The sequence below is a fragment of the Streptomyces rimosus subsp. rimosus genome (assembly GCF_000720725.1).
GTDB lineage: Bacteria > Actinomycetota > Actinomycetes > Streptomycetales > Streptomycetaceae > Streptomyces > Streptomyces rimosus_A.
Genome location: NZ_JOCQ01000022.1, coordinates 1 through 56784 on the forward strand (window position 1 = coordinate 1; position 56784 = coordinate 56784).

Here is a 56784-nt window from a genome sequence, read left to right on the forward strand (position 1 = left end):
GGGTGGGAGTGGGGCGTCGGCTCGGTGGAGTGGTGGGCCTTGTGGGGTGTCGCGGGCGGTTCGTGGCTGGTTGATGGCGGCGGGCCTGGTCCAGGGCTCGGGTGAGGTTGACGCGGTACCAGAGGACCTCGTCGAACTCCGCTGCCATGGTCTCCCGCTCCACCGCCTGCTGGGCCGTCGTACTGGTGGCGGGTGGGGCCAGGGGCGGGCGCAGGCGTCGGAGTACGGAGCGCTCCAGAGGATCTTCCGCGATCGAGGCCAGCTCCTCCGGCGGCAGGACCGCGGCGATCACGGCGGCCGACTGCCAGCTGTCCGTCGCCTGGCCCATCAGCTGGGCGACCCGGCGGCTGCGCCATTTGCGGCCGCGCCAGTCCTGGCCGCCGTCGAGCATGACCCGCATCACCGCGGGGATGTGGCCCCGCAGCAGCTCCGGCTCGTGTTCGGCGAATTCCGTCAGTTCCGACGCCAGGTAGCGCCAGACCACGACGCCGTAGCGGTTCACGTAGAAGCGGGCCGGGGCGAAGCAGCCCGTGCGGGCCAGTCGCAGGAATCGGCCCGGGCCGATGTCGAGCAGTTCGGCGGCCTCGGTCGCGCCGACCGTTCGCAGGCGCTCACGCAGCGTGTCGGGGAAGCCCTCCTCCGCCCGCAGCCGCCGGATCTCCTCCGCCGGCACCCGGCGCCGCCCCCACGGTCCGGCCGGGCCGGGCGGCGCTTGTGGGTCCGGCGGGACCGTGGCGATCTCGCCCAACTGCACCGCGAGCTCGAACTCGTTGTAGCGCAGACCCAGTTCGTGGGCCGCCCATCCTGGCGCGAGCGTCTCCCCCGCGATCGGCAGTTCGTCCGGCACGGACACCCGCCGCCCGTCGCACATCACCGTCATGACACACTCCCCCGTCATCGTCCGTCACGGAATCCGGTGCGGATTCCCGCCGGTTCGTTACCGACAGTGACGACGATAGCCGTCGGGTACGACAGTCCGTCAAGCCCCGGCTTCAGGGCTGTGGACAACCTTCCGGCCGGCGGGACGCGACCCCGAGGTGTTCCCCCACACGGTTGACCAACAGCGCCATTTCGTAAGCGATTTGTCCCATATCGGCTTCGGGGCCCGCCAGCACGCACAGGCAGCTTCCGGCCCCCGCCGCCGTCACGAACAGCACACCGTCGTCGAACTCGACCATCGTCTGCCGCACCTGGCCGGCCTCGAAATGCCGTCCGGAGCCCTTGGCGAGGCTGTGCAGCCCCGACGCGACCGCCGCCAGGTGCTCGGCGTCCTCCCGCGCCAGCCGCCGGCTCGCGCTCGTCACGAGCCCGTCGTTGGACAGCACCAGGGCGTGCCGCACCTGGTCCATCCGCTCGGTCAGGTCGTCCAGCAACCAGTCGAGCCCGCTGCTCGCTGCCATCCCGTTTCCTCCCCGTGTCCCCGTGGGCAACTGCCGTGCCAGCCTGGCCCACCCGTGCCGTCCCGGCAAGCGTCCCGGCCGGGGCGCGCCGTTCACGGGGCCGGTTCGCGCCGGATGGCGCAGGATGGCGGTATGGCACGCAAAATGAGCAAGGACGAGTGGCAGGGCTTCCTGTCCGAGGGCACCCGTACCGGCAAGCTCTCGACCGTACGGGCCGACGGCAGCCCGCACATCGCGCCGGTGTGGTTCCTCCTGGACGGCGACGACCTCGTGTTCAACACCGGCGCGGACACGGTCAAGGGCCGCAACCTCGCCCGGGACGGCCGGGTCGCGCTCTGCGTGGACGACGACCGGCCGCCGTTCAGCTTCGCGATCGTGGAGGGCCGGGCCGGGACCAGTGACGAGCTTTCCGAAGTACGCGCCTGGGCGACCCGTATCGCGGCCCGCTACATGGGACAGGAGCGCGCCGAGGAGTACGGGGCCCGCAACGGCGTCCCGGGGGAACTGCTGGTACGGGTCCGGATCGACAAGGTCGTGGCCGTCGCCGACCTCGCCGACTGACATTCCGGTCGCGCCGGGCGGTGCTGCCGGAACGGGGTGCTTCCTCACCCCACCGAGTCCAGCAGCCGGGCGGTGTACACCCGCCCCGCGTGCTCGACCAGCCGTATCAGCACTTCCTTGCCCGAATCCCGGTCCCGCGCGTCGCACAGCACCACGGGGGTGCCCCGGTCCAGGTCGAGCGCCCGCGCCACCTCGCCGGCCCCGTACGCGCGGGCCCCGGCGAAACAGTTGACGGCTACCAGGAAGGGGATGGAGCGGTTCTCGAAGTAGTCCACGGCGGGGAAGCAGTCCTCCAGCCGGCGCGTGTCCGCGAGCACGACGGCGCCCAGGGCGCCCTGCGCCAGGTCGTCCCACAGGAACCAGAAGCGGTCCTGCCCCGGCGTCCCGAAGAGGTAGAGGGACAGCCCGGACCTGATGGTGATACGGCCGAAGTCCATCGCCACCGTGGTGGTGGTCTTGCGCACCACGTCCCCGGCGTCGTCGAGCGCGGCACCCGCCTCGCTGAGCAGTTCCTCCGTACGCAGCGGCCGAATCTCGCTCACGGCACCCACCAGGGTCGTCTTGCCGACCCCGAATCCGCCCGCCACCAGGATCTTCAGAGCCATGAAGGTGTCGTCGTCCGGGGTGTTCGCGGACTCGTCGGCAGGCGGTACGGATACGTCGTGGGGTTCGTCGCGCGACTCGAAAACCATGGCGAGGACCGTACTCCTTTCGCTACACAGCGTGGCGTGGAGTTGACAACTTCGTACGCTTCGGGAGAAAGCCCCGGCCACCGTCCGGCCGGGTGCCACCAGCGGGAAACCCGCGCCGCGAGCCGGTCGCCGCACCGGCGGGGCGCGAGAAAGAAGGCTGATGATGTCCACCCATGAGGCCACCGGTACCGGCGAGGACATCGCGGCCGTCCCCGCCGCGGGCGACAACGAGGCCGGCCCCTGGCACAACGTCTGCCGCATCTGCCACCCGCGGGAGTCGCCCGTACGGCCGCTCGTCGCCATCTGCGGCGAGCCGCTGCTCGGCATCCGGGCCGCCCGCGACGCGCCGCGGTGCGAGCTGTGCGACCACCTGACGCCGCTGCATGTGCGGGGGCATCGGACGTGAGCGCTCCAAAAGGCTGCACCCGGGGGGCGACTCTTCCGACGGGAACCACCCCGACAGGTGCACCGACCCTGCTACGTTGGTTAGCAAACCTAACTAGATAGGCGAAGGGGCCGCATGTCTCAGCAGCAGTGGAACACGGTCGACGACTACTTCACCTCCCTGCTCGTCCCGTCCGACGAAGCGCTGGAGGCCGCGCTGCGCGACAGCGAAGCGGCCGGCCTCCCCCGGATCAACGTGACGCCCACCCAGGGCAAGCTGCTCCAACTGCTCGCCCGGATACAAGGCGCCCGGCGCATTCTGGAGATCGGCACGCTCGGCGGCTACAGCACCATCTGGCTCGGCCGCGCCCTGCCCGCCGACGGCCGCCTGATCTCCCTGGAGGCCAATGCCTCGTACGCCGGGATCGCCCGCGTCAATCTGGCGCGCGCCGGGCTCGCGGAGCGTACCGAGGTCCGCGTCGGCCCGGCGCTGGACAGCCTCGCCCAACTGGCGGCCGAGGACACCGAGCCGTTCGACCTGGTCTTCATCGACGCGGACAAGGCCAACAACCCGCACTACCTGGAGCGAGTCCTCGAAATGACCCGCCCCGGCAGCCTCATCGTCGGCGACAACGTCGTCCGCCACGGCGATGTCGCCGACGCCGCCAGCACCGACCCCTCGATCCGCGGCATCCGCCGCTTCCTGGAACTCATCGCCGAGCACCCGAAACTGACCGCGACCGCCGTGCAGACCGTGGGCGCCAAGGGATACGACGGCTTCTCCCTGGCCCGGGTGACCGGCTAGGGGCGGTGGCGACCGCTCCGGCCGTCCCGGCCTCCCGGGCCGGCCCCAACAGCCGCGACGGCCGCGATCGAGCCGTCCTCGGCGTTCGTTCGTTCGGTTGTCAGCGGCGGTTTTCGTTCCTCAGGTCGTCTGCGGTCACCTTGCGGATGTGGTCACTGGTGTACGCCTTGCCGATGGCATGCCCGATGCAGCCGAGCTGCGCTCCGTCCATCCGCGCCTGAGCGACGAGGCTGTCCGCTTGGTACGCATAAGGGCCACGCTGGATCGCTGACAGCCAGGCCGCCTGGCGCAGACGCCCGGAGGAGGATGCCCGGCAGGCGATGACTTCGCCGCCGGAGCCGGGTTCAGCTGATCCGGCAGCCCTGATGGTCCGTACTGACGCCATCCATTCTGCTGCCCCATGCCCAGTCGGCGGATCGGTCGTCGACCCAGATTTTCCGGGCAGAGCACCCGCCGGGGCCGCGGTCGATCGCATACACGATCAAGCTCGAAGCGGCTTCGAAAGACCGAGCACGGCCACGGAGCCGATCCGGTACCTCCGCATAGCCCGACGGGTGATAGCACCAGGACGTGCCTCGGTACCCGGGCTTCGCATAGAAGCAGACCTCGCCGTCCCCTTGGATCGGTGTCGACGGTGCTGCTGCCGCAAGCGGCGTGGACAGAGCCAGAGCTGCAACGAGGGATGCCGCAGTGGCGGAATGACGCATACGCGTGCTCCAGGGTGGTCGGTACAACCACGCCAGGATCGCAAGGGTTACCACTGAGAAACGCTCGCAACGCCCTTAGAACGCATATCGCAGCGCCCCTCAGCCTCGTTTCTGCAGGACGGGCGGCGCCGGAGTCGGCGCCTTATTTCATGTTCGTACGCGAATCGCCGGCCCGGCGCAATGCCGTGAGGCATTCGCACGGTCGTGGGCCGAGCCGGCCGGCATTCACCGCAGACTGACCCTGTTCCCGGCGGACACCTCGGCGCCAACGACGCCCGAGCCGGCGTAGCGGATGTTATTGCCCGTGGCCGTTCCGCCGGAGCAGGAGGTGAACAGTATGGCGGTGCCGTCGCCTCCCTGGCTGTATTTCACGACGTTTCCGGTGACCACGCCTTCGTGGACGTACTGCAGCGCGATGGCGTTCGAACTCGCCCAGTCGCGGATGATGTTCCCGGTCACGACGACGTTTTCCATGGGGGTGTCCGACATTCCGTAGACGCCTATGGTGGCGTACCGCGGTCCCTGTCCGGGCTGGTTCGTCAGGCCCATGTGCGTCAGGACGTTGTGGGCGACGATGATGTCCTCGGTCTGCGACCAGAACCACGACTGGTACTGCGCGGACGGGTCCACCTGCACCTGTATTCCGCTGTTGCAGTCCGCCATGATGTTGTTCGCGATGACCGCGTGTCGCCAGTTCTGGGCGCGCACGGCATAGTTCTTGGCGTTGGTGATCCGGTTGTTCACCACGCGGATGCCGTCGTGGAACCGGCCGGGGAACGTGGCCGTGTGGGTGCCCACCAGGGCTCCGAAGCCGTCCGCCGAGCAGCCGTCCACGACGATGTTGGTGCTGTGCGTCCCGTCGGGCGCCTCCTGGACCTCTATCGCCTCGGAGAAGAACCGTGTCGGCGTGGTGGCCTTGAAGCGCCGGAAGACGCAGTTGCGTGCCGTGCCGTTGCGGATGCCGTGGAACTCGATCGCGTGCCAGTCCGGAATGTTCTCCACCACCAGGTCCTCGTAGAGGATGTTCTCGGCGGAGCAGAAGGCGAACATGTCCAGGTGCAGCGGATTGTTCGCGCCGCCGTCCCACAGGCCGCCGCGGATACTGATGTCGGACGCGCCGTTGTATCCGTCGTGCGAGAAGCCGCCGCCCCAGAGCGTGTCGATCGTGGAGGTGTCGCTGCGGAAGATGTGGGCGCCGTGGGCGACCACGGTCAGGTTTCCGGAATCCGGTACCAGCACTCCGGTGCCGGGTACCGCCGTTCCCGGACTGTGCATGCGATAGCGCCCCGGGGGAATCACCAGCGTTCCGCCGCCGGCGCCGCAGATGGTGGTCACCGCGTTCTGCAACAGAGCCGCCGCGTCGGCGACGCCCTGGGGATCGGCACCGAAATGGTCGACGAAATTCCACTTCCCCGTGTCCGTCATGCCAGCATGATTACGCCGGGCGGCCGGGAACGTAAGACACCGAAAGGCAACGGTTGCCGCGCTGCTCCCCGCCGTTCCCGGAACCACCGACGGCCCGTGTCACCCGCGGCCTCTACAGTTCCCGCATGAGTGACGACACCGCGGGTGCGCCGGGGCGCGCCGATCAGGTCCATGACGTGCGGGAGTTCTTCGGCCCCCGCGCGCACGACTGGGACGCGCGGTTCCCCGGCGACGGGCCCGCCTATCAGGCGGGCGTCGCCGCGCTGGGGCTGCGCGCGGGCGACCGGGTGCTGGACGCGGGCTGCGGGACCGGGCGGGCGCTGCCCGCCCTGCGGTCCGCCGTCGGAGCCGGCGGTACGGTCATCGGCGCCGATCTGACGCCCGAGATGCTGGAGGCGGCCGTACAGGCCGGACGGGGGCGGCTGGCGCCCCTCCTGCTGGCGGACGTGCACCGGCTGCCGCTGCCGGACGCCGCGCTCGACGCGGTCTTCGCCGCCGGGCTGCTGTCCCACCTGGGCGACGCCGGGACGGGCCTCACCGAACTGGCCAGGGTCGTACGGCCCGGAGGCCGGCTGGCGCTGTTCCACCCGGTCGGCCGCGCCGCGCTGGCGGCACGGAAGGGGCGCCGGCTCACCCCCGAGGACGTACGGGCCGAGCGCAATCTGCGGCCCCTGCTGGCGCATACCGGGTGGGATCTGGTGCGGTACGTGGACGAGGACGCGTGCTATCTGGCGTTGGCGGAGCGCCGGAGCGCCTGACAGGAGCCCGGCTCAGTGCGGCACCGGGCAGCCGCCCGTGGGACGTCCCTGGGGGAAGGTTCCGAGTTCGGCGATGACGTAGCCCTTCGGGTAGCTCTTGATCTCCGGATTGTTGCGGGCGTAGTGCGGGCGGCGGCGCGGCGGGAGCAGGCGGACGGACTTGGCGCGCAGCCGCAGCGCGCCGCGCACCGCGGCGCGGACGGCGGGCCCGGGGCGCTCGTACCGGAAGGCGTCCAGCAGGGAGTCGTCCAGCAGGGCCATGCTCGCGCCGCGCATCACCGGGGCCAGCGGGCCGTACCAGCCCGCCATCAGGCCGAGCGTGGCGTCGGAGACCCGTCGCCCGCCCTCGTCCCAGCCGAAGTGCGCGTGCTCGTAGTCGTCCAGGCAGCGCTCGAACTCCTGGAAGGTCTGCGGGATGCCGGCGATGCCCATATGGCGCCCGAGCGTGCGGTAGTAGACGGCCGTGGCGTGTTTCTCGTGCTCGCTCAGCCGCCGCCACCCGTACAGATCCAGCCAGCGCTTCGGGGTCACCACGAAGGTGCAGAGCACGTAGCGCATGTCGTCGTTGGTGATGTCGTAGCTGCGGTGCATCTGGTTGATGCGGCGGATCGCCGTCCGGCCGTCCTCGGAGTCGAAGCCGTGCTCGATCACCGTGTCCAGGAGGAGCGCGGTGTCGTCGTAGCGCTTTTGCGTACGGTCGGTCAGCTCCGCGGTTTCGGCGAGCAGGCGGCCGATGCTGGGAACGGCGTAGGTACGGTAGAGCGCCAGTTCCAGGGCGCGGGCGACATCCCACGGGAATTCGTACGTCGTGGTGATGCGGTGGATGCGCAGGAAGTCCCGCTCCGGATCCAATCGCTGGATTTCCTTCAGCCAGTCATATCGCCGCACCGAGCACCCGCCCTTTCGTCGTCGAAGTTCCCATCGTAAGCGCCCGGTGCACACTGGAACGACCGGCACGGGCACCGGAAATGGGGGACATGATGACCGGCTTCTTGCGCGGAATCTCCGGATTGTTCCGCGGTTTTCGCGACTTTCTCACCCGCGTCCGCATCGCCGTACAAGCGCCGGGCGCGAACGCGCCCCGGGCACCCGGGACGATGCGGCGGCACAACATATTCGAGGCCGCGGCGGCCCATGTGGCGGCGTGCGCCGAGGACGACGACGAACGCACCGCCGAGACGGCGGAGTGGGTCTCCCCCGAAGCGCTCGCCTTCGGCATCAACGAACTGGCCTGCCGGGCGGTCATCGCGCTCGCCCGGGAGCGCAGCGAGTCACCGCAGACGGTGGCCCGCGACCTGCTCAACCTGCCGGTGGCCTGAGGGCCGTACGGTACGGCTGGTGACAACCGGTCGCGGGCCAACTAGGGTGCGCCGACGACTGATCGCAACGATCGGGCCGGCCACGGGCCCGGCGCGCACCGGCCCGGGAGAGGGCCGGTGGCGGCGGCGTCCGGCCGGGCGGAGCGCATTGCATGGGGAGGCCCCGAGTGTCGACCGAGAGCGCCGGAACGCCCACGGCCGGGAACGCGGGCGCGCCCGGCACCGCCGACGACGACCAGTTGCTGGTGCTGACGGCGGTGCTGCTCACGCCCGCGCAGTTCCCGAGCGTGCTGGGCGACGACTACCCCGAGGTGTGCGCCGGGCTCGGCCTGGAGCCGTACGAGCAGGGCTACGGGCTCGTGCTCGGGCAGGACGGGCGGGGCGCGCGCTGGACGGTGGTGACGGACGACGTCTCGCTGGTCGCGTGCGCGGTCGCGGCCTGGGACTGCGGGATGGAGTACGACCTGTCGCCCGACGAGGACAGCATGGTGGAAGCGCTCCCCGGCTGGCCGCTCGCGCTCGCCGTCGCCGCGCCGGGCGTGCCGCAGCCGCACGATCCCGAACCGGAGGAGGGCGGTCCGGCCGTGCTCAGGCCGCCGGACGCCGGGCAGTGGGGGCCCGCTCAGCGGCGGCTCGGCGCGGACGAGATCGCGCTCCAGTGGGCGGTCTGGCGCGAGCAGGTCGAGGACGGGGTCACGTTCGTCGATCCGGGAACCCGGCCGCATGCCGGAGTGCAGCAGGCGCTGGCCGAGGCCCGTGCTTACCTGGCGGCACCTCCGCCGCCGGGGCGGATCCGCTCGTCCTTCGCGGCGGGTGAGGCCCGTACGCTGCGGGTGGACGGGCCCGGGTGGAGCATGGTGGCCCGTACCGACGACATCGCGTTCGTCCTGCTCGACGACCGGCCGGGCGAGATATTGCCCGTCGGGCGGGGGCCCGAGCTGCCGGGACTGCTCCGGTCGCTGGAGGCGCTGGCGGTGCGGCCGGCCTGAGACGGCACGGCGCCGCCCCACCCGTGGGCCGTTGCCGTCTCCACGGGTCCGCTGACGGGGACGTCGTCGCGGTCTGCCGACCGCCCGGCTCACTCCGCCGGGCGCGCGGTCACCGACCGGATGGTCAGTGCCCTATCTCCTTGCGGGTCACACGCCGCAGCCTGCGCCGCTGCGAGGGGTCCAGCGTCAGATACGCCACCGCGGGCACGCCCACGATGACCAGCAGCGCCGCCCAGAACGGCAGCAGCCACAGCAGGAGCACTCCCACCGCGACGCCGCCGATGGCGACCTTTGCGTTCACGGACATCTCTCCCGTCCCTTCCGCGGCAGGCGCCGCGCTCTCCGTACCCGGTGAACGCCTGATCGGCCCCACGGGTTCCATCGGTGCCGACGAGCGGACCGGCCGCCCGCGGGACGGTCGTCGGTACGCCCGGTCATGCTGTACCCTCGGGCGGCCCGGTCGCCAGTAGTCAAACTTGAGGAGCTAGCTGCACGTGGTCACCCTTCCCGCGGCACCATCCGCTCCGCCGCCCGCGCTCGCGCGCCGGGCCGCGGTCTTCCTCCCGGCCGATCCGCCCCGTACGGGACGGATCGCGTTCTGGCGGCCGGACGGCGGGCCCGTCGACGCCCACACCGATGCCGCCGGGGATACCGGGACCGCCGCGCTGCCGACGCAGTCGCTGACCGTCGCCGTGCCCGTCCCCGGCGCGGAACCCCACACCGGAAGCGCGGATCACGGCATCGAACTCCGCGACGTACCCGCCGTCGTACTGCCCGTCGCCGCCGCCCTGCCCGTCCTCACCCGCGCACGTACGGCCCCTGCCGCCGACCCGGCCGCAGCCTTCTGGGGCTCCGCCGCCGTACTGGCACTGCAACTGGTCGCCCGTGGGCGGCTGCTGCCCGGAGTGAGCCGTTCCGGTCACGACGCATGGCGCGTGGGCCCGCTCGACCCCGCCGACATCGAGCGGCTGCGCGAGCTGGCCGCGTCGCTGCCGCCCCAGGCGCATGCCGTGCCGCTCCCGGACACCGCCGGTCCCGTACTGCTGCCGGAACCGGAACGCCTGGTGCGGGAGTTCCTCGACGCGGTGGCGGACGCGCTGCCCCGCTCCCCCGCCGCCTCCCTCGCCACCGGCGGACCGGCCTTCGCCGCGGCCGAGCCGCAGCACATCCCCGAACAGCGCGCGTGGGCCGCGGACGTGGCGGCCGGGCACGACGCGGGCGTACGGATCTCCTTGCGCATCGAGGTCGCGGGGCTGGCCGAGGCGGACGGGACCGGGGCCACCGTGCCGACGGGCGTCGGCTTCACCGCCGTCCTCCAACTGCACGACCTCACCGACCCCGCCCGGGTCGCCGACGCGTCCGAGGTGTGGGCGGGCACCACACCCGCGGGGCAGGCGTTCGGCCCGCGGGCCCGGATGGACACCCTGCTCACGCTGCGCCGCGCCGCCGCGGCCTGGGCGCCGCTCACGCCCCTGCTGTCCGCCGCCGTACCGGACTCCGTCGGCCTCGCGGACGAGGAGATCGCCGAACTGCTCGGCCCGGCCTCCCGTGCGCTGGCCGCCGCCGGCGTGGAGGTGCACTGGCCCGCCGACCTGGTACGGGGGCTCAGCACCCGGGCCGTGGTGGGGCCGCCCGATCAGGATGGCGCGCCGTACGCCCCGCAAGGGACCGAAAACCGTACCGAGCCGGATCCCGCCGGCCCCGGCCGCACCGCATCCGGGATGCCGTCCTTCCTCTCCGCCGACGCGTTGCTCTCGTTCAGCTGGCGCTTCGCCGTCGGCGGCCAGGAGATCAGCAGGGCGGAGCTGGACCGGCTGGCGGAGGCGGGGCGGCCGCTCGTACGGCTCCGCGACCGGTGGGTGCTGGTCGATCCGGAGGCGCTGCGTACGGCCCGGGACCGTGAGGACCGCAAGGTGACGCCCATCGACGCGCTCGGCGCGGCGCTCACCGGGACCGCCGAGTCGGACGGCGGCGCGCGCGTGGAGGTGCAGGCGACCGGCTGGCTGGCCCGCCTCCGCGACCGGCTCACGGCGGCGGACACGGCCGGTCCGGCGGCGGACGGGGAGTTGACCGGCGGTTCGCCCCCGGAGTCCCTCATCGCCCAGCCTCCCGCCCTGGCCGCCACCCTGCGCGACTACCAGTTGCGCGGGCTCGGCTGGCTGCACCGGATGACCTCGCTCGGCCTCGGCGGCTGCCTCGCCGACGACATGGGTCTGGGCAAGACGGTCACCCTCATCGCGCTGCACCTGCACCGGCAGAGCGACCCGGCTGCCGCCGGCCCCACGCTCGTCGTCTGCCCGGCGTCCCTGATGGGCAACTGGCAGCGGGAGATCGAGAAGTTCGCGCCCGGCACCCCGGTCCGCCGCTTCCACGCGGACCGGCGCAGCCTCGACGGCCTGGCGGACGGCGAGTTCGTCCTGACCACGTACGGCACGATGCGGCTGGACGCGGCGAAGCTGGCGGGCACCCGGTGGGGGCTGGTCGTCGCCGACGAGGCCCAGCACGTGAAGAATCCGTTCTCGGCGACGGCCAGGGCGCTGCGCACCCTTCCGGCGGGCGCCCGGGTGGCGCTCACCGGCACGCCGGTCGAGAACAACCTGTCGGAGCTGTGGGCCGTCCTCGACTGGACCACGCCGGGCCTGCTGGGCCCGCTGGGCCGCTTCCGCAAGCACTACGCCGCGGCCGTCGAGGGCGGTACCGACCCGGCCGCCGCCGACCGGCTGGCCCGGCTCGTCCGTCCCTTCCTGCTGCGCCGCCGCAAGTCGGACCCGGGCATCGCGCCCGAGCTGCCGCCGAAGACGGAGACCGACCGCGCGGTGGCGCTGACCGGGGAACAGGCGGGGCTGTACGAGGCGGTGGTGCGCGAGGGGCTCGGCGAGATCGCGGCGGCGGACGGCCTGGCGCGGCGCGGCCTGGTGGTCAAGCTGCTGACCTCCCTCAAGCAGATCTGCAACCACCCGGCGCAGTTCCTGAAGGAGGAGCGGCCGCGGATCGCGGGCCGGTCCGGGAAGCTGGAGCTGCTGGACGAGCTGCTGGAGACGATCCTCGCCGAGGACGACCCGGGCGTGCTGGTGTTCACGCAGTACGTCCGGATGGCGCGGCTGCTCGAAACGCACCTGGCGGGGCGCGGGGTGCCGACGCAGCTGCTGCACGGCGGTACGCCGGTCGCGCGGCGCGAGGAGATGGTGCGGCGCTTCCAGGACGGGGGCGTACCGGTGTTCCTGCTGTCGCTGAAGGCGGCGGGCACCGGCCTCAACCTGACCAGGGCGTCCCATGTCGTGCACTTCGACCGCTGGTGGAACCCGGCGGTCGAGGCGCAGGCCACCGACCGCGCGTACCGCATCGGCCAGACCCGTCCGGTGCAGGTCCACCGGATGGTCACCGAGGGCACGGTCGAGGACCGGATCGCCGGGATGCTCGCGCGCAAACAGCGGCTGGCGGACGCGGTGCTCGGTTCCGGCGAGGCCGCCCTGACCGAACTCACCGACGCCGAGCTGGCGGACCTGGTCGCACTGCGAGGGAGCGAGCGATGACCGAGAGGAACGGCATGCGGGGAATTCCGGGCCGCCACGAGGACGCATACCGGCCGGAACCCGCCCGGGAGCGCACGTTCGCGGCTCTGCCGCCGGTACGCGGACGTGAATTCGCGCGGACGTGGTGGGGTCTGGCCTGGCTGAAGGCGCTGGCCGACAGTGCGCTCGACGGCCGGCAGGTCAAGCAGGGCCGCCAACACGCGCGGGCGGGCGCGGTGGGGGCGGTGTCCGTACGGCCCGGCCGCATCACCGCGGTCGTCCAGGACCGCGACGGCACGCGGCGCCGCTGTGACGTGCTGCTCCAGGAGCTGGACGGGGCGGACTGGGACCGGTTGCTGGACCTGGTCGCGGACCGGGCCGGGCACATCGCGGCACTGCTGGACCACGACATACCGCCGCACCTGGTGGAGGACGCGGCGGCGGCCGGCATCGAACTCCTGCCGGGAATCGGCGATTTGGAGGCGGAGTGCGATTGCGGAGCGTGGGACCACTGTGCCCACACGGCCGCGCTCTGCCATCAGACGGCGCGCTTGCTGGACGAGGACCCTTTCGTGCTGCTGCTGATGCGCGGGCGGGGTGAACGGGAGCTGCTGGACGACCTCCAGACCCGTACCGCCTCGCGCGCGCGGCAGGCCGCGGAGGAGTGCGCGTCCAGTGGGCAGGCCGCGGAGCCGGTGGAGGCCGATGGCATACCGGCGGCGGAGGCGTACGCGGCCCGGGACATCCTGCCGCCGCTGCCCGCGCCTCCGCCGTACGTGGACGAGCCGGGCACCGCGCCGGCCCTCGGCGGCGGCGCCGATCCGGCGCCCGGTGTGGAGGCGGCAGCGCTGGAGTTCCTGATCAGTGACACGGCGGCGCGCGCCCAGCGCCTGCTCGCCGACGCGCTGTCCCCCGGCCACGCGGACAGTTCGCCGCAGGCGCCGCTGACCTGCGCGCAGGACGCCGTACGGCTGGCGGCGGCCGGTCCGGAACCCCGGATCGCAGCGCGGCTGGCGGCTGGTTCCGGACGTACGGCCAAGGGTCTCGCGCTGGCCGTACGGGCGTGGGAGTACGGCGGCGTCCCGGCGCTCGCGGTTCTGGAGGAGGAGTGGACGCCGGAGCCGGCGGCCTTGGCGCGCGCTACGGCCCAGCTCGCCGCCTGGGACGAGGCCGAGCCGCCACCACGCCTGCGCCACGACCGCAACCGGTGGACCGTGACCGGCGGTGATGCCCAGCTCAGGTACGGGCACGACGGGCGCTGGTGGCCGTACCGGAAGGAGCGCGGGCAGTGGGCCCCGGCGGGCCCGGCGGCCGAGGATCCGGCCGCCGCGCTCGCGGCGCTGCGCGGCGGAACGGAGGACTCCGCGTAGCCCCCGTGAAAGCGCCTGTCCGTACGCCCGTACGGCTGACTCTCCGCGCGGCGCGGCGCTACTCTGCTCGGCGTCAGGGGGCCGGCGCACGGACCGCCGGCCCGGTGTCCGGCCGATCGGAGGGACCGTGCCTGCTGTGAGCCCCTTGGACGTTCTCGAACAGCGGCGCGCCGCGGTCACGGGGCAGGACGCGGACGCCTTCGCGGACCTGTTCGCGCCGGACGGCGTGATCGAACTGCCCTTCGCGGGCCCGGACGTGCCCGACCGTATCGAGGGCCGGGAGGCGATCCGGGCGTTCGCGCGGGCGGCGATGGGCGCGCTGCGCGTCGACGCGCTGGTGACGCTCGCGGTGCACCGCACCGAGGACCCGGAGGTCGTCGTCGCGGAGACCCTCACCAAGGGTGTGGGGCGCGGCGACGCGTTCGAGGGCCGCTCGGTGCAGTTCTTCCGTATCCGGGACGGCAGGATCCTGCTGTTCCGGGACTACACGGGGCCGTTGCGCAAGCCGTCCCCCTGAGGAGGACGCGCTCCGGCCGGGGCGCGCCGTACGGGTCCGTACGCTCCCGTGCCCGGCCGGACCGCACGCTCCGGCGGTCTACGCGCCCCAGATACGGGCGATGAAGAAGGCCGCGACGAGGACGACCACGACGGCGAGCACCAGCAGCGGGCCCTTGGACCAGCCCCGGGTCGGGTTGTGGGTCTCCAGCGGCCCGGCATCCGGGGTGCTGCCCTCGGCGGGCGGCGTCTCGCCCGGCGGCACGCCGCCGCCCGGCTCCAGGCCGGCGGTGCGCTCCGGTACCGGGTCCGGGTTCTTCGGTGAATCGTTCATGCTGCCCGGGTGCCCGGGGACGGCGGATTCTCACGCCGGGCAGGCAACGATCCGGTCGGACCCGTACCACCCAGCTGCCGCGCCCCGGCCGACGGCACGAATGCGGGCGCTTGGGGCAATGTACGGCTTCGCGCGAACACTTCACCGGTCAATCATTCGTATCCGGTCGCGGCGCGCCGCCGCGCGTGGTTCGCTGGCGTGATCCCCCACGCCCCTGCCGTGCCCCCGCAGCGAGGAGGACCCTTGCCCCCGCCCGACGCCGAGCACGCCGGCGCACGCTCCGCCCCCGACGCCGAGCACCCCGTGACCGCCGCACCGCGCCCGCTCCCGTACTACGAGGACCCTTCCCCCGGCAGCGGCTGCCGCCCGCCGCGTGCCTGGTACGCCCGCTCGGACGCACGGCGGATGTCGCTGCACGGGGCGTGGCGCTTCCGGCTCTCCCCCACCGCCCGCTCCGCGGACGCCTCCTTCGCCCGGCCGGACTTCGACGACACGGACTGGGACGACCTGCGCGTACCGGGCCACTGGGTGCTCGCGGGCCACGGCGCGCCCGCCTACACCAACACCCGCTACCCGTTCCCCGTCGACCCGCCGCACCTGCCCGACGAGAACCCGACCGGGGACCACCGGCACGCCTTCGACATTCCCGCCGACTGGGAACCGGGGCCCGCGCTGCTGCGTTTCGAGGGTGTGGAGTCCTGTGCCCGGGTGTGGCTCAACGGAAGGGAGTTAGGGCATTTCAAGGGCAGTCGGCTGCCCCATGAGTTCGAGGTCGGCCATCTGCTGCGGTCGCGCCGCAACGTTCTCGCGGTCCGCGTCCACCAGTGGTCCTCCGGCAGCTATCTGGAGGACCAGGACCAGTGGTGGCTGCCCGGCGTCTTCCGTGAGGTGACGCTGCATCACCGGCCCGTGGGCGCGGTCGTGGACCACTTCGTGCACGCCTCGTACGACCACCGCACCGGCCTGGGCACCCTGCGGGTCGAGTGCGCTCCGGCGGGCCGGGTGACCATTGCGGAGCTCGGGCTGGACCTGGCGACCGGGCAGAGCGCGACGGTCCCGGTGCTGCCGTGGACGGCCGAGACGCCGCGGCTGTACGACGCCGAACTGCGCACGCCCGGCGAGCGGGTGCCGCTGCGCGTCGGCTTCCGTACCGTACGCGTCCAGGACGGCCTGCTGACGGTCAACGGCCGCCGTGTCCTCTTCCGCGGCGTCAACCGGCATGAATTCGACCCGCGTTACGGGCGCGCGCTCGGCCCCGAGGCGATGCGCCGCGACCTGCTGCTGATGAAGCAGCACAACATCAATGCGGTCCGCACCAGCCACTATCCGCCGCACCCCGCCTTCCTGGACCTGTGCGACGAGCTGGGCCTGTGGGTGGTCGAGGAGTGTGATCTGGAGACGCACGGCTTCAAGCAGCAGGGGTGGCGGGGCAATCCGGCCGACGACGACGCGTGGACGCCCGCGCTGCTGGACCGCGCGCGCCGCATGGTCGAGCGGGACAAGAACCACCCCAGCGTGATCATGTGGTCGCTGGGCAACGAGTGCGGCACCGGCCGCGGCCTGTCCGCCATGGCCGCCTGGATGCGCGAGCGCGACCCGTCCCGCCCGCTGCACTACGAGGGCGACGCGTCCTGCGCCAACACCGACGTCTACTCCCGCATGTACGCGGACCACGCCGAGGTCGCCCGGATCGGCCGCCGCGAGGAGGAGCCGCTCGCCGACCCGGCCGCCGACGCCCGGCGCCGCGGGCTGCCTTTCCTCCTGTGCGAGTACGCGCACGCGATGGGCAACGGGCCCGGCGGGCTGAGCGAGTACCAGCGGCTGTTCGAGACGTACGAGCGCTGCCAGGGCGGCTTCGTGTGGGAGTGGACCGACCACGGCTTGCGGAAGATCACGCCGTACGGCGAGGCGTTCTTCGCGTACGGAGGCGACTTCGGCGAGGAGATGCACGACGGCAGCTTCGTCTGCGACGGGCTGGTCTTCCCCGACCGGGTGCCGTCACCGGGCCTGGCCGAGTTCAAGAAGGTGGTCGAGCCGGTGCGCATCGGCGCGGCGGGCGGGGCAGCCGCCGCGGGCCTGCCGCGCGCGGTGCGGATCAGCAATCTGCACGACTTCGCCGGGCTCTCCCACCTGGCCTTCCGCTGGTCCTACGAGGCCGAGGGCGAGGTGCTGGCCGAGGGCCCGCTGACCGTGCCGCCGCTCGCGCCCGGCGCGTCCGCCGAAGTGGCGCTGCCGCCGGAGCCCGCCGGCCGGCGCGGCCGCGAAGCCCTGTGGACCGTACGGGCGTTATCGGCCGCCGACACCCCGTGGGCCGCGGCGGGCCACGAGGTCGCCTGGGGGCAGCTGCCCGCCGCACCGGCCACGCCGCGGCCGGTGCCGCGCTCCGCGGGCGCCCGGCCGCGGCACGGCGAGGGCAATCTCGTCCTCCTCGGCCCGGGCGCCTTCGACGCCACCACAGGCGTGCTCCGCTATCTCGACGGCGTGCAGCTGGAGGGGCCCCGGCTGGACGTGTGGCGGGCGCCGACCGACAACGACGAGGGCGCGCCCTGGCAGCCGGGGCCGCGCCCCGCCGAGCAGTGGCGCCGGATCGGGCTGCACCGCATGCGGCACCGGGTGGCGGCGGTCGAGTGCGGGCGCGACGCGCTGGTGGTGCGGACCCGGGTGGCACCGGCCGGCTCCGGGCTGGCCCTGGACACGGACTACCGCTGGAGCGCGGACGGCGGGCGGCTGCGGCTGGAGGTATCGGTACGGCCGTACGGGGACTGGCCCTGCCCGCTGCCCCGGCTCGGCGTGCGGATGGGCCTGTGCGGCAGCCTGGTGACGGCGCGGTGGTACGGCGGCGGGCCGGGTGAGGCGTACCCGGACACCAGGGCGGCGGCGCGGACCGGACTGTGGAGCGTGCCGGTGGGCGCGTTGCAGACGCCGTACGTGCGACCGCAGGAGAACGGGGCGCGGATCGACACGCGGTGGGTGGAGCTGACCCGCAGCGACGGCTCGGGGCTGCGTGTCGAGGGCGAGCCGGCGTTCTGGTTCACCGCACGCCGCTGGACGAGCGAGCAGCTGGACGCGGCCCGGCACTCCACCGACCTGACGCCGGGCGACCGGGTCCGGCTCCACCTCGACCACGCCCAGCACGGCATCGGCAGCCGGTCGTGCGGCCCCGGAGTGCTGCCGGAGTACGCGCTGACGGCGGCGCCGGCCCGGTTCGCCGTCACACTGCGGACGGTGCGATGAATTTCACGTTTCGGCGGGTATTGACACGTGTCGTCCTCAGCGGTCTAAACCAATGACAGGATGGAGATGCACCTTTTTCGACACAACTGACCGAGAGGCCCCGTCCTGCCATGGCGCTCGCCATCCTCACCCGCCTTCGTGACCGCTCCGCCCGCAGTGCCCCCGCACCGGCCCCGATCCCGCGCGGCGCCGGGGCGCTGGACCTGAACGTCCAGGACCCCGTCGGGCTGCCGATGGCCGGGGCGGGCATATCGGTGCGCGACACCGAGGGCACCGAGGTCACCCGCGGCCAGACGGACCCCAACGGCATGTTCACCGCCACGCTCGCGCCCGCCGCGTACCACCTGGTGGTCACCTGCGACGGCTTCCGGCCCGAGCGGTTCGACACCGTGGTCACCGCGGGCGAGCGGACCGCGCCCCGGACGCTGGAACTGGAGCCGGCCCCGGCGCCGTCCCTGCCCGCCCCCGGACAGTGGCGGCTGGACCCCGACCACTCGTCCATCCGCTTCACCGCCCGGCACATCGGGCTGGCCGAGATCCACGGCCGCTTCAACCACTTCGAGGGCGGCCTGTGGATCGCGCCGGACATGCGGAACTCGCGGGTGGAGGTGACCATCGACGCGGCGAGCATCGACTCGGGCGTGAAGATGCGCGACGACCATCTGCGCTCGGCCGAGTTCCTGGACGTGGCGCGTTTTCCGTACCTCCAGTTCGCCGGGGAGCGGTTCGTGCACAAGGGCGGCTCGCGCTGGGCCGTCCAGGGGGTGCTGCATCTGCACGGTGTGAGCCGGTCGGTCACGCTGGACACCCGCTACCTGGGCATCGGCACCGGCATCGGCGGCGAGACGCGGACGGCGTGCACCGCGGTGACCGAGCTGCACCGCGAGGACTTCACGCTCGACTGGCGCAAGATGCTCGCCCGGGGCATCGCGGCCATCGGCGCCACGATCCGCATCGAGCTGGACATCCAGGCCGTACCGGCGGAGTGAGGCCGCGCGGGCGGATGCCGGGCCGGGGGTGAGAGGCTGGGGCCATGCCCCCTTCGTTCGCCGACGCCCTCGCCGCGGGCCCGCTCGTCCTGGACGGCGGGCTCTCCAACCAGCTGGAGTCCGCCGGGCACGACCTGAGTGACGCGCTGTGGTCGGCGCGGCTGCTGGCCGAGGACCCTGCCGCCGTGGTCGCGGCGCACCGCGCGTACTACGAAGCCGGAGCGCAGGTGGCGATCACCAGCAGCTACCAGGCGACCTTCGAGGGCTTCGCCGCGCGCGGCATCGGGGCTGCGGAGGCCGCCGAGCTGCTGCGCCGCAGTGTGGAGCTGGCGCGCGAGGCAGCGCGGCAGGCGATGGCGGCCGGTGCCGCGGGGCCCCTGTACGTCGCCGCGTCGGCCGGTCCGTATGGCGCGATGCTCGCCGACGGATCCGAATACAGGGGGCGCTACGGGCTGTCGGTTGCCGAACTGGAACGCTTCCACCGCCCGCGCCTGGAGGTACTGGCCGCCGCAGGTCCTGATGTTCTTGCACTGGAGACCGTGCCGGACACGGATGAAGCGCGCGCGCTGCTGCGGGCGGTACGCGGGCTGGGCGTACCGGCCTGGCTGTCCTTCAGCGCGGCCGGGGAGCACACTCGCGCCGGGCAGCCACTGGCGGACGCCTTCGCGCTCGCCTCGGACGTCCCGGAAGTGGTCGCGGTGGGCGTGAACTGCTGCACCCCTGAGGACGCGGACCGGGCGGTGGCCATGGCGGCCCGCGCGTCCGGCAAGCCCGTCGTCGTCTACCCGAACAGCGGCGAGAGCTGGGACGCGCAGGCGCGCGCCTGGTGCGGCACGCCCGCCTTCAGCGCGGACCGGGTCGCGTCCTGGACCGCCGCGGGGGCCCGGCTCGTCGGCGGCTGCTGCCGGGTGGGGCCGGACGCGGTGGCCGCGCTGGCCCGGCAACTGGCGGGCTGACCCAGGGGCCGTACTCGCTGGAACCGGCGGGCTGCCCCAGGGGCCGTACGCCCCCGTGAGCACCCCGAACGGCGGCGGGTCGTTACCCGGTCGCAACACCGGCGGCGGCGACAGCGGCCCTGGCCGGTGGCAGGATGCAGCCAACTCACCTCCGACCGGTAGGTGTTGGCCGCATCTTGACCCGGAGGACCTGTGTCCGTTCGCGCATCGATGTCCGCCACGGCCGCGCTCGTCGCGGCCACCGCTCTCCTCGCCTCGGGCTGCACCAGCACCAAAGCCCCGGCGGACTCCGGCGGGAAGTCGGCCTCCGGCATCCAGCTCGTCACCCCCGGCACGCTCAAGACCTGCACCCATCTGCCGTACGCGCCGTTCCAGGTGAAGAAGGGCGGCAAGATCGTCGGCTTCGACGTGGACCTGGTCGACCTGGTCGCCAAGGCACTGAAGGTGCCGCAGGAAATCGTCAACACGCCTTTCGAAGGCATCGAAACCGGGCAGGACTTCAACATCCGCAAGTGCGACCTGGCCGCCGCGGGCATGACGATCACCGACCAGCGCAAGAAGGTGATGGACTTCTCCGACCCGTACTTCGAGGCCACCCAGGCGCTGATCACCAAGAAGGGCAAGCCCTACAAGAAGGTCGAGGACCTCAAGGGGAAGAAGCTGGGCTACCAGAAGGCCACCACCGGCGCCGAATACGCCAAGAAGCACGGTCAGGGCGTCGACCTGGTGGAGTTCGAGGATCTGGGGCTGCTGCTGACCGCCGTGAAGACCGGGCAGGTGGACGCGGGCATCAACGACAACGGGGTGCTGTTCGACTACGTCAAGCAGAACCCGGACACCGCGGTGACGGCCGAGTTCCACACCGGTGAGCACTACGGGATCGGGGTGCGCCGCGGCAGCGACGCACTGCGCACGAAGATCAACGAAGTGCTCAAGAAAGCACGGTCGGACGGCAGTTACGACCGGATCTACAAGAAGTGGTTCGGCAACGCGCCCCAGCAGGGCTGACTGCAGCCAGGATGAGGAGCCGCACACCGATGCCCCTGTCCCGACGCAAGCGGGCCCGCCTCTTCCGGGGTGTCCAGTACGCCGTGCTGGCCGCCGCCGTGCTCGTGTTCGCCCTGGTCGCCGACTGGGGAACGCTGCGCCATGCGTTCTTCGACATCGAAGTCGCCAAGGCCCTGTTCCCCGACATCATCACCACCGCACTGGTCAACACCGTCAAGTACACCCTGCTCGGCTTCGGGTTCGGGCTGGGGCTCGGGCTGGTGCTGGCGCTGATGCGGCTCTCGCAGGTGCCGCCGTACCGCTGGCTCGCCGTCGTCTACATCGAGTTCTTCCGCGGGGTGCCGGCCCTGCTGGTGTTCATCGCGCTGGGCTTCGGCGTGCCGCTCGCCTTCGAGGTCGCGCTCGACATGAACATCACCGTGATGCTGTCGCTCGGCCTGGTCGGCGCCGCGTACATGGCGGAGACCATCCGGGCCGGCATCCAGGCCGTGCCCAAGGGGCAGACCGAGGCGGCCCGTTCGCTGGGGATGTCATCGGGCCGCGCGATGCGGTCGATCGTCATACCGCAGGCGTTCCGGATCGTACTGCCACCGCTCACCAATGAACTGATCCTGCTCACCAAGGACTCCTCCCTGGTCTATCTGCTGGGCCTGTCGCTCGGCCAGTTCGAGCTGGCCAACTTCGGGCGGGACGCCCTCAACGAACACAAGAGCCTGACGCCGATCCTCATCGCCGGCCTGCTCTATCTCGTCATCACCCTCCCCCTGGGCCACCTGGTCCGGCGGCTGGAGGCCCGTACCGCGAAGGCCAGGTGACCGTCGTGCAGACCGACCGGGACCCGGTGACGGCACACCGGGCGATCGAGGTCGAGGGGCTGCACAAGTCCTTCGGCGCGCTGGAAGTCCTCAAGGGCATCGACTTCTCGGTGGAGCGGGGCGAGGTGGTGTGCGTCATCGGGCCGTCCGGGTCCGGCAAGTCGACGCTGCTGCGCTGCGTGAACCTGCTGGAGGAACCGACCGCGGGGCGGGTCACCGTGGCGGGCACCGAGGTCACCGACCCGGACGTGGACATCGACCGGGTCCGGCGCCGCATCGGCATGGTCTTCCAGTCCTTCAACCTCTTCCCGCACCTGACCGCCCTGGAGAACCTGACGATCGCACAGCGGCGGGTGCTGCGCCGCGACCGGGCGGCGGCCGAACGGGTCGCACGCGCCAACCTCGAACGGGTGGGCCTGAGCGACAAGGAGGCCGCGTATCCGGCGCAGCTGTCGGGCGGCCAGCAGCAGCGGGTGGCCATCGCCCGCGCCCTGTCCATGGAACCGGAGCTGATGCTCTTCGACGAGCCGACCTCGGCGCTCGATCCGGAGCTGGTCGGCGACGTGCTGGCGGTGATGCGCGGGCTCGCGCAGGACGGCATGACCATGCTGGTCGTCACCCATGAGATGAGCTTCGCGCGGGAGGTCGCGGACCGGGTGGTGTTCATGGACGCCGGGATCATCGTCGAGCAGGGCGTACCGGAGCGGGTGATCGCCGATCCGCAGCACGAGCGGACCCGGACGTTCCTGGCCCGGGTGCTCGATCCGGCGGCCGCCGGGATCAGCGAGGCGACGGAAGCGGAGGCGCCGCCGGGGGACCAGCGGGAACCGTGACTTCCTTGTACGACGTACGACGTACGACGTACGACGTACGACGTACGACGTACGACGTACGACGTATGACGTACGACCGGGCCGTGACCGCCTGACGGTCGGCACGCCCGGTACGCGGCGGGGACGGGCGGTCCCCCGCCCGTGACCCGCTCCCGACCTGGAGGCACCGCGTGTTCGTCGACCTGCCCCTGGACCAGTTGCGCGCCTACCGGCCCCCGCTGCCCGAACCCGACGGCTTCGACGCGTTCTGGCGGCGCACGCTGGACGAGGCCGCCGCGTACGACCTCGGCGCGCGCTTCACGGAGACCGACGCCGGCCTGTCCCTGCTGCACACCTACGACGTGGAGTTCTCGGGCTTCGGCGGGCACCGGATCAAAGGCTGGTTCCTGCTGCCGCGCGCGGCGGGCGGGCCGCTGCCGTGCGTCGTGCAGTACCTCGGGTACGGCGGCGGACGCATGCACCCGCACGACTGGCTGCTGTGGCCGGCCGCGGGCTACGCGACGCTGGTCATGGACACCCGGGGCCAGAGCGGCCCCAATCGTCCCGGTGACACCCCCGACCCGGTCGCCGCCGCCAACCCCGGCGTGCCCGGCAAGCTGACGCAGGGGCTGCTCGACCCGGACGGCTACTACTACCGGCGGGTCTACACCGACGGCGTACGGGCCGTGGCGGCGGCACGCGGGCACGCGGCGGTGGACGCCGGGCGCGTCGTGGTGGCGGGCGGCAGCCAGGGCGGTGCCATCGCGCTGGCCGTTGCCGGGCTGGTGCCGGGACTCGCGGGCGCGCTGGTCGACGTACCGTTCCTGACCCACATCCGGCGCGCCGTCGAGATCACCGACGAGGGCCCGTACAGCGAACTGACCCGCTACCTCGCGGGCGCCCGTACCGAGGTGGACGCCGCCCTGCACACGCTCGACCACTTCGACGGCCTGAACTTCGCGGTACGCGCGCACGCCCCCGCCCTCTTCGGGACCGCGCTGCGCGACCCGGTCACGCCCGCCTCCACCGGCTTCGCCGCGTACCACCACTACGCGGGCGCCAAGGACCTGCGGCTGTGGCGGTTCAACGGGCACGAGGGCGGGGGCGGGCACCAGCGGGCGGAGGAGATCCGGTTCGTGCGGGAGCTGTTCGGCTGAGGGCTGCGCGAGGTGTGCGGCCGCCCCGCGGTCAGCGCGCCCCCAACAGGTGGTCCATCGCGAGCTGGTCGAGCCGCTCGAAGGCCATCCCGCGGGCGGCGGCCGCTTCCGCGTCGAAGGACTCGTACGCTGTACGGTCCGCGAGCAGGGCGGCGAGCCCGTCCTCGGCGGTGGGCCGGGCCAGCTCGTCCAGCCGGGACGCGCGCAGCGCCTCCTGGACGGCCGGGTCGGCGCGGAAGGCTGCCGCGCGCTCCTTGAGGATCAGGTAGGTGCGCATGCAGCCGGCCGCCGAGTCCCACACACCGTCCGGGTCCTCGGTGCGCGGCGGCTTGAAGTCGAAGTGCCGCGGGCCGTCGTAGCCCGCGGTCTCCAGCAGGTCCACCAGCCAGAACGCGGCCCGCAGGTCACCGGCGCCGAAGCGCAGGTCCTGGTCGTACTTGGCGCCGGACTGCCCGTTCAGGTCGATGTGGAAGAGCTTGCCCGCCCACAGGGCCTGCGCGATGCCGTGCGGGACGTTCAGCCCGGCCATCTGCTCGTGGCCGACCTCCGGGTTGACGCCGTACAGCTCCGGCCGTTCCAGCCGCTCGATGAACGCGAGGGCGTGGCCGACGGTGGGCAGCAGGATGTCGCCGCGCGGCTCGTTGGGCTTCGGCTCGATGGCGAACCGCAGGTCGTAGCCCTGCTCGACGACGTACTGGCCGAGCAGGTCGAACGCCTCCTTCATCCGGTCCAGGGCGGCGCGCACGTCCTTGGCCGCGCCGGACTCCGCGCCCTCGCGCCCGCCCCACGCCACGTAGGTACGGGCGCCCAGCTCGGCCGCCAGGTCGATGTTGCGCAAGGTCTTGCGCAGTGCGTAGCGCCGTACGTCGCGGTCGTTGGCGGTGAAGGCGCCGTCCTTGAAGACCGGGTGGGTGAAGAGGTTGGTCGTCGCCATCGGGACGACGAGGCCGGTGGCGTCCAGCGCCTGGCGGAAGCGCTTGACGGCCGCCTCGCGGGCGACGTCGCCGGAGCCGAACGGGATCAGGTCGTCGTCGTGGAAGGTGACGCCGTACGCGCCCAGGTCCGCCAGCCGGTGGACGGCCTCGACCGGGTCGAGCGGGCGGCGGGTGGCGTCCCCGAACGGATCGCGGCCCTGCCAGCCGACCGTCCACAGGCCGAAGCTGAATGTGTCCTCGGGCACGGGCTGGTAGCTCATCGCTGCTCCCTCGGCCGATTCACCAATTCGTCATGGCGCTTTACAAATTACGGCGGGCCCAAACTAATATGCGGCAGCACGCCGGGAAAGCCCTTCGACGGGCGTGCTGCCCGGCCACCGGCGAGGCCGCCCCGCGGTCCGGAGGGAGAACGCGATGGGCACACAGGCAGCGGGACCGCTGGTCGTCGGCGTGGACAGCTCCACCCAGTCCGCCAAGGCGCTCGTGGTGGACGCCGCGACCGGTGAGGTGGTCGCCCGCGGGCAGGCTCCGCATGTGGTGGGCGGCGGTACGGGTTCCGGCGGTACGGGTTCCGGTGCGGGCAAGGAGAGTGACCCCGAGCAGTGGTGGCAGGCGCTCGGTGAGGCGCTGCGCCAGTGCGGTGACGCCGCGCGGCAGGCAGCGGCGGTCTCCGTCGGCGGCCAGCAGCACGGCCTGGTCACCCTTGACGCGTCGGGGCGGCCGGTGCGTCCGGCGCTGCTGTGGAACGACGTACGGTCGGCGCCACAGCAGCGGCGCCTGCTGGAGGAGTTCGGCGGGCCTTCGGCATGGGCGCGGCGGGTGGGCAGCGTGCCGCTGCCCGCGTTCACCGTGACCAAGTGGGCCTGGCTGCGCGAGACCGAGCCCGCGGCGGCCGGCGCGACGGCCGCGGTACGGCTGCCGCACGACTACCTCACCGAGCGGCTGACCGGCGAGGCGGTCACCGACCGCGGTGACGCGTCCGGTACGGGCTGGTGGTCACCGGCCGACGAGGCGTACGACGAGGAAATCCTGCGGCACGTCGGCCTGGACCCTAAGGCACTGCCGCGGGTGGCGCGGCCGGGCGAGGCGGCGGGCACCGTGCGTACCGGTGAACTGCCGCTGCCGAAAGGCGCGTTGGTCGCCTCCGGCACCGGCGACAACATGGCGGCTGCGCTGGGGCTCGGGCTGCGCCCCGGACAGCCCGTACTGAGCCTGGGCACCTCGGGCACGGTCTACGCGGTGTCCGGCCGCCGCCCGCCCGGCGATCCGACGGGCACGGTCGCCGGGTTCGCCGACGCGCGCGGCGACTGGCTGCCGCTCGCCTGCACCCTGAACTGCACGCTGGCCGTGGACCGGGTCGCCGCCCTGCTCGGCCTGGAGCGGGAGGAGGTGGAGCCCGGCGGGTCGGTGGTGATGCTGCCCTTCCTGGACGGCGAGCGCACGCCTGACCTGCCGCAGGCGTCCGGGCTGCTGCACGGTCTGCGGCATGACACGACACGCGGTCAGGTGCTCCAGGCGGCGTACGACGGGGCGGTGTTCGCGCTGCTCCAGGCGCTGGACCGGATCGTGGACGAGGAGCTGCCGGCCGATGTGCCGCTGCTGCTGATCGGCGGCGGAGCGCGCGGCCGGGCCTGGCGGGACACCGTACGCCGCCTTTCGGGGCGGCCCGTTGTGGTGCCCGAGGCCCGCGAACTGGTCGCCCTGGGCGCGGCGGCGCAGGCCGCGGGGCTGCTGCTGGGAGAGGATCCGGCGGCGGTGGCACGGCGCTGGGGGACGGCGCGCGGCGCCGAGTACGCGGCGGTGCCGTGCGACACGGCGGCGCGGGAGCGGCTGACGGAGACGCTCGCGGCGGGCGGGCCACTGCTGGGGGCGTGAGGAGGCGGGGGTCCGCACGTGCCGGAGGCCTGGTGGGGACGCGAATGCGAATCCGCTCGCTGCCGGGGCGTGGCAGGCGCCGGATTCCGCCCGGAGAACGGTGGCCGGAAATCCGGATCCGGAGAACGGATTCGGACGCCGCCGTACCGTCGGCGCGGGAGTTGTGATGGGGTGCCGGGCATGAGCATCTTTGTTCGTGCCCGGTTCGATGTCCGCGACCGCCGGCAGGACGGCATCGAGCGGAGTGCCACCGCGCTGCACGAGGCGGCCGGACCGGAACCGGTGAGCCCGACCTACCGCTGGTTCACCCTGCCCGAGCCCGGCGCCTACCTGGTGCTGGAGGAGTACGCCGACCCGGCGGCGCCCGGAGCGGCCCCGGAGAGCTGCACCGGGCTGCTGACGAGCCTGGGGCGGTGTGCCGACATGGCGTTCGCCGAGATGTACGGGGCGCTCGGCCCCGGGCGGCCGGACACGGCCGGCTGACAGCCGTTGCGCACGCGTCCCCGGACACGGCCGGCTCACGGCCGTTGCGTACGCGTTCCCAATCACTCGACACACCCAGGAGAATTCCGACCCGCATGACCGCCACGCCCACCCCGCCCACATCGTCCGCCCCACCCGTCACGGGCACCCCGTGACCGCTCCCGGCACCGACACTCAGCACGGCATTCGCCGCCGCAATCTGGCGCGTGTTCTGGGGGCCGTGGCCGCTGCCGGGCCCGTTTCGCGGGCGGGTGTCGCGACGCGGGTCGGACTGACCCGGGCGGCCGTCTCCACGCTGGTCGACGCCCTGCTGCGGGCCGGTCTGCTGGTCGAGACGGGACGAGCGGCGACCGGCGGACGCGGGCGGCCGGGCAGCGAACTGGCCGTCAGCGGTACCGGGCCCGCGGGCATCGGTGCCGAGATCGGTGTGGACCACCTCGCGGTGTGCGCCGTCGACCTGCGCGGGCGGATACGGGCCCGGATGGCGGCCGACGCGGCCAACCGGAACAGCGAGCCGGGCCCCGTCATGCACCGGCTTGCCGGGATGATCACGGAGGTCACGGACCGGATCGCGACGCTGGGCCTGCGGCCCGCAGGGCTGACGGTCGCGGTCCCGGGGCTGGTGGCGCGCGATACGACGACCGTGGTGCACGCCCCCAACCTCGGCTGGCGCAACGTCGACCCGGCGCCGGTGCTCCGTTCCCTGACCGACGTACCCGAACCGCTCGGCATCGAGAACGAGGCCAACCTCGGCGCGCTGGCGGAGCTTCGGCTCGGCGGCGGACCGGACGGCGACGGGGCGCCGCCACCCGACTTCCTCCATGTCTCGGCGGAAGCGGGAATCGGCGCCGCGGTCGTCGTGGGCGGTCAACTTCTGCGTGGTGTGCGGGGGTTCGCGGGCGAGCTGGGGCACGTACCGGTGTATCCCGGCGGGCGGCCGTGCGGTTGCGGCGCACGGGGCTGTCTGGAGCAGTACGCGGGGGAAGCGGCCGTACTGCGGGCGGCCGGTCTCGACCCAGGGCGCGCGGCGGCCGGCCACCCCGGCCCGCGGGCGCGCGTCGAACTCCTCGCCCGCCGCGCCGCCGCCGGGGACCGCGCCACCTCGGCCGCCCTGCGCGACGCGGGAACGGCACTCGGCATCGCGCTCGCGGGGGCCGTGCACCTCGTCGACCCGGAGGCGGTGCTGCTGGGCGGGGCGCTGGCGCGACTGGCGCCCTGGCTTCTGCCGTCGCTGGAGCGGGAGCTGACGGCCCGTACGGCTCTCGCGCCGTACGCGGGGACCGGGCCGCGGATACGGGTGGCCGCCGCCCGCTGCGGTGCCGACGGGCCGCTGCTCGGCGCGGCGCACGCCGTCCTGCGCGCCGTTCTCGACGATCCGCTGGGCCGGTCCTGGACACCCGCCGTTTCCCGGCAGCTCCCCGGAGAATAACCCGCTCCGTCACCTCGATGCCTTTTCCCCGCCTCCGGCCCGCCGGTCCGCGGCCGGAATCACCCCGGCACACTTTCCAACAACGGATTCCACTAAACCTGTCCATCTCCATTATTTTTTATGCCACTCTTTTGAGTGATTGCCCCGATTAAAACAACACGCCTATGTTCAGTGCGACGAGCGGCACGGACCTCGTCTCGCGAACGGCCGTGGCTCCGACCGCCGTCCCCTTTCCAACCTTCCACGATTGGTGGCGAAGCCGTGACGGTTACGGACGAGACCATTCCCGGCCCCGAAGGCGAAACACAGAATTCGAGCCTCACGACGGCCGCGGCCCGCAATCTGGCCACGACCACCAAGACCGTGCCCCAGATGCAGGGCGTCTCCTCGCGCTGGCTGCTGCGGCTGCTGCCGTGGGTGGAGGTCTCCGGCGGCACGTACCGCGTCAACCGGCGGCTGACCTACACGGTCGGCGACGGCCGCGTGGACTTCGCCGTCTCCGGCACCGACGTATCGATCATCCCCGACGAACTGCGCGAGCTGCCCGCGCTGCGCGACTTCACCGACAGCGCGGTGCTCGGCGCGCTCGGCGAGCGCTTCGTCCAGCACACGTACGCGCCCGGCGACGTGATCGCGGCCGCCGGCACGCCCGCCGACCGTCTGGTGCTGATCGCGCACGGCCGGGTCGACCGGATCGGCGCGGGAAAATACGGTGACGAAACGGTCCTGGGAGCGCTCGCCGGGGGCGATCACCTCGGCGACGAACCGCTCACCGACACCGCCGCCTCGTGGCAGTACACCTACCGCGCGGTGACGCGGGTGACCGTCATGGAGCTGCCCCGGCAGGCCGCGCAGGAGGTCACGGACCGCTCGCGGGAGCTGCGCGACCACCTCGCGACGGCCGGTACGGGCAGCGCCGCGCCGCGCAACGCCAGCGGCGAGTCGGCCATCGAGGTCGCCTCCGGCCACCACGGCGAGCCGCGGGTGCCCGGCACCTTCGTCGACTACGAGCTCAGGCCCCGGGAGTACGAGCTGAGCGTGGCGCAGTCGGTGCTGCGGACCCACACCCGGGTCGGCGACCTGTACAGCGACCCGATGAACCAGGTCGAGCAGCAGTTGCGGCTGACCATCCAGGCGCTGCGCGAGCGCCAGGAGCACGAGATGGTCAACAACCGCGAGTTCGGGCTGCTGCACAACGCCGACCTGACGCAGCGCGTCCGTACCCGCAGCGGCCCGCCCACCCCCGACGACCTGGACGACCTGCTCGCGACGGTGTGGAAGGACCCGGCCTTCCTGCTCGCCCACCCGAAGGCGATCGCCGCCTTCGGCCGGCAGTGCAGCGCCCGCGGCCTGTACCCGACGGCGGTCGACTTCATGGGGCACTCCCTGCCCTCCTGGCGCGGGGTCCCCATCTTCCCGTGCAACAAGATTCCGGTCGGCGCGGACGGCACCACTTCCTTCCTGGTGCTGCGCACCGGCGAGGAGAAGCAGGGTGTCGTCGGACTGCACCAGACGGGAATCCCCGACGAATACGAGCCGGGGCTCTCGGTCCGGTTCATGGGCGTCAACGACCAGGCCATCGCCAACTATCTGGTGAGCGCCTACTACTCCGCCGCGATCCTGGTGCCGGACGCGCTGGGAATTCTGGAGGACGTGCAGACCGGCCAATGAACCACCCCTTTCCGGCCATGGGAAACGATTGAAGAACCGTTTGCCGAGAAATGACGCCCCCGCGTCATTCATGGCCACCGTGGCCGAAATCCAGTGCATCTTGGCGCGATATCCGCAACCCCGCGCACAGTCCCCGCGCTCCCCGGCCGCGTACCGCGGGCCGGCCGCGTCCGGCCAGCGGCCCTGACCGTCCCACGACCCACAGGAACAGGTGAAACCCCCCATGACCACATCGGCGGACCCGACGTCCGGACCCGGCACCACCCCGGACACCGACCAGGCGCGCACCAGCCTGGCGACAGCCGCTGCCCGCAATCTGGCCACCACGACCAAGACCGTGCCGCAGATGCAGGGGATCTCCTCCCGCTGGCTGCTGCGCGTGCTGCCGTGGACCCAGGTCTCCGGCGGTACGTACCGCGTCAACCGGCGTCTGACGCACACCCTCGGAGACGGCCGGGTCGAATTCACCAGCACCGGTTCCGACGTCCGGGTCATCCCCGCGGAGCTGCGGGAACTGCCGCCGCTGCGCGACTTCGACGACCCGGCGGCGCTGGAGGCGCTGGCCGGCCGGTTCGTCCAGGAGGAGCACGCCCCCGGTGACGTCCTGGTGGAGCAGGGCCGGCCGGCCGACCGGGTCGTCCTGGTCGCACACGGCAAGCTGAACCGCACCGGCACCGGCAAGTACGGTGACGAAACGGTTCTCGGCGTCCTCGCGGACGGTGACCACCTGGGCGAAACGGCACTGCTGTCACCGGACGCGGTCTGGGAGCACACGGTCCGGGCGGTCACCCGGGTGACCGTACTGACGCTGCCCCGCACCGAGTACGAACAGCTCGCGGACCGCACCCCCGGTCTGCGTGACCACCTGGAGCGCTACCGCACCGACCGGATCCCGCCGCAGAACAAGCACGGCGAGGCGGCCATCGACGTGACCTCCGGCCACATCGGCGAGCCCGCACTGCCGGGCACCTTCGTCGACTACGACGTGGCGCCGCGGGAGTACGAACTGAGCGTCGCGCAGACCGTACTGAAGATCCACACCCGGGTCGCCGACCTCTACAACGACCCGATGAACCAGCTGGACCAGCAGCTGCGGCTGACCATCGAGGCGCTGCGCGAGCGCCAGGAGCACGAGATGGTCAACAACCGCGAGTTCGGCCTGCTGCACAACGCCGACCTCAAGCAGCGCATCCACACCCGCAGCGGCCCGCCCACCCCCGACGACCTGGACGACCTGATCTCGCGGCGCCGCAAGACGCAGTTCCTGCTGGCCCACCCGCGCACCATCGCGGCGATCGGCCGCGAGTGGAACGCCCGCGGCATCTACCCCACCAACGCGGAGATCGGCGGCACCGCAGTCCGCGCCTGGCGCGGCATCCCGCTGCTCCCCTGCAACAAGATCCCCGTCAACCCCGACCAGACCAGCTCGATCATCGCCATGCGCGTCGGCGAGGAGAACCAGGGCGTCGTCGGCCTCCACCAGACCGGCATCCCCGACGAGTACCAGCCCGGCCTCTCGGTCCGCTTCATGGGCATCAACGAACAGGCGGTCATCAACTACCTGGTGAGCGCCTACTACTCGGCGGCCGTACTGGTGCCGGACGCGCTGGGCGTACTGGAGGACGTGGAGATCGGTCACTAGGCCACGTCATCGGCCGCTGTCCGCCCGCTGTTCCGCCGCCGCGGCGGGGTGGCGGGCGGGGTGCGTCGGCCATGGCCCGGCCCGCGGCTCACTGTCCGCCGGTCGCTGCCGGGTCCTCGGCGGGGAAGAGGATGGGACTGATCAGGTAGCGGGTCCGCTCGGGCGAGGGTCCGTTGGCGATCCGCCGCGTCAGCACCTCGCGCATCTCCTCGATCAGGGCGGTCAGTTCCTCCCGGCTGAGCCACATCGCGTGCTGGCGGTAGCCGACCAGGTCGGCGGCCGGGTCGGCGCCGGGCCGGTCGAGATAGGCGTGGAACTCGGCCAGCAGGGCCGCCATCGCCACGGCGAACACCCGCCGGTGCTCCGCGGGCGGAACCGAGGCTGCGGTCCCGGCGTCGACCACCGCCCGTTCACGCCGCAGCCGGTAGCGGCGCTCGACGGCGCCGCGCACCCGCCGTTCGTCCTCGATCTCCAGCAGCCCGGCGTCCGCCAGCACGCCGACCTGCCGGTAGACGGTGGCCTTCGAGGTGTCGGGGAGCAGCGCGCACAGCTGAGCCGTGGTCAGGGTCCGGCCGCCGGACAGGGCGTGCACGATGCGCAGGCGTACGGGGTGCAGAAGCAGGTCGACCGTGTCCATGGGCGTACGATCTCACAGGTGATACCTTTCTCAAACTTGAGAACGCAGCCGGACGCACCCCGGTTCCACCGCCAAGGAGCGAGCGATGACCTGTGTACCGCCCCCGTTGGGACACCTGCACGACCTTGGCGACGGCCGCCGTCTGCTGCTGCACCGCTCCGGCACCGGCGGCCCGACCGCGGTGTTCCTGGCCGGGGCGGGCATGATGAGCCTGGACTACCTGAACATCCACCGGCGCGTCGCGGAGCTGACCACGAGCGTCCTCTACGACCGCAGCGGCAACGGCTGGAGCCACCCCGCCGAACTGCCCCGCACCGCCGCCGAGGTCACCGATGAACTACGCGAACTCCTGCACACCGCCGGTATCCCCGGGCCGTACCTGCTGATCGGCCACTCCCTCGGCGGGGCCTACGCGCGCCACTACGCCAGGCGCTTCCCCGACGAGGTGGCCGGCCTGCTTCTGCTCGACCCCTTCCACGAGGACACGGTGATTCGCGCTCCTGAGGCGGCGCGGAAGCTGCTCGACACGATGCTGGACCAGATGGCGGCCCAGGTGACGGCCGAGCTCACACCGGAGCAGGTGGCGCAGGCCCGCACCCCGATGCTCGAACACTTCGCCGCCTGGCCGGAGGCGGTGCGCGGTCCCCTGGTCGAGCAGCACCTCGCCACCTGGCGGGCGGCCGGGCGCGAGAACCAGAACCTGTACGACAAGGTCGCCGAAGAGCTGCGCACCGCGCCCGCCACTCCGGGCGTTCCGCTGATCGTGCTGACGGCCATGGGGCACGACGTCACGCAGGCCCACCTGTGGCCCGCGGAACTGCTCGGCGAGATCAACGAGGCCAAGCGGAGACTGCACGCCGAGGTGGCCGCGGAGTCCCCGCGCGGAGAGCAGCGCGTCCTCGACGACGCGGGGCACGGGTGGCTGCACGAGGAGCGGGCGGACGCGGTGCTTCAGGCTGTCGAGGACCTGATCCTTCAGGCGCGTCGAGGCCGGAGGACCACTCCGTACGCGAGGTGACCAGGCGTCAGCAGAGGAAGATGGGGCGGAAGACCGCGTCTTCCGGCTCTGTGGTGTGGTGGCTTTACGCCAGGCCCGGTGAGGTCCGGGGTGTACCGGTAGGCGGACAGGGGCCGCCGGGGCGGGTGCGTCGCGGCTTCCGCTGCTGCCACATCCAGCGGGCGTTGCGGGGCGGGTGTTCCTCGGGGGCCGTCACTCGCTGTCGCCCGGCCGGTGCTGTCGCTGTGTGCTCGCGCGACACATCCGGCACATACGTCACAGCCGGAGTGGCGCTCCCGTGTCCTGCCTGGGTTTTCGCCCGTGCCGCTGGATGCAACGGAGTCACGCGGGAAGGGCGTTCGCCGTCGCTGTCCGTTCGGGGCGGCTCCGTCGCGTCGCGCCTTGGGGCGCCCGGTGGCGGCCGTTCCGGTCGGTGATGTCCGGCACCCGTATTCGGCCGCTTCGTGGAAATCCAGCCGCCACAACGCCATTTGGGGCATGGCCAGACCTTTTCGGTCGAAAAAACAGGTTCTCCCGGAACCGCCCCAAAGAGCGGATCACGCCTTACGCTCCCTGGTCATGCGCAGAACAATGAGCAGATTCAGCAGGGCCGGTTTTGCCGCCCTCCTCGCCCTCTTCGTCTCCGTCCTCGGCCTGGCCGGCGCCTCCCCCGCGTCCGCCGCCGACACCCCGGCGCTCGCCTTCACCGTGGACAAGGCGCAGGCCACGCCCGGTTCCGACGTCACCCTGACCATGACGTTCACCAACACCGGCACCGCCGACGTGCGCTTCGTGTGGCAGTCGTTCCAGCCCACGTGGGAGACCTCTTCGACGAGCGGTCTGAAGTACACCTGGAAGACCTGTACTGCCGACCCCGGCGTGACCTGCAAGGCGGGCGCGGGCGCCACGTACTCCGTGCCGATCGCCCCCGGTGCCACCCGTAAGGTCACCATGACCTACACCATCGGCGCCGACTCCTCCTGCGGCTACCCCGACGTCGCCTTCTACTCGTACATCTACACCGAGTTCGGCGGCGGCCTGCCCGCCAAGGAGGGCACCTTCTTCACCCCCGCCACCCGCGTGATCTGCCCGACCACTCCCCCGGCGGGCGCCCAGGCCTGACCCGGGCCGCACCAACCGCACGACCCGCGCGTTCCGCACGGTCCGGCCTCGCCGCACCGGTTCGTCCCCCGGACGCGCGCCCCGTCCCCATTCAGCTTCCCGCTCCTCCGGTCCAGGGCCGTGGCCACGCCCCTGGACCGGAGGGGCGGTCGTCGTTACCGGTGCGAGCGTGCGGCAGCCGGGTGACGGAAGGCGACACGACGACCGTTCGGTGGTTGTACGGATTTCTGATACCTGCGGGCCATAGTGGGCGTCCCGCACCCATGGGACCGTTGCCGGAACGTCTGGGGGGATCGTGAAGAATCGATTCGTTCGCGCACGTGCGGTACTGACGGCGCTGACGGCATGGGGCGTACTGGCCGGGAGCGGAGTGGCCGCCGGTGCCACCGCCACGGACGGCGGCACCCCGCGCCTGGGGCAGGCGGTCGGCATCGCGCCGGGGGTGACGTACCGCTCCTTCGACGTAGCGGTGGGACGGGGCACCGCGCACGGCCATCTCGTGACGGTGGACCTGGCCGACCGCCGGGTCGCGGTGGACCTGCTGTACCCCGGCGCGGTCGGAGCGCGCTCCCCGGTCTCCCGGCTGGCCGACGCGCGGGCCGCGGTGGCCGCCGTCAACGCGGACTTCTTCAACATCTCCGAGGCCCAGCACCCCGGCGTGGAGGCGACCGGCGCCCCGGTGGGCCCGGCCATCGCCTCCGGGCGGGACCTGAAGGCGGCGGTGCCCGACGGGCAGCGCTTCGGCCCGGCACTGCCGCCCGGCACGAACACCCGGGACGTCATCGGTGTCGGCAGTGACAGACGCGCCCGGCTGGACCGGCTGTCCCTGCGCGGCTACGTGCTGACCGCCAACGGCGCGCTGCGGCTGAAGGGCCTGAACCAGTACGCGCTGCCGGTGAACGGCATCGGCGCGTTCACCTCCAAGTGGGGGCCCACCTCGCGCGTCCGGGCGACCTGTGGCACGGACACCGACCGGGCGGCGCCGTGCAGTACGGAGACGTACGAGGTCACGGTCCGGCGCGGCCGGGTGGCGGGGGTCGCGCAAGTGCCGGGCCGGGGCGGCATCGCCCACGGTACAACGGCGCTCGTCGGCCGGGAGGAGGGCGCCCGGCAACTGCGCAAGCTGCATGTCGGCGACCCGGTGCGGATCGGCCACCGGCTGACCGCCCGCCGGCCCGTACCTCTGCGCTTCGCCGTCGGTGGCTTTCCCATCGTCCGCGACGCGGAGCCGCTGGCCGGTCTGGACACCGTCACCCCGGCCGTCCGCACCTCCGCGGGCGTCGGCGCGCACGGCCGCTGGCTACTGCTGCTCGCGCTGGACGGCGCGCCGGGGCGGGCGGGCATGACCGTACGCGAACTGGCCGACCTGATGGACCGGCTGGGCGCCCGGGACGCGGTCAACCTGGACGGCGGCGGCTCCTCCACGCTGGTCACGCGCGAGCCGGGCGGTCCGGGCGCGACGGTGCGCAACCACCCCTCGGGCGGCGCGGAGCGGCCGGTGCCGAACGCCATCGGGGTCTTCGCACGGAGCTGACCCCGCTCGGGCCCGGGATCAGGGCCGTACGCTGCTGACCACGTCCGCCGCGCCGGACAGGCCGTTCTGGATGTCCGGCGCCAGGCTGCTGCCCGCCAGGTAGAAACCGAGCAGCATGCAGACGAGGGCGTGTGTGAATTTCAGGCGTCCGCTGCGCAGGAAGACGACGGTCAGCACGACGAGCAGCACGACGACCGAGATCGAAATTGCCACGACAAACCTCCTCACCCGCCGCCCGAACGGACGACAACGGGCGCCAGTTTGGCGTATTCGACCCCTTTTCCCGGGTTTTCGCGGGTGCGCCATACAGGTGATCACTGCGGGTCACCGGGCAGCGGTTGGGGCGAATGGAGGTCTCCCGAGACGGCCGACCTCGGATTTCAGGACGTTGGTCCCGGACCTTCGGCGGCCCGGCCCGGCTTGCGCACCCCATATATTCGGGGCATGAGCACATCGCGGGGGCGGCGCGCGCTGCGCCGCTGGATACCGAACCAGCACGGCGCCTGGGCCATGCTGCTCGTACCGTTCCTGGCAGGCGCCCTGCTGGGCGGGTTCGTCGGCTGGCACGCCCTGTTGCTGCCCGCGTGGCTGCTGGCTTATTGCGCCGCGTTCCACGGCCAGCAATACGTCCGTCTGCGCCGCCTTTCCCGCAATCCCCGTGCGCCGCGCAGGCACCTGGCGCCGCTGGCCGGATTCGGGACGGCATTCGTCCTGTGTGCCGTGCCGCTCGCCGTGGCGCGCCCCTGGCTGTTGCTCGCCGCGTTGTGCGCGGCGCCTTTCTTCGCCCTGAATATCGTGTACGCGTACCGGAACCAGGAACGCGCCACGGTCAACGGAATCAGCGCGGTGGTGCCCGCCTGCGGAATGCTGCTCGTCTCGTACCGGCTGGGCAGTGGAACAGTCGATTCCGGCGCCTGGCAGGCCGCCGTAGCCTGTCTGCTGTATTTCACCGGGACCGTGCTCTATGTGAAGACGATGATCCGCGAGCGCGGGAGCGGGACCTTCCGGGTGGCGTCGGGCGTCTACCACGGGCTCGCGATGGTGGCCGCCGTCGTCCTGGAGCCGTGGCTGGCGGTCCCGTTCGCGGTGTTCCTCCTGCGGGCCGTGGCGATGCCCGGGCGCGACGTGCGGGTGGCGGTGGTCGGTGCCGTCGAGGTGCTGTGCTCGGTGCTGCTGCTGGCCTTCATCGTGTGCGGCCGTCTGTTTTCCTCTTGAGGTCCCGCGGCGCGGGCGAGGGCACCTGCCGGGGCGGGGCGCTTTCCTCTGCCGCCCGGTCACCCGCCGTTCGGTCTCCCGCCGCCCGGCCCTTGGCCTGCTTGATCTGCGCGTAGACGTGGGCGCGCAGCTCGGCGAAGCGCGGGGCGGAGCGGGTGGTGATCTGGTCACGGGCGGCCGGCAGGTCGACGGCGAGGTCCTCCTGGACGACGGTGGGCGCCGAGGACAGTACGATCACCCGCCGCCCCAGATAGACCGCCTCGTCGATGTCGTGGGTGACCAGCAGCGTCGTCACCCCGAGCCGGCGCCACAGGGTGAGCAGCAGATCCTCCAGCTCGGCGCGGGTCTGCGCGTCCACGGCGGCGAACGGCTCGTCCATCAGGAGTACCCGGGGCTCGTAGGCGATGGCGCGGGCGATGGCGACGCGCTGTTGCATGCCGCCGGACAGCTGCCACGGGTGGGCCGCCGCGGCGTCGGCCAGGCCCACGGCGGCCAGCGCCTCCTCGACCAGTTCGCGGCGGCGCGGCGCGGGGACCTTCTTCTCGCGCAAGGGGAGTTCGACGTTCTTGCGCACCGTCATCCAGGGGAAGAGGCTGCGCCCGTACTCCTGGAAGACGACGGCCATGCCCGGCGGCGGACCGGTGACCCGGCGGCCCGCGACCCGCACCTCGCCCGCCGTCGGCGTCAGCAGCCCGGCGACGCACTTGAGCAGGGTCGTCTTGCCGCATCCCGACGGCCCCACGACGCAGACGAGGTCGCCGCCGTCGACCCGGAAGTCGATCTTGCGCAGCGCCTCGACACCGCCGCGCCCTTCGTAGGTCTTGCCCAGACCGGTGATCTCAAGCATGCCGTCCCCGCTCCTCGCCGCGCGCCAAGTGCCAGGCCAGTATGCGGCGTTCGGCGGCCCGGAAGGCGAGCGAGAAGCCGAATCCGAGCAGTCCGAGGACGACGATGCCGCTCCACATCTCGGGGATGGCGAAGCCGCGCTGGAAGAGGACGACGGTGTGGCCGATGCCCGAGGTGCTGGCGAACATCTCCCCGATGACCATGAGGATGATGCCGATGGACAGGGCCTGCCGCAGGCCCGCCATGATCTGCGGGCTCGCCGCGGGCAGCACCAGGTGGCGCAGCCGGGCGGGCCCGCGCAGCCCGAAGCAGCGGCCGGTGTCGGCCAGCACCTCGTCCACGGCGCGGACGCCCTCGACGGTGTTCAGCAGCACGGGCCAGACGCAGCCGGAGACGATGACCAGCACCTTCATCGTGGTGTCCAGGCCCGCGAGCAGCGTGATCAGGGGCACCAGGACCGGCGGCGGCACCGCGCGGAAGAACTCCAGGACGGGTTCGGCGGCGGCCCGCAGGGCGCGCGAGGAGCCGATGGCCACGCCCAGGCCGACGCCGAGCAGCCCCGCCAGCGCGTAGCCCGTGAGCAGCCGGCCCACGCTGGGCAGCACGTCCTCGGTGATCCGGGCCGAGAACCACACCTCGGTGAAGGCGCCGGCGACCCGGCCGGGCGTCGGCAGGTAGAAGGTGGGCTCGGCCACGCTGTAGATCCACCAGCCGAGGACCAGCAGGACGGGCAGGCCGAGGACGCGCAGCAGGCGCAGGGCCGCGCGCCGCAGCGGGCCCGCGGGCCGCGTCCCCGCCGCGCTCACCGCGCCACCTCGCCCCGTACGGACGGGTGCCAGGCCAGCACCCGGCGCTCCACCGCGCGCACCACCGCGTTCACCGCGACCCCGACCAGCCCGGCCAGCACGATCAACGCGTACACCTCGGTGACCGCGCCGCCCGACTGGGCGAGCTGGATGCGCAGCCCCAGCCCCGGACTGCCGATGACCAGCTCAGCGGTGACGGCCAGGATGAACGCCACCGCGGCGGCCAGCCGCACACCCGTCATCACGTACGGCAGGGCCGTCGGCCACACCAGATGGCGCAGCCGGGCCCAGCGGCCGAGGCGGTAGCTGCGGGCGGTCTCCCGGGCCACCGGGTCCACGTCGGCCACCCCGTACAGCACCTGGATGAGCACCTGCCAGAAGGAGGCGTAGACCACCAGGAGCAGGGTGGAGCCGGTCTCGGCGCCGAAGAGCAGGGTGGCCAGCGGGATCAGCGCCACGGACGGGATGGGGCGCAGGAACTCGATGGTCGAGGCGGTGGCCGCGCGCAGCCCCGGTACGGCGTCGATGAGCACGCCGAGGGCGACGGCCAGGCAGCAGGCGAGGGCCAGTCCGACGGCCCAGGACCGCATGGTCTCGCCGAGCGCCGTCCACAGGTCCGCGTCGCCCAGCTCGGCGGCCAGGCGGCGCACGATGGCGGTGGCGGGCGGCAGGTGGCGCGGGTCGATCAGGCCGAGCCGGGGCACCGCCTCGGCGACGGCGAAGAGGCACGCCAGGCCCAGGAGCCCGAGCCCGGCGGCGCGCGGCGCGCTCATCGGCGCCCCGGCGCGCTCCTCGCGGCGGGTCACGGCAGCAGCGCGCCGACGTCGGCGGGCCGCTTGAGGATGCCGTCCTTGCGGGCCAGGTCGGCGACGGTCTGCACGGAGGCGCGGTTGATCTCGGTGGGCCACTTCGGCAGCACGATGCGGTCGATGACCGAGGGCGGGATCTTGGTGTACTTGCCGAGCTCTTCGCGCACCGCCTCGGGGTGGGTGCGGGCGTAGGCCAGGGACTGGTTGATGGCGGTCGTGAAGCGTTTGACCAGGCCGGGGTTCTCGCGGAGCAGTTTCTCGCTGGTGAAGTACATGGCGACGGAGAGGTTGTCGACGGCCTCGGCGAAGGGCCAGCACACGGCCCGGGCGCCCTGGTCGACGGTCTGGGTCTGGAACGGCTCCACGGTCCAGACGGCGTCCACCCGCCCGGCGGCGAGCGCGGCGGCCATGTCGGGCAGCGGGATCTCGGTGAAGCGCAGCTTGCCGGGGTCGCCGCCGGCCTTGCGCACCGCGGCCCGGATGGTGGTGTCGCCGATGTTCTGGAGCTGGTTGACGGCGATGTTGTGGCCGGGCAGGTCCCTGGCGGACCGTATGGAGCTGTCCTTCGGGACGAGGATGGCGCTGTAGTCCTTGCCGGGCCCGGCCTGCCCGGTGGAGGACACGCCGTTGGCCACGGCTTTGAGCGGCAGTCCCTGTTCACGTGCGGTGAGCAGGGTGGTGGTGTTGCTGAAGCCGAAGTCGAACTGTCCGCTGACGACGCCGGGGGCGCTGTTGGCGCCGCCCTGGACGGGAGTGATCTTCGCCGAGATGCCGTTCTTGGCGAAGAAGCCGTGCGACTTCGCGAGGTGGACCGGAGCGGTGTCGACGATGGAGAGCGCGCCGATCTCGACGCTGTCCGTCCCGCCACCGCCCTTCGCGGGACCGTCGTTCCCGCACGCCGTGAGAGTGAGGAGGAGTACTGCTGTCGCCGCCACGGCGGCCCGTAAGCGATACACGCGGGAACCGTAGGGGCGGGCGGGGTCGTCGTCAACGGTGCGGGAACAAGAGGACGAATGAGGTACGGGAACAACAGGACGAACGATCAGGGCGGCGGACGGGAGGAGCCGACGGGAGCGCGCCGAAGACGCCGGACGGGAGCACACCACCGCGCGGACGCGCCGCGCGCCGGTGGCGTGAGCGTGTCGTGGATCACGTCACGCAGCGCAACGCGACACGGATGGTTCGCGTCTTAGCGGCCGACATCCCCGGACCCGCTCTCCGAAAGCTCCCCCCATGAGTCCTGCCCCCACTCAGCACCGCCACCGGCCGCGGCGCGCCGCGCGGGCCGCGCTGGCGCTGGTGCCGCTGCTCGGCCTCGGCGCGCTGTCCGCCTGCGGCGGCCCCGCGGCGTCCGCGTCCAAGGGCGCTCCGGTACGGGTGACGCTGGGTGCGGCGAACGGTACGAAGACCGTGCGCGCGGGGGACAAACTCCAGGTCAGCGCGGACGGCGGCAATCTGACCAAGGTGGTCGTGACCGACCCGAAGGGCCGCCGGCTGGCCGGCGGGCTCGGCGACGGCGGCCGGGTGTGGACCTCCCACGAGCCGACCGCGCCGGACACCAAGTACTCCGTCGCGGCCGAGGCCCGCAATCAGCAGGGCGGCACGAACGAGGTCAAGGAGTCGCTGACCACCGCGAAGGCGGACAAGCTCAACAAGGTCGTGCTCAGCCCCGGCTCGCAGGGCGCCGTGGTCGGCGTCGCCCAGCCGGTCTCGGTCACCTTCGACTTCCCGGTGACCGACCGGGCAGCCGTGGAGAAGCACCTGAAGGTCACCACGGACAACGGCACGCCCGGCGCGTGGGGCTGGGTCAAGGACTGGTCCGGCAAGGACCGGGTGGACTGGCGTCCGAAGGAGTACTGGAAGCCGGGCACCAGGGTGGGGCTGCGCGCCGACCTGAACGGCGTGGACTCCGGCGGGGGCCGGTACTTCGCCAAGGACTACGACCTGAACTTCACCATCGGCGCCGATCATGTGATCAAGGTGGACCTGGACAGCAAGCACCTGACGTTCACCGAGAACGGAAAGGAGGTGAAGGACATGCCTTTCTCCGCCGGGCGGCCGGATGCCCGGCACTCCACCTGGACGGGCGTCTTCCCGCTCATGGCGAAGGAGGGCACGATCAACATGAACTCCGAGACCGTGGGACTGGGGGACGCGTACGACAAGATGGTCCGCGACTCCATGAAGCTCACCGACTCCGGGACCTACGCGCACGCCGCGCCGTGGAACGCCGGCAAGGTGGGCCGGGTCAACGACAGTTCCGGCTGCATCGGGCTGACCGACGCCGACGCCGACTGGCTCTACGCCAGGGTCCGCGTCGGCGACCCGTTCGAGGTCACCGGTTCCTCCGTACGGGGGAGGGCGGCCGAGAACAACGGTCTCGGGGACTGGATGGTCGACTGGTCCCAGTGGCAGAAGAAGAGCGCCCTCCCATCGAGCAGCTGACCCCCTACAGAGCCTAATGTGACGGAATGAGCACCGTGCAGGACCAGGACCAAATAACGGCGTGGGCACGCCTTCGCCGCCGCGTGCCCAACGGCTTCGCCATCTTTTTCAGCCTTCTGGGGCTGTTCTGCGCCGTCACGGCGCTGATCGGGCCGCTGCGACGCGGCCTGAAACCGGTCATCTACTGGCTGGACACCCTGACCATCGTCGTCGAGCCGAACCTCGCGTACGCGGTCTTCCTCTTCCTGCTGGCCGCGGCCATGACCGCGCGCAAACGGGTCGCCCTGTGGTTCGCCGTCGTCTACATGGTGCTGGTGACGCTGACCGACGCGCTCCTCGTGATCGACGGCTATCCGGAGTACTACTTCTCCCTGGTGCTGTGCACGGCCGCGCTGGTCCTGCTGCTGGTCGCGCACCGCGAGTTCTACGCGGTCACCCGGCGCGGCGCGTTCTGGCGCGCCGCGGGCGTGCTGGTCGCGGGCCTCGCCGTGTCGATCCTCGTCGGCTGGGGCCTGGTCTCGCTCTTCCCGGGCAGCCTGGAGCACGGCGCCGGCAACCGGCTGCTGTGGGCGGCCGACCGGGTCTGCGGCGGCACGCTCAGCGGCCGGCAGTTCCACGGGCACCCGCCGCACTGGATCATCTTCCTGCTCGGTCTGTTCGGCGCGCTGGCGCTGCTGAACGCGGCCCTGACGCTCTTCCGGTCGCAGCGCATGGAGGCCGCGCTGCACGGTGACGAGGAGACCCGTATCCGGGCGCTGCTGGCCCGCTACGGCGGCCGGGACTCGCTCGGCTACTTCGCCACCCGCCGCGACAAGGCCGTGGTCTTCTCCCCCAGCGGCAAGGCCGCCGTCACCTACCGCGTGGAGGCCGGCGTCTGCCTGGCCAGCGGCGACCCGGTCGGCGACCGCGAGGCGTGGGGCCCGGCCATCGAGGAGTGGCTGAAGGTCGCCGGGCGCTACGGCTGGCAGCCGGCCGTCATGGGCGCCAGCGAGGACGGCGCGAAGGCGTTCGCGCGCAGCGGCCTGAGCGCGCTGCAGCTCGGTGACGAGGCGATCCTGCACGTCAAGGAGTTCGACCTGGACGGCCGCGAGATGCGGGTGACCCGCCAGGCGGTCAACCGTGTCGAGCGCACCGGCGCCACCTTCCGGGTGCGCCGCCACTCCGAGCTGTCCGACGCGGAGATGCAGGAGGTCATCCACCGGGCCGACGCATGGCGCGACACCGAGACCGAGCGCGGCTTCTCGATGGCGCTGGACCGGCTCGGCGACCCCGAGGACGGCGACTGCCTGCTGGCCGAGGCGTTCGACGGCAACGGCAACATGATGGCCCTGCTGTCGTTCGTGCCGTGGGGCAAGGACGGCATCTCGCTGGACGTGATGCGGCGGGATCGCAGCGCCCCGAACGGCGTGATGGAGTACATGGTCGCGCAGCTGTGCGCGCACGCCGGCGCGCTCGGCGTGCGCCGCATCTCGCTGAACTTCGCGGTCTTCCGGTCCGCCTTCGAGGAGGGCGCGCGCATCGGCGCGGGGCCGATCCTGAAGGTCTGGCGCAAGCTGCTGCTGTTCTTCTCCAAGTGGTGGCAGCTGGAGGCGCTGTACCGCTCCAACGCGAAGTACGCCCCCGAGTGGTACCCGCGCTTCCTGTGCTACTCCGACACCGGCGCCCTGGCCCGTATCGGTATGGCCTCCGGCATCGCCGAGGGCTTCGTGGCCGTACCGAGCCTGGGCAAGCTGTGGGGCAAGGGCCGCAAGAAGCGGGTGCTGACCCCCGCGACCACCGCCCACCTGCCGTCGCTGGACGAGCTGGGCCTGGCGCAGCAGCCCCCGGCGAGCGAGGAGGAGCTGCGCGAGCGGGAGCTGGCGGCGCTGCCGGAGCAGGTGCGCGTGCGGCACCGCAAGCTGGAGCGGCTGCGCGAGGAGGGCACCGACCCGTACCCGGTCGGCGTGCAGCGCACCCACACGCTCGGCGACGTCCGCGACGAGCACCCGGACCTGGAGTCCGGTACGCGTACGGGCAAGGTCGTGCGCATCGCCGGCCGGGTGCTGCTCACCCGTGACCACGGCGGCGTGCTGTTCGCCGTGCTGCGCGACTGGTCGGGCGACCTCCAGGTGGCGCTGACCCGCGAGGGCACCGGCGCCGACGAGCTGGCGCGGTTCGGCTCCGACATCGACCTGGGCGACCACATCGAGGCCGAGGGCGAGGTCGGCGCGAGCGACCGCGGCGAGCTGACGGTCTTCGTGACCCACTGGCGGCTGACGGCCAAGTGCCTGCGCCCGCTGCCCGACAAGCGGCGCGGTCTGTCCGACCCGGAGGCCAAGGTCCGCCAGCGCTATGTGGACCTGGTCGTCTCGCCGGACTCGCGGGACAACCTGCGGGCCCGCAGCACCGCGGTGCAGGCGCTGCGCCAGGGTCTGATCGAGCGCGGCTACCTGGAGGTCGAGACGCCGATGCTCCAGCAGATCCACGGCGGCGCCAACGCGCGCCCGTTCCAGACCCACATCAACGCCTACGACCTCGACCTGTACCTGCGTATCGCCCCCGAGCTGTACCTGAAGCGGCTGTGCGTGGGCGGTATGGAGAAGGTCTTCGAGATGGGTCGCACGTTCCGCAACGAGGGCATCTCCTACAAGCACAACCCCGAGTTCACGATGCTGGAGGCGTACCAGGCGTTCGCCGACTACGACGTGATGCTCGACCTGACCCGGGAGCTGATCCAGGGGGCGGCGGTCGCCGCGTTCGGCAGCGCCACCGCGCGCAAGGCGGATGCGAACGGCAAGCTCGTCGAGCACGACATCTCGGGCATCTGGCCGGTCAAGACGGTCTACGGCGCGATCTCCGAAGCCCTGGGCGAGGAGGTCGACGCGGACACGAACCCGGAGGTGCTGCGCCGTCTGTGCGGGCGTTCCGGGGTGCCGGTGAAGCCGGAGATGGGCCGCGGTGACATCGTCCTGGAGATGTACGAGCGGCTGGTCGAGGAGAAGACCACGCTGCCCACCTTCTACAAGGACTTCCCCACCGATGTCTCGCCGCTGACCCGCCAGCACCGCAAGGACCCGCGGGTCGCCGAGCGCTGGGACCTGGTGGCGTTCGGTACGGAGCTGGGCACCGCCTATTCGGAGCTGACCGACCCGGTCGAGCAGCGGCGCCGGCTCACCGCCCAGTCGCTGCTGGCGGCGGGCGGCGACCCGGAGGCCATGGAGCTGGACGAGGACTTCCTCCAGGCCCTGGAGTACGCGATGCCGCCGACCGGTGGTCTGGGCATCGGCGTGGACCGGCTGGTCATGTTCCTCACCGGCCTGTCGATCCGCGAGACGCTGCCGTTCCCGCTGGTGCGGCGCCGGTAGGCACGCCGACACAGGCGAAAGGGCCGTCCCCTGGTGGGGGCGGCCCTCCGTCGTACCCGGGTCAGTTGCCCAGCACCGCCGGGTTGGCGCAGTGGGCGAGGGGTTCGCCGCGCAGGAAGCGGGCGGCCTCGGCGGCGACGATGCGGGCCGCCTTGTGGGCGACCTGGCGGCTGCCGCCCGCGATGTGCGGGGTGAGGACGACGCCGGGCGCGGTCAGCAGACGGGAGGCGGCCGGGACCGGCTCCTCGGGGAAGACGTCGAAACCGGCGCCCCTGAGGTGGCCCGACTCCAGCGCGTCGCAGACCGCCTCGTAGTCCAGGAGCGCGCCGCGGGCGCAGTTGACCAGGACGGAGCCGCGCGGCATGGCGGCGATCTGCGCGCGGCCGATCATGCCGCGGGTCTCGTCGGTGAGGCGGGCGTGCAGGGACACGATGCGCGAGCGGCTCAGCAGCTCGTCCAGGCCGACCTGCTCGGCGATTCCGGCCAGCGCCTCGGGGGCGGCGTAGGGGTCGTGGACGAGGACGTGGGCGCCCATGGCGGCGAGCACCTTGGCGACGCGGCTGCCGATCGCCCCGTACCCGATCAGGCCGACGGTGGTGCCCTCGATCTCGATGCCGCACTTGTCGTAGTCGTAGTAGTCGCCGCGCCAGACGCCCTGCCGCAGGTCGGTGTGGGTGTCGCCGACGCCGCGGGCGGCCGCGAGGAGCAGGGTCAGGGTGTGTTCGGCGGTGGCGGTGGCGTTGCGGCCGGGGGCGTAGCAGACGGCGACGCCGTGCCGGGTGGCGGCGTCCAGGTTGGCGTTGACCGGGCCGCCGCGGCCGACGCAGAACAGCTCCAGGTCGGGGCAGTGGGCGAGGATGCGCTCGGTGAGCGCGGCGTGCTCGGTGACGCAGATCCGGACGCCCTGGAGCGCCTCGATCAGCTGGTCCTCCGTACCGGACGCCTCGTCGACCTCGGCGACCTTGCCGAGCGGGGTGTGCGGCCAGGGCAGTTGCAGCTCCCGGATCTGTCCGGCGGTCACCGCGCCGCCGGTGGCCTCGGTGACCGCCTCGGTGAGCAGGCTCGGGAGGATGAAGTGGTTGCCGGCGGCGAGGACGGTGGGGCTGCTCATGGGGGTGGTTCTCCTGGGGTGTACGGGGTGGGTGTGCGGGGTGGGTGTGCGGGGCGGTGAGGGTCAGTGCAGCGGTGCGGTGACCGGCGCGGGGACGGCGGGAACGTTCAGGCGCAGCAGCGCGGCCTGCCCGTCGCGGACGCGCAGTTCGGTCAGCGCGCCGTTGAGGAGCTGGGGGAAGACGCGCCGGTAGTCGGCGAGCGGGATGCCCAGCAGGTGGCAGAGGAGGACCCGGACGAGGGTGGAGTGGGCGACGATCAGGACGCGGCCGTCCGGGTGGGCGCGCTCGATGTCGGCGAGGCAGTCGGCGGCGCGTACGGCGGCGGCGCGCGGGTCCTCTCCGCCGGGCAGGTGGTGGCCGACCGGGTCGGCGAGGAACGCGTCCAGCTCCTCGGGGAAGCGGTGGCGCATCTCGGCCCTGGTCAGGCCCTCGCCGCGGCCGAAGTCCACTTCGTAGAGGCGGGCGTCGACGTGCGGGGCCAGGCCGCAGGCCGCGGCGGCGGGCTCGGCGGTGCGGCGGGCGCGGGACAGCGGGGAGCACCAGACGGCGTCCAGGCGGGCGGTGGCGGCCCAGGCGGCGAGGGCGGCCGCCTGCTCCTCACCGCGGCCGGTCAGCGCCACGTCGGTGAGTCCGGCGTAGCGGTTCTCGGCGTGCCATTCGGTCTCGCCGTGGCGTACGAGGATGAAGTCGGTCACTGTGCGGCCCTCCTGCGGGCGTGGTCGGCCACGGCCTGGTCGAGCCGGCCACGGCGGGTCAGTTCGTCGAGGAAGCGGAGGTAGGCGGGGAGCAGGCGGGCGGTACGGGCCGGGTCCGGCGTGATGGGGGCGCCGGTGCGGACCATGGCGGTGGCGGCCTCCTGGAGGGTGACGCCGCCGGAGGTGGCGGCGAGGACGGCCATGCCGAGGGCGCCTTCGGCCTGTTCGGGCAGGTGGACGGGGCGGCCGAGCAGATCGGCGCGCAGCTGCGACCAGTACGCGTTGCGGGCGCCGCCGCCGGTGAAGGTGAGCGGCCCGTCCACGGGCGCGCCGAGGTGGTCGAGGTAGTCGAAGCAGAGGCGTTCGACGCAGGCGACGCCGAGCAGGCAGGCGTGGAACTCCTGCGCGCGGGTGGGGGTGTCGCCGAGGGTGAAGGACTCGGCGTCGGGGGCGCGGAAGGGGAAGCGTTCGCCCGCCGATACCAGGGGGTAGGTGATCGCGTCCCAGTGCTGTCCGGAGCGCGCGGCCTCCGCGGTGAGCGCGTCGAGGTCGTCGCCGTTCTCCGGGGTGAAGCGCTGCGCCAGGATGCCCGCGCCGGAGCTGGAGGCGCCGCCGGGCAGCCAGGTGCCGTCCGGTCCGCGGTGGCAGTAGACGACGCCGTGCGGGTCGCGGATCAGGTGCGGGCTGGCGCCCTTGAGGACGAGCGTGGTGCCCAGGACCGAGTTCCAGGCGCCGGGTGTGAGGGCGCCGGCGCCGATCTGGGCGGCGCAGCCGTCGGTCATCCCGGCGACGACGGCGGTGCCCTCGGGGATGCCGGTGGCTTCGGCCGCCGCGGCGCAGACCGTACCGAGGACGGTGCCGGGCCGTACGACCTGCGGCAGGACGCGCTCGGACACGCCGAGCCCGGCCAGTTCGGCGGCGGGCCAGCGCTCGTCGGCAAGGTGGTAGCCGGTCTTGAGGGCATGGCTGGCGTCGGTCGGGACCTGACGGCCGGTCAGCCGCCAGGTGATGAGGTCGGGCTGGTGCAGCAGCCGGGCCCGCCCGGCGAGTCCGGGGTCCTGTCGCAGCAGCCACAACAGTTTCGGCAGCGCCCAGGAGGGCTGCATACTGCGGTAGCCGAGTTCCTGCCACACCGCTCCCCCGGCCTCGTTGACGGCCGCGGCCTCTTCGGCGGCGCGGCCGTCGTCGTACATCAGGCCCGGCGTGAGCGGGGTGCCGTCCGCGTCGGCGAGGAGGATCGTGCCGGAGGTGGCGTCGAGGGCGAGGCCACGTATACGGGACGGGTCGATGCCGTCGAGGGCTTCGCGGCAGGCGGCGGACAGCGCGCTCCACCATTCTTCGGGCTGTTGCTCATGGCGTGTGCCGTCGCGGTGGCTGGTCAGCGGCCTGGAGGCGGCGGCGAGCAGCTGCCCGGTCCCGTCCACGGCGACGCAGCGGGCGCTCTGCGTACCGAGGTCGAGACCGAGCCAGACGGCGTCGGCGGTCAGGGCGTCAGACACGGTGCGGGACTCCTAGGGCGGGGGTTTCGGGTGGTGCGGCTGTCTGTGGCGACAGGGCCGGGGGCCGGTCGGGGGCCGCCGCGGCGCTCCCGGCCCGGGGGCGCCAGCCTGCCTCGCGGGCGAGGGCGCGCCAGCGCAGGAAGTCCTCGTACAGCTCCGCGTACTGGGCGGTGCGATCCGGGTCGGGCTCCCAACTGGCGCGCATGCGGACGTACTTGGACGCCGCGCTGTGCATGCTGGACTCGGCGCCGGAGAGCACCAGGCCGGTGAGGAAGGCGCCCTTGGCGCCCAGTTCGGTGTCGCCGGAGCGGGCGGTGGGCACGCCCGTCGCGTCGGCGATGAGCGCGCACCACGCGTCGCTGTTGGCGCCGCCGCCACACAGCCGCAGCTCGCTGACCTCCGTACGGGCGGCGGCCAGCGAGTCGCGCAGCACCAGCGAGAGGCCGTCGAAGACCGCGCGGGCCATGTCGGCGCGGGTGTGTTCCAGGGACAGGCCCCAGAATCCGCCGCGGGCGTGCGCGTCGAGGAACGGCGCGCGCTCGCCCGCCGGGGAGAGATACGGCAGGAACATCAGCCCGCGCGCACCCGGCTCGGACTCGAAGGCCAGCCGGGCCAGTTCCGGCGGCCCGGACAGGTGGAGGGTGCGCGCGGCCCAGCCGAGCACCTCGGCGCCGTTGAGAGTCGGGAAGGCGCGCAGGACGCGTTCGCGGCCGCGGTAGGCGATGTTGATGCCGGACGGTTCGCCGGTGGTGTCCACGGTCGTACGGACGATCTCCGTGCACAGCGTGGTGCCGAGGATGCTGCACGCCTGGCCGGGGTTGACCACGCCGACGCCGCGCGCCGTGGCGGCGATGTCGTACGGGGCCATCACGACCGGGAGTCCGGCGGGCAGTCCGAGCTGGCCGGCCGCCTCGGAGGTGATCTCGGCGATCCGCTCGTGCTCGCCGAGCACCTTCGGCAGCAGCCGCTCGTGATCGGTCAGGCCGAAGAGGTCGAGGAGGTACGGGTCGTACGCGCCGGTGGCGTGGTCGAGGAAGGGCGCCGAGGCGTCCGACTCGTCGATGGCGGTGACGCCGGTGAGCCGCAGGAAGAGCCAGCCCGCGGCGGTGAGCGCGGAGCGGGAGCGGGCGAGGCGGTCCGGGTCGTGCCGGGCCAGCCAGGCGAAGATCGCGTTGGGCATGCCTGCGCAGGTCAGCGAGCCGTTGCGGCGGAAGGCCGCCTCCAGGACGCCGTCCCGCTGCCACTGGCCGACGAGGTCGCCCGCGCGGCCGTCGGACCACAGGATGGCGGGTCCGGTGGGGCGGCCGTGGTCGTCCACCAGCCAGGCGCCGTCGCCCTGGGCGGTGAAGGAGACCAGCCACACCGGGTCGGCGGGGCCGGGGCGGGCGGCGAGTTCGGACAGGGCGTTGCGGACGGTGAAGACGACGGCGTTCCAGACGGCGTCCATGTCCTGCTCGGCCCAGCCCGGGCGGGGGCGCAGCACTTCGGTGGCGAGCCGGGAGACGGCGGTCTCCCGGCCGCGGTCGTCGAAGACCACGGACTTGATCATCGTGGTGCCGACGTCGATGGTCAGTACGGACATCGGTTACGTCCTTTCACGCCGCTGCCGAGGCGGACGGCGCGGTGGCGGCGGTGCGCGCCGGTGCCGTGCCCGGCTCGTCCGGCAGCTTCAGGAAGACGGTGAGCGCGGTACTGACCGCGTACATCCCCGCGAAGATCCAGACCACCCCTTCGACGCCGAGCGGCCCGGCGAAGGCCGCGACGACGGCCGGTCCGACGAAGGTGCTGGCGCCCGCGCCCAGGTTGAGCGCCGCCAGCGCCTGGCCCTTGTGCCGGGGCTCCAGGGAGGGCATCAGGGCCGATATCGGGACGTACCCTGCCAGCGTAGCGCCGTAGAAGGCGGCCACCACCAGGGCGAGGGGGAAGTTCGCGCCCGCCGCCTGCGGTACGTAGAACAGCAGCAGTGTGCTGACCGTGCAGCCGGCGCCGCCGAACCAGGCGATGGTGCGGCGCCAGCCGATCCGGTCGCCGATCAGGCCGCACAGCAGGTTGGCGACGATGTTGGTGGCGAACATGGCGCTGAGCAGGTGCAGCCACTGGGTGAGGCTGAAGCCGACGGTGCGGGTGAAGTGCACCGGCATGATGACGAAGAAGCCGAACTGCGAGGCCGTGTTGATGGTCCGCACGAGGGCGCCGGTGCCGACCCGGGGGTTGCGCCACAGGATGGTGACGCTGCCGGTCAGGGTGGCCAGCGGGCCGTCGCCCCCGGCGCGGGGCCGCTTGCCGCCGCGGTCGTCGCGGACCAGCAGCAAAGCGATCAGGCCGCCGGCGGCGACCAGGACGAGGGCGGCCCACAGCGTGGCGTACGCGCCGATGTGCGGGATGAGGCCGCTGGCGACCAGCGAGCCGAGGGTCGGCAGGCCGCCGGTGAAGGCGAACCAGAACCAGCCCATGGCGGTGCCGAGCCGGGCCCGCGGCGCGACCCCGGCGATCCAGACGAGGAACCCGTACGCGAACAGCGGATATCCCAGGCCGCGCAGGCCGTAGCCCAGCATCATCAGCGGGTAGCTCCCCAGCGGGACGGCCGCGGCGAGGAAGACGGCCTGGAAGACGGCCCAGATGGCGAGGCCCGCCCACATGACGCGGCGCGGGCCCCACAGCTCGGACAGCACGCCGGAGAGCCAGGCGGCCACGCCGGCCGCGATGCCGTAGACGGTGAACAGCAGCGCCACCCGGGGCTCGGGAATGCCCCGGTCGATCAGGTACGGCGAGAGGTAGCCGGACTCGACCCCGTCTCCGATCATGAACAGGAGCAGGCCCAGGTAGCCCCAGGCGAGGGTCGGCGGGATGCCCAGGCGGGTGATCGCCCGGGAGATCCCCGGTGTGCTCGCCCGTGTGATCGGTGAACGCGGGAGAGGGTTCGTCATCGAATCTCCCCTTTCTGCGGCGGCAGGAGGCTGCTTCCTCGGTGGCAGGCGGTGGCAGGAGGCCTGCGGAGCGGACGCAGCCGATGCAACAGTCCGGCCGAAACCATGGTCAATGGTGGCCGGAAATCTTCGCATCGGGCCGGTGGCCTGCCGTGTTGCGTCGTACGGGAAGTCCCGGTGGGGGCCGCGTCCGGCGCGCGCGCCACGTTAAATCCGTGCGAACATAACGCGGCGAATTCACACGGCGTACGGGTGCGCGCCGCCCGCCACCCGCACCCGTACGGCACCGGAAGGGGCACCATGGACCGGCTCGAAGCCCAGGAGGAGCGGCGGCGGCGCCTGCGCGAGGCGGTCATCGCCCGCGGTTTCGTGCGCACCTCCGACCTCGCCGAGGAGTTCGGGATCAGCCTGATGACGGCCCACCGCGATCTGGACGCCCTTCAGGCGCAGGGCTGGCTGCGCAAGGTGCGCGGCGGTGCCACGGGGCTGCCGTCGGCGCAGTTCCACGGGAGCGTGGCCGACCGGATGGCGGTCATGGCGCCGGTCAAACAGGCCCTCGCGCGCGCAGCGGCGACGCTGCTGGTGCCCGGCCAGACCGTCCTGCTCGACGACAGCACCACCTGTCTCCTGCTGGCGCACCGGTTCGCCGAGCACACGCCGCTGACCGTCATCACCAACTCGCTGCCCGCCGTCACCACCCTCGCCAAGGAGCCCGGGATCTCCCTGATCACGCTGGGCGGCGCCTACTTCCCGGCGTACGACGCGTTCATGGGCCCGCACACGGCGGACGCGGTACGGGAGTTCCGCGCCGATGTGCTGTTCCTGTCCACCACCGCCGTCACCAACGGCCGCTGCTACCACACCTCGCCGGAGACCGTGCAGGTCAAGCGGGCGATGATGGAGAGCGCCGGGCGGCGGGTGCTGGTCGCCGACCACACCAAGTTCACCAAGGGCGGGCTGTACGCGCTGGCGCCGCTGACCGACTTCGACCTGCTGGTGGTGGACGACGGGCTGCCGGCGGCGGAGGTGCGGGCCGTACGGGCGCGGGGCACCGAGGTGATGGTGGTGCCGCGGCCCTGAAACAGGCGGTCAGCAGGCGCGGTCGAGCACGTCGGCGGCCTCCCGTACGGACACCGCCCACGGCCGGTCCCGGGCCACGGTCGGTTCGAGGGCGTCCAGGAGGCGGACACAGGCGTCGGCGGTGGGGCGCCGGGCGCCGACGCGCACGGCCTGGTACAGGGCGACGGCGAGCGAGCCGTGCAGCAGGCGCAGCGTGCGGGCCTGCCGGAGCGCGGTGAACGCGGCCTGGATGCCGAACGGGACGATGTCCTGGTTGTGCCAGTTGGTGGGGACGCTCTGCATGGCGGCGGGCGTGGCGGCGCGGCGCATCGCGACGACGAGGGAGGTCGCGGCGAGCTGGACGCCCTGGACGCCGTGGTCGCGGCCGGGGTCCTCGGCGAGCATGGGATTCAGGCCGCCGTTGCGCCGGGTGTCGATCAGCAGGTCCAGCTGGCGTTCGGCGAGATTGGCCAGCTGGGCGGCGGTGATGGACATCAGGTCGGCGGCGAAGGCGACCTGCTGGCCGAAGAAGTTGCCGCCGTGGGCGACGACATCGCGCTCGGGGAAGAAGAGCGGGTTGTCGCTGATGCCGTTGAGGTCGTCGGTGACGACCTGGCGGGCGTGGCGCAGGCTGGTCTCCGCCGCCCCGAGGATGTGCGGCGCGCAGCGCAGGGTGTACGGCTCCTGGAGGGCGCGGGTGCCGCTGGGCCGGTGTCCGGTGAGCCGGTGGCGCAGGTCGGCGGCGCGGTGGGCGGTGTCGTCATGGCCCAGCGCCTCGAAGATCTCGGGGGCGGTGAAGTCGGGGCGGCAGCCCAGGACACCGGCGAGCAGGGCGGTCAGCGCCGTCCCGGCGGCGACCGAGCGGTGCAGCGCGGCGAGCGCGAGACCGGCGCCCGCGGCGGTGACGGAGGTGCCGTTGACCAGACCGAGGGCGTCCCGCCCGGACAGCTCCAGCGGCCGCAGCCCGGCCGCGGCGAGGGCCTCGGCGGCGGGCATGCGCATGGCGCCGAGGTAGGCGTCGCCGCGCCCCTGGAGGGACCGGATGGCGTGGGCCAGCGGGGCAAGGTCGCCGCTGGCGCCGACCGAGCCGTACTCGGGCATGACCGGCGCGAAGGACGTGCCGAGCATGTCCACCAGGGCGTCCACGGCGGTGGGGGCCACACCGGAGTGACCCCGGGCCAGGCTCCACAGGCGGGTGAGCAGCGTGGCGCGGGCCACCGGCGGGTCCAGGTCCGGGCCCTGCCCGACTTCGAGGTGGCTGAGCACGTTCTCGCACTGGTCCGTGCCCTCGTCCTGGCCCGCGAAGACGACGAGGGGCCCGAAGCCGGTGGTGGTGCCGTAGATCTCGCGGCCCTTGTCGATGCAGATGTGCAGGTAGTCGTGGCAGCGCGCGACGGCCTTACGGGAGTCGTCGTCGAGCCGTACGGTGACGGGCCCGGCGGCGGTTTCGAGCGCCTCGGGGGTGAGGAGCGAGGGGAACTTCAGCTCGGCGGTGGGGGGCCGGAGAGTCGTGGGCATCGTCTTCCTTGGGAGAGGGTTCGGTGCGGGCCGCCGGGGACGGTGCGGCTGCGGTGGCTGACGGGGGTACGGCCGGTGTGCGGCGCCGGTAGCGGTCCGCTAAGGGCGGACGGGACCGTCGGCTGTGCGCGGGGTTCGGAGGCTGCCGGTCGTGAACAGGTGGGCCCAGGCCGTACCGGGTGCTCCCGGGCCGTCGCCCGGATCGGCGGCGATGGCCAGGACCTGGTCGGCGTCGCCCGTCGCGAGGAGGCGGGCCGCCGTGCCACGGGCCGCGGCGAGCGGGCCGCCGATGGCGAGCGTGGCGACGAGCGGGCCGGTCAGGCCCCATACCGCGCTGAGATGGCCGAGCGCCGTGGAGGGCACGTTCTGGAACAGCAGTGGTTTGGGCACCTGGCGCCGTTCGGCCACCGCGTCGTCGATGGCGGTCTGGGTGACCGTGTCGCCGCGGGTGGCCGCGAGGACGAGCGCGGTACGCGGGCCGATGTCCGGGGGCAGCGGGGGCGTGCCGTACCGGTCGGTGAGGCAGCGTTCCCCGACGGCCACCAGCAGCGGCGCGAAGGCGGAGGTGTCGAAGCGCGGCACCTCCGGCAGGCGGGCCGCCGGGTCGTCCGGGGGCGGCCACTGGGCGCGGGTCTCGACGGTCAGTTCCATGGCGTCCTCATGGGGCTCTGCCCGCACGCATGACGTCGTGCGGCACGGGTGGACTTCGGTCACGGCATCGCCAGGAGGAGGGCCGTGCAGACGCCTCCGAACCCGCTGTTGAGGCTGAGGGCGTAGCGGGAGCGCGGGGCGCGGCCCGGGTCGAGTACGAGGTCGAGGGGGCAGTCCTCGTCCGGGCCGAGGTGGTTGGCGTTGACGGGCAGCTCGCCGTGGCGGAAGGCGAGCGCGCAGACGGCCAGTTCGACCAGGCCGGAGGCTTCCAGGCAGTGCCCGTGCAGGGCCTTGGTGGAGCTGACCGGGGTCCGTACGCCGTGCGGGGCCAGCGCGCTGACGATGGCGGCGGCCTCGCCCGCGTCGAAGGCGGGGGTGGCGGTGGCGTGGGCGTTCACGTACCCGATCCGGTCGCCGGTGAGCTTCGCGCGGCGCAGCGCGGTGGCCACGGCCGCGGCGGGGCCCCGGCCCTCGGGGTGCGGGCGGCAGACGTGGTGGGCCTCGGCGGCGTTGCCCCAGCCGCGGACGACGGCCCACGGCGGTGCGGTGCCGGTGCGTTCGAGGACCACGGCGGCGGCGCCGTCGCCGAGCACCGGGCCGTCGCGGCCCGCGCTGAAGGGGCGGCAGACGCCGCCGGGGGCGAGGATGCCGGCGCTGTCGAAGGCGGCGAACATGCTCGCGTCGACGAAACTGGCGCCGGCCACGACGGCGCGCCGCTCGGCGGTGGTCGCGATGAGGTGGGACGCCTCGGCGACGGCGGTGTTGGAGGCCGCGCAGGCGGCGGTGTGGACGGTGAGCGCCTCGCGCAGGCCGCAGGCGCCCGCCGCCTCGACGGCCAGGGCCGCCGTGTCGGGGCCGGCGTGCAGGGCGAGGACGAGGGGGGTGGCGGCCCGGTCGGCCGCGGTCAGCTCCGCCTGGTCGCAGGCCTCGCCGATGAGGTGGGTCAGCTCCGTGAACAGGTCGGGGGTGCCGGGGACGGTGGCGGCGTCGTGGGCGCGGTGCCGTGCGGTGTCGAAGCGGGTGACCGGGGTGGTGGCGGGGGTGGCGGAGGTCAGGCCCTTCCAGAGCGCGTCCGGGCCGCGGCCGTACGCGGTGAGGACCGACAGGCCGGTGACGCGCGCCATCAGGAGACCACCGCGTGCCGTGGCTGGAAGGTGACGGGCAGCTCCGTCAGGCCCGCGGTGACGTGCAGATGGGTGATGCCGCCCGTGGAGCCGCGCTGCCAGGGCAGGGTGTCGAGCGGCCGGGCGGCGGCGAGTCCGGGCAGACGGTGCAGCACGGCACCGAGGGCCGTACGGCACAGCCCGACCGCGAACTGACTGCCGAGGCAGAAATGCGGGCCGTGCGCGAAGACCAGGTCCTGGCCGGGGGCCCGGTCGAGGTCGAGGTGGTTGGGGGCGGTGAAGCGGCGCGGGTCGCGGTTGGCGAGGGCGATGTGCACGATCACCGCGTCCCCCGGCGCCAGCTCGGCGCCGTACAGCTCCATCGGCCGGGTGGCGAAGCGCGGCATGGTGGCGGCCAGCGGGGAGGTGTAGCGCAGCAGTTCGCCGAGGCCGTCGGCGACCCGGGCGGGGTCGGCGAGGAGGTCGGGGCGGTGCCAGAGCGCGTACAGGCTCGATGTGAGGAAGTCGGCGACCGGTTCGTAGGCGGAGACGAGCAGCAGGAAGAGGGTGGAGGTCAGCTGCCCTTCGTCCAGGCCGGTGGCGTCGGCGTGCGCGATCATCCCGCTGACGGCGTCCGGCCCGGGTCCGTCCCGCCGGTGGGCCACGAGGTCGTGCAGCAGCTCGCTCATGGCCGTACGGTCGGCGGCG

At 72.8% G+C, this 56784-nt stretch carries 52 protein-coding genes (1 of these 52 only partly in view); 28 read left to right on the forward strand and 24 right to left on the reverse strand.

Translation table 11 applies throughout. From position 1 onward, the window contains the following. Together IH45_RS0113900 and IH45_RS0113905 are read right to left on the reverse strand one after the other, a co-directional pair. On the reverse strand, positions 1–880 hold an 880-nt coding region (locus IH45_RS0113900; protein ID WP_030666728.1), incomplete at its 3' end, for a DUF6397 family protein. 112 nt (positions 881–992) lie between these two features. Further along, entirely contained in the window at positions 993–1400 is a 408-nt protein-coding gene (locus IH45_RS0113905; protein WP_030666730.1) for a roadblock/LC7 domain-containing protein, read from the reverse strand. A 132-nt stretch (positions 1401–1532) separates the two neighbouring features. On the opposite strand from IH45_RS0113905, the gene IH45_RS0113910 reads away from it, so the two are divergent. Next, complete coding sequence (locus IH45_RS0113910; protein WP_030666732.1) at positions 1533–1961, forward strand: PPOX class F420-dependent oxidoreductase; 429 nt, start codon at positions 1533–1535, stop codon at positions 1959–1961. Between the two features lie 44 nt (positions 1962–2005). Here the strand turns inward: IH45_RS0113910 and IH45_RS0113915 are convergent, their stop codons facing one another. Beyond that, a complete protein-coding gene (locus IH45_RS0113915) occupies positions 2006–2566 on the reverse strand; it encodes a GTP-binding protein (RefSeq protein ID WP_050514833.1) in 561 nt (186 codons plus the stop codon). Positions 2567–2813: 247 nt separating this feature from the next. Here IH45_RS0113915 and IH45_RS0113920 point away from each other — a divergent pair, with 247 nt between their 5' ends. Together IH45_RS0113920 and IH45_RS0113925 are read left to right on the forward strand one after the other, a co-directional pair. Beyond that, on the forward strand, positions 2814–3059 hold the full coding sequence (locus tag IH45_RS0113920; RefSeq protein WP_030666735.1) for a hypothetical protein: 246 nt from the start codon (positions 2814–2816) through the stop codon (positions 3057–3059). Between the two features lie 114 nt (positions 3060–3173). Next, entirely contained in the window at positions 3174–3842 is a 669-nt protein-coding gene (locus tag IH45_RS0113925) for an O-methyltransferase (protein ID WP_030666737.1), read from the forward strand. A gap of 100 nt (positions 3843–3942) precedes the next feature. Here the strand turns inward: IH45_RS0113925 and IH45_RS1000000148705 are convergent, their stop codons facing one another. Both IH45_RS1000000148705 and IH45_RS0113935 read right to left on the reverse strand, forming a co-directional pair. Continuing rightward, positions 3943–4227 (reverse strand): hypothetical protein, encoded by a 285-nt coding sequence (locus IH45_RS1000000148705; protein WP_158813075.1) that lies wholly within the window; start codon positions 4225–4227, stop codon positions 3943–3945. 547 nt (positions 4228–4774) lie between these two features. Continuing rightward, on the reverse strand, positions 4775–5974 hold the full coding sequence (locus tag IH45_RS0113935) for a glycosyl hydrolase family 28-related protein (RefSeq protein WP_030666739.1): 1200 nt from the start codon (positions 5972–5974) through the stop codon (positions 4775–4777). 125 nt (positions 5975–6099) lie between these two features. On the opposite strand from IH45_RS0113935, the gene IH45_RS0113940 reads away from it, so the two are divergent. Further along, positions 6100–6732, forward strand: coding sequence for a class I SAM-dependent methyltransferase (locus tag IH45_RS0113940; protein ID WP_030666741.1), 633 nt, complete (start codon positions 6100–6102; stop codon positions 6730–6732). Positions 6733–6744: 12 nt separating this feature from the next. Here IH45_RS0113940 and IH45_RS0113945 read toward each other — a convergent pair whose 3' ends face one another. Beyond that, positions 6745–7620, reverse strand: coding sequence for an oxygenase MpaB family protein (locus IH45_RS0113945; RefSeq protein ID WP_030666744.1), 876 nt, complete (start codon positions 7618–7620; stop codon positions 6745–6747). Between the two features lie 89 nt (positions 7621–7709). On the opposite strand from IH45_RS0113945, the gene IH45_RS0113950 reads away from it, so the two are divergent. Beyond that, entirely contained in the window at positions 7710–8051 is a 342-nt protein-coding gene (locus IH45_RS0113950) for a hypothetical protein (protein WP_030666745.1), read from the forward strand. Positions 8052–8218: 167 nt separating this feature from the next. Continuing rightward, the gene (locus IH45_RS0113955; protein ID WP_050514820.1) at positions 8219–9040 is read left to right on the forward strand and encodes a hypothetical protein; all 822 of its coding nucleotides are present in this window, start codon (positions 8219–8221) and stop codon (positions 9038–9040) included. Positions 9041–9164: 124 nt separating this feature from the next. On the opposite strand, the gene IH45_RS0113960 is transcribed toward IH45_RS0113955, so the two are convergent. After that, positions 9165–9347, reverse strand: a complete 183-nt coding sequence (locus tag IH45_RS0113960; RefSeq protein WP_003981679.1) for a hypothetical protein — start codon at positions 9345–9347, stop codon at positions 9165–9167. A 187-nt stretch (positions 9348–9534) separates the two neighbouring features. Here IH45_RS0113960 and IH45_RS0113965 point away from each other — a divergent pair, with 187 nt between their 5' ends. The 3 genes from IH45_RS0113965 (at position 9535) to IH45_RS0113975 (ending at position 14439) form a co-directional block, all read left to right on the forward strand. Next, a complete protein-coding gene (locus IH45_RS0113965) occupies positions 9535–12573 on the forward strand; it encodes a DEAD/DEAH box helicase (RefSeq protein ID WP_030666749.1) in 3039 nt (1012 codons plus the stop codon). Between the two features lie 14 nt (positions 12574–12587). Then, a complete protein-coding gene (locus IH45_RS0113970) occupies positions 12588–13922 on the forward strand; it encodes an SWF or SNF family helicase (protein ID WP_050514835.1) in 1335 nt (444 codons plus the stop codon). Between the two features lie 136 nt (positions 13923–14058). Next, the gene (locus tag IH45_RS0113975; protein WP_199810666.1) at positions 14059–14439 is read left to right on the forward strand and encodes a nuclear transport factor 2 family protein; all 381 of its coding nucleotides are present in this window, start codon (positions 14059–14061) and stop codon (positions 14437–14439) included. A gap of 78 nt (positions 14440–14517) precedes the next feature. Here the strand turns inward: IH45_RS0113975 and IH45_RS0113980 are convergent, their stop codons facing one another. Then, on the reverse strand, positions 14518–14751 hold the full coding sequence (locus IH45_RS0113980; RefSeq protein WP_030666754.1) for a DUF6480 family protein: 234 nt from the start codon (positions 14749–14751) through the stop codon (positions 14518–14520). Between the two features lie 303 nt (positions 14752–15054). Between IH45_RS0113980 and IH45_RS0113985 the strand changes: the two genes are divergently transcribed. The 7 genes from IH45_RS0113985 (at position 15055) to IH45_RS0114015 (ending at position 23722) form a co-directional block, all read left to right on the forward strand. Next, positions 15055–17985 carry a glycoside hydrolase family 2 TIM barrel-domain containing protein gene (locus IH45_RS0113985; protein ID WP_030666756.1) on the forward strand — a complete coding sequence of 977 codons (2931 nt, stop codon included), beginning with the start codon at positions 15055–15057 and terminating at the stop codon, positions 17983–17985. Positions 17986–18095: 110 nt separating this feature from the next. Then, the gene (locus IH45_RS0113990; protein ID WP_030666758.1) at positions 18096–18974 is read left to right on the forward strand and encodes a YceI family protein; all 879 of its coding nucleotides are present in this window, start codon (positions 18096–18098) and stop codon (positions 18972–18974) included. 44 nt (positions 18975–19018) lie between these two features. Further along, positions 19019–19930 carry a homocysteine S-methyltransferase gene (gene mmuM / locus IH45_RS0113995; protein WP_030666760.1) on the forward strand — a complete coding sequence of 304 codons (912 nt, stop codon included), beginning with the start codon at positions 19019–19021 and terminating at the stop codon, positions 19928–19930. Positions 19931–20140: 210 nt separating this feature from the next. Continuing rightward, positions 20141–20938 (forward strand): ABC transporter substrate-binding protein, encoded by a 798-nt coding sequence (locus tag IH45_RS0114000; RefSeq protein WP_030666762.1) that lies wholly within the window; start codon positions 20141–20143, stop codon positions 20936–20938. Between the two features lie 29 nt (positions 20939–20967). Beyond that, positions 20968–21753 (forward strand): amino acid ABC transporter permease, encoded by a 786-nt coding sequence (locus IH45_RS0114005; RefSeq protein WP_030666764.1) that lies wholly within the window; start codon positions 20968–20970, stop codon positions 21751–21753. After that, positions 21750–22586: an amino acid ABC transporter ATP-binding protein gene (locus IH45_RS0114010; RefSeq protein WP_030666766.1), complete on the forward strand. Its 837-nt coding sequence runs from the start codon at positions 21750–21752 to the stop codon at positions 22584–22586. The genes IH45_RS0114005 and IH45_RS0114010 overlap by 4 nt, the downstream gene beginning before the upstream one ends. 170 nt (positions 22587–22756) lie before the next feature. Next, positions 22757–23722 carry an acetylxylan esterase gene (locus IH45_RS0114015; protein WP_030666767.1) on the forward strand — a complete coding sequence of 322 codons (966 nt, stop codon included), beginning with the start codon at positions 22757–22759 and terminating at the stop codon, positions 23720–23722. 31 nt (positions 23723–23753) lie between these two features. Here the strand turns inward: IH45_RS0114015 and xylA are convergent, their stop codons facing one another. Further along, on the reverse strand, positions 23754–24917 hold the full coding sequence (gene xylA / locus IH45_RS0114020) for a xylose isomerase (RefSeq protein ID WP_030666768.1): 1164 nt from the start codon (positions 24915–24917) through the stop codon (positions 23754–23756). A 154-nt stretch (positions 24918–25071) separates the two neighbouring features. On the opposite strand from xylA, the gene xylB reads away from it, so the two are divergent. From xylB to IH45_RS0114045, 5 genes are all read left to right on the forward strand, one after another. Next, positions 25072–26532 (forward strand): xylulokinase, encoded by a 1461-nt coding sequence (gene xylB / locus IH45_RS0114025; RefSeq protein WP_030666770.1) that lies wholly within the window; start codon positions 25072–25074, stop codon positions 26530–26532. Positions 26533–26712: 180 nt separating this feature from the next. Further along, the gene (locus IH45_RS0114030; protein ID WP_158813077.1) at positions 26713–27015 is read left to right on the forward strand and encodes a hypothetical protein; all 303 of its coding nucleotides are present in this window, start codon (positions 26713–26715) and stop codon (positions 27013–27015) included. Positions 27016–27166: 151 nt separating this feature from the next. After that, complete coding sequence (locus IH45_RS0114035; RefSeq protein WP_030666772.1) at positions 27167–28444, forward strand: ROK family transcriptional regulator; 1278 nt, start codon at positions 27167–27169, stop codon at positions 28442–28444. Positions 28445–28705: 261 nt separating this feature from the next. Continuing rightward, complete coding sequence (locus IH45_RS0114040; RefSeq protein ID WP_030666774.1) at positions 28706–30115, forward strand: family 2B encapsulin nanocompartment shell protein; 1410 nt, start codon at positions 28706–28708, stop codon at positions 30113–30115. Positions 30116–30338: 223 nt separating this feature from the next. Further along, positions 30339–31757 (forward strand): family 2B encapsulin nanocompartment shell protein, encoded by a 1419-nt coding sequence (locus tag IH45_RS0114045; protein WP_030666776.1) that lies wholly within the window; start codon positions 30339–30341, stop codon positions 31755–31757. 88 nt (positions 31758–31845) lie between these two features. On the opposite strand, the gene IH45_RS0114050 is transcribed toward IH45_RS0114045, so the two are convergent. Further along, positions 31846–32394: a helix-turn-helix domain-containing protein gene (locus IH45_RS0114050; RefSeq protein WP_030666778.1), complete on the reverse strand. Its 549-nt coding sequence runs from the start codon at positions 32392–32394 to the stop codon at positions 31846–31848. Between the two features lie 85 nt (positions 32395–32479). Here IH45_RS0114050 and IH45_RS0114055 point away from each other — a divergent pair, with 85 nt between their 5' ends. The 3 genes from IH45_RS0114055 (at position 32480) to IH45_RS0114065 (ending at position 36047) form a co-directional block, all read left to right on the forward strand. Continuing rightward, entirely contained in the window at positions 32480–33412 is a 933-nt protein-coding gene (locus IH45_RS0114055) for an alpha/beta fold hydrolase (protein ID WP_032917414.1), read from the forward strand. Positions 33413–33970: 558 nt separating this feature from the next. Next, the gene (locus IH45_RS0114060) at positions 33971–34513 is read left to right on the forward strand and encodes a hypothetical protein (protein WP_030666781.1); all 543 of its coding nucleotides are present in this window, start codon (positions 33971–33973) and stop codon (positions 34511–34513) included. Positions 34514–34808: 295 nt separating this feature from the next. Beyond that, positions 34809–36047 carry a phosphodiester glycosidase family protein gene (locus IH45_RS0114065; protein ID WP_030666782.1) on the forward strand — a complete coding sequence of 413 codons (1239 nt, stop codon included), beginning with the start codon at positions 34809–34811 and terminating at the stop codon, positions 36045–36047. An 18-nt stretch (positions 36048–36065) separates the two neighbouring features. Here the strand turns inward: IH45_RS0114065 and IH45_RS0114070 are convergent, their stop codons facing one another. After that, positions 36066–36260 carry a hypothetical protein gene (locus tag IH45_RS0114070; RefSeq protein ID WP_030370182.1) on the reverse strand — a complete coding sequence of 65 codons (195 nt, stop codon included), beginning with the start codon at positions 36258–36260 and terminating at the stop codon, positions 36066–36068. A 231-nt stretch (positions 36261–36491) separates the two neighbouring features. Between IH45_RS0114070 and IH45_RS0114075 the strand changes: the two genes are divergently transcribed. Further along, positions 36492–37262, forward strand: coding sequence for a YwiC-like family protein (locus IH45_RS0114075; protein ID WP_050514824.1), 771 nt, complete (start codon positions 36492–36494; stop codon positions 37260–37262). Here the strand turns inward: IH45_RS0114075 and IH45_RS0114080 are convergent. The 4 genes from IH45_RS0114080 to IH45_RS0114095 are packed head-to-tail and all read right to left on the reverse strand — an operon-like array spanning position 37231 to position 40679. After that, positions 37231–38109, reverse strand: a complete 879-nt coding sequence (locus tag IH45_RS0114080; RefSeq protein WP_030666784.1) for an ABC transporter ATP-binding protein — start codon at positions 38107–38109, stop codon at positions 37231–37233. The genes IH45_RS0114075 and IH45_RS0114080 overlap by 32 nt on opposite strands. Next, positions 38102–38914: an ABC transporter permease gene (locus tag IH45_RS0114085; RefSeq protein WP_030666785.1), complete on the reverse strand. Its 813-nt coding sequence runs from the start codon at positions 38912–38914 to the stop codon at positions 38102–38104. Before IH45_RS0114085 ends, IH45_RS0114080 begins: the two co-directional genes overlap by 8 nt. Next, positions 38911–39687, reverse strand: a complete 777-nt coding sequence (locus IH45_RS0114090; RefSeq protein ID WP_030666786.1) for an ABC transporter permease — start codon at positions 39685–39687, stop codon at positions 38911–38913. Before IH45_RS0114090 ends, IH45_RS0114085 begins: the two co-directional genes overlap by 4 nt. Before the next feature lie 29 nt (positions 39688–39716). Next, positions 39717–40679, reverse strand: coding sequence for an ABC transporter substrate-binding protein (locus IH45_RS0114095; protein WP_063762991.1), 963 nt, complete (start codon positions 40677–40679; stop codon positions 39717–39719). A gap of 277 nt (positions 40680–40956) precedes the next feature. Between IH45_RS0114095 and IH45_RS0114100 the strand changes: the two genes are divergently transcribed. Together IH45_RS0114100 and lysX are read left to right on the forward strand one after the other, a co-directional pair. Continuing rightward, positions 40957–42168 carry a L,D-transpeptidase gene (locus IH45_RS0114100; RefSeq protein ID WP_030666788.1) on the forward strand — a complete coding sequence of 404 codons (1212 nt, stop codon included), beginning with the start codon at positions 40957–40959 and terminating at the stop codon, positions 42166–42168. Between the two features lie 26 nt (positions 42169–42194). Next, positions 42195–45512, forward strand: a complete 3318-nt coding sequence (gene lysX / locus IH45_RS0114105) for a bifunctional lysylphosphatidylglycerol synthetase/lysine--tRNA ligase LysX (RefSeq protein WP_030666789.1) — start codon at positions 42195–42197, stop codon at positions 45510–45512. Positions 45513–45573: 61 nt separating this feature from the next. Here lysX and IH45_RS0114110 read toward each other — a convergent pair whose 3' ends face one another. The 5 genes from IH45_RS0114110 to IH45_RS0114130 form a co-directional block, all read right to left on the reverse strand. Further along, positions 45574–46623 carry a 2-hydroxyacid dehydrogenase gene (locus tag IH45_RS0114110; RefSeq protein WP_030666790.1) on the reverse strand — a complete coding sequence of 350 codons (1050 nt, stop codon included), beginning with the start codon at positions 46621–46623 and terminating at the stop codon, positions 45574–45576. 63 nt (positions 46624–46686) lie between these two features. Then, complete coding sequence (locus IH45_RS0114115) at positions 46687–47319, reverse strand: histidine phosphatase family protein (RefSeq protein ID WP_030666792.1); 633 nt, start codon at positions 47317–47319, stop codon at positions 46687–46689. Beyond that, a complete protein-coding gene (locus IH45_RS0114120) occupies positions 47316–48818 on the reverse strand; it encodes an FGGY-family carbohydrate kinase (protein ID WP_030666794.1) in 1503 nt (500 codons plus the stop codon). Before IH45_RS0114120 ends, IH45_RS0114115 begins: the two co-directional genes overlap by 4 nt. Beyond that, the gene (locus IH45_RS0114125; protein WP_030666796.1) at positions 48811–50400 is read right to left on the reverse strand and encodes an FGGY-family carbohydrate kinase; all 1590 of its coding nucleotides are present in this window, start codon (positions 50398–50400) and stop codon (positions 48811–48813) included. The genes IH45_RS0114120 and IH45_RS0114125 overlap by 8 nt, the downstream gene beginning before the upstream one ends. 13 nt (positions 50401–50413) lie before the next feature. Then, a complete protein-coding gene (locus tag IH45_RS0114130; protein WP_030666797.1) occupies positions 50414–51745 on the reverse strand; it encodes an MFS transporter in 1332 nt (443 codons plus the stop codon). A 300-nt stretch (positions 51746–52045) separates the two neighbouring features. On the opposite strand from IH45_RS0114130, the gene IH45_RS0114135 reads away from it, so the two are divergent. Beyond that, positions 52046–52825 carry a DeoR/GlpR family DNA-binding transcription regulator gene (locus IH45_RS0114135; RefSeq protein WP_030666799.1) on the forward strand — a complete coding sequence of 260 codons (780 nt, stop codon included), beginning with the start codon at positions 52046–52048 and terminating at the stop codon, positions 52823–52825. Positions 52826–52834: 9 nt separating this feature from the next. Here the strand turns inward: IH45_RS0114135 and IH45_RS0114140 are convergent, their stop codons facing one another. The 4 genes from IH45_RS0114140 to IH45_RS0114155 form a co-directional block, all read right to left on the reverse strand. Further along, positions 52835–54322 carry an aromatic amino acid ammonia-lyase gene (locus tag IH45_RS0114140; protein ID WP_030666801.1) on the reverse strand — a complete coding sequence of 496 codons (1488 nt, stop codon included), beginning with the start codon at positions 54320–54322 and terminating at the stop codon, positions 52835–52837. A 99-nt stretch (positions 54323–54421) separates the two neighbouring features. Then, positions 54422–54973: a beta-ketoacyl-[acyl-carrier-protein] synthase family protein gene (locus IH45_RS1000000148710; protein WP_050514825.1), complete on the reverse strand. Its 552-nt coding sequence runs from the start codon at positions 54971–54973 to the stop codon at positions 54422–54424. A gap of 59 nt (positions 54974–55032) precedes the next feature. Further along, the gene (locus tag IH45_RS0114150; protein ID WP_030666805.1) at positions 55033–56097 is read right to left on the reverse strand and encodes a beta-ketoacyl-[acyl-carrier-protein] synthase family protein; all 1065 of its coding nucleotides are present in this window, start codon (positions 56095–56097) and stop codon (positions 55033–55035) included. Further along, positions 56097–56784, reverse strand: the 3' portion of a protein-coding gene (locus IH45_RS0114155) for a cytochrome P450 (RefSeq protein ID WP_158813079.1). Its footprint extends 572 nt past the window's final position; only the last 688 of its 1260 coding nucleotides appear in the window; its start codon lies beyond the right edge, outside the window; its stop codon occupies positions 56097–56099. The genes IH45_RS0114150 and IH45_RS0114155 overlap by 1 nt, the downstream gene beginning before the upstream one ends.

Coding starts and splice junctions, on each gene's coding strand:
- IH45_RS0113905 (WP_030666730.1), bottom strand. CDS start 1,400: ATGGCAGCGAGCAGCGGGCTCGACTGGTTGCTGGACGACCTGACCGAG.
- IH45_RS0113910 (WP_030666732.1), top strand. CDS start 1,533: ATGGCACGCAAAATGAGCAAGGACGAGTGGCAGGGCTTCCTGTCCGAG.
- IH45_RS0113915 (WP_050514833.1), bottom strand. CDS start 2,566: ATGGCTCTGAAGATCCTGGTGGCGGGCGGATTCGGGGTCGGCAAGACG.
- IH45_RS0113920 (WP_030666735.1), top strand. CDS start 2,814: ATGATGTCCACCCATGAGGCCACCGGTACCGGCGAGGACATCGCGGCC.
- IH45_RS0113925 (WP_030666737.1), top strand. CDS start 3,174: ATGTCTCAGCAGCAGTGGAACACGGTCGACGACTACTTCACCTCCCTG.
- IH45_RS1000000148705 (WP_158813075.1), bottom strand. CDS start 4,227: ATGGCGTCAGTACGGACCATCAGGGCTGCCGGATCAGCTGAACCCGGC.
- IH45_RS0113935 (WP_030666739.1), bottom strand. CDS start 5,974: ATGACGGACACGGGGAAGTGGAATTTCGTCGACCATTTCGGTGCCGAT.
- IH45_RS0113940 (WP_030666741.1), top strand. CDS start 6,100: ATGAGTGACGACACCGCGGGTGCGCCGGGGCGCGCCGATCAGGTCCAT.
- IH45_RS0113950 (WP_030666745.1), top strand. CDS start 7,710: ATGATGACCGGCTTCTTGCGCGGAATCTCCGGATTGTTCCGCGGTTTT.
- IH45_RS0113960 (WP_003981679.1), bottom strand. CDS start 9,347: ATGTCCGTGAACGCAAAGGTCGCCATCGGCGGCGTCGCGGTGGGAGTG.
- IH45_RS0113970 (WP_050514835.1), top strand. CDS start 12,588: ATGCGGGGAATTCCGGGCCGCCACGAGGACGCATACCGGCCGGAACCC.
- IH45_RS0113980 (WP_030666754.1), bottom strand. CDS start 14,751: ATGAACGATTCACCGAAGAACCCGGACCCGGTACCGGAGCGCACCGCC.
- IH45_RS0113990 (WP_030666758.1), top strand. CDS start 18,096: ATGGCGCTCGCCATCCTCACCCGCCTTCGTGACCGCTCCGCCCGCAGT.
- mmuM (WP_030666760.1), top strand. CDS start 19,019: ATGCCCCCTTCGTTCGCCGACGCCCTCGCCGCGGGCCCGCTCGTCCTG.
- IH45_RS0114000 (WP_030666762.1), top strand. CDS start 20,141: ATGTCCGCCACGGCCGCGCTCGTCGCGGCCACCGCTCTCCTCGCCTCG.
- IH45_RS0114005 (WP_030666764.1), top strand. CDS start 20,968: ATGCCCCTGTCCCGACGCAAGCGGGCCCGCCTCTTCCGGGGTGTCCAG.
- xylA (WP_030666768.1), bottom strand. CDS start 24,917: ATGAGCTACCAGCCCGTGCCCGAGGACACATTCAGCTTCGGCCTGTGG.
- xylB (WP_030666770.1), top strand. CDS start 25,072: ATGGGCACACAGGCAGCGGGACCGCTGGTCGTCGGCGTGGACAGCTCC.
- IH45_RS0114030 (WP_158813077.1), top strand. CDS start 26,713: ATGAGCATCTTTGTTCGTGCCCGGTTCGATGTCCGCGACCGCCGGCAG.
- IH45_RS0114045 (WP_030666776.1), top strand. CDS start 30,339: ATGACCACATCGGCGGACCCGACGTCCGGACCCGGCACCACCCCGGAC.
- IH45_RS0114050 (WP_030666778.1), bottom strand. CDS start 32,394: ATGGACACGGTCGACCTGCTTCTGCACCCCGTACGCCTGCGCATCGTG.
- IH45_RS0114055 (WP_032917414.1), top strand. CDS start 32,480: ATGACCTGTGTACCGCCCCCGTTGGGACACCTGCACGACCTTGGCGAC.
- IH45_RS0114060 (WP_030666781.1), top strand. CDS start 33,971: ATGCGCAGAACAATGAGCAGATTCAGCAGGGCCGGTTTTGCCGCCCTC.
- IH45_RS0114075 (WP_050514824.1), top strand. CDS start 36,492: ATGAGCACATCGCGGGGGCGGCGCGCGCTGCGCCGCTGGATACCGAAC.
- IH45_RS0114080 (WP_030666784.1), bottom strand. CDS start 38,109: ATGCTTGAGATCACCGGTCTGGGCAAGACCTACGAAGGGCGCGGCGGT.
- IH45_RS0114090 (WP_030666786.1), bottom strand. CDS start 39,687: ATGAGCGCGCCGCGCGCCGCCGGGCTCGGGCTCCTGGGCCTGGCGTGC.
- IH45_RS0114100 (WP_030666788.1), top strand. CDS start 40,957: ATGAGTCCTGCCCCCACTCAGCACCGCCACCGGCCGCGGCGCGCCGCG.
- lysX (WP_030666789.1), top strand. CDS start 42,195: ATGAGCACCGTGCAGGACCAGGACCAAATAACGGCGTGGGCACGCCTT.
- IH45_RS0114110 (WP_030666790.1), bottom strand. CDS start 46,623: ATGAGCAGCCCCACCGTCCTCGCCGCCGGCAACCACTTCATCCTCCCG.
- IH45_RS0114125 (WP_030666796.1), bottom strand. CDS start 50,400: ATGTCCGTACTGACCATCGACGTCGGCACCACGATGATCAAGTCCGTG.
- IH45_RS0114130 (WP_030666797.1), bottom strand. CDS start 51,745: ATGACGAACCCTCTCCCGCGTTCACCGATCACACGGGCGAGCACACCG.
- IH45_RS0114135 (WP_030666799.1), top strand. CDS start 52,046: ATGGACCGGCTCGAAGCCCAGGAGGAGCGGCGGCGGCGCCTGCGCGAG.
- IH45_RS0114140 (WP_030666801.1), bottom strand. CDS start 54,322: ATGCCCACGACTCTCCGGCCCCCCACCGCCGAGCTGAAGTTCCCCTCG.
- IH45_RS1000000148710 (WP_050514825.1), bottom strand. CDS start 54,973: ATGGAACTGACCGTCGAGACCCGCGCCCAGTGGCCGCCCCCGGACGAC.
- IH45_RS0114150 (WP_030666805.1), bottom strand. CDS start 56,097: ATGGCGCGCGTCACCGGCCTGTCGGTCCTCACCGCGTACGGCCGCGGC.